The organism is Actinomadura darangshiensis (assembly GCF_004349235.1).
Lineage (GTDB): Bacteria > Actinomycetota > Actinomycetes > Streptosporangiales > Streptosporangiaceae > Spirillospora > Spirillospora darangshiensis.
The window spans coordinates 1-57,671 of record NZ_SMKY01000017.1 but is presented as its reverse complement, the minus strand read 5'-3'; the positions used below and the strand labels follow the sequence as shown (position 1 = coordinate 57,671).

The 57,671-nt window shown below is 72.8% G+C and carries 47 protein-coding genes (1 of these 47 running past the window's edge); 24 read left to right on the top strand and 23 right to left on the bottom strand.

Annotation, left to right across the window (positions count from 1 at the left end):
• Positions 1-390: the 5' portion of a hypothetical protein gene (locus E1293_RS06415; RefSeq protein ID WP_132194824.1), read on the bottom strand. Its footprint begins 36 nt before the window's first position; the window shows 390 of its 426 coding nt (coding positions 1-390); the start codon lies at positions 388-390; its stop codon lies off the left edge, out of view.
• Between the two features lie 442 nt (positions 391-832).
• On the opposite strand from E1293_RS06415, the gene chvE reads away from it, so the two are divergent.
• From chvE to E1293_RS06395, 4 genes are read left to right on the top strand one after another with little or no spacing between them, the layout of a single operon-like run.
• Positions 833-1,963, top strand: coding sequence for a multiple monosaccharide ABC transporter substrate-binding protein (gene chvE / locus E1293_RS06410; RefSeq protein ID WP_279472979.1), 1,131 nt, complete (start codon positions 833-835; stop codon positions 1,961-1,963).
• Positions 1,964-2,018: 55 nt separating this feature from the next.
• Complete coding sequence (gene mmsA / locus E1293_RS06405) at positions 2,019-3,557, top strand: multiple monosaccharide ABC transporter ATP-binding protein (RefSeq protein ID WP_132194822.1); 1,539 nt, start codon at positions 2,019-2,021, stop codon at positions 3,555-3,557.
• On the top strand, positions 3,554-4,795 hold the full coding sequence (gene mmsB / locus E1293_RS06400; RefSeq protein WP_132194820.1) for a multiple monosaccharide ABC transporter permease: 1,242 nt from the start codon (positions 3,554-3,556) through the stop codon (positions 4,793-4,795). Before mmsA ends, mmsB begins: the two co-directional genes overlap by 4 nt.
• Before the next feature lie 43 nt (positions 4,796-4,838).
• Positions 4,839-5,846: a LacI family DNA-binding transcriptional regulator gene (locus E1293_RS06395; protein WP_132194818.1), complete on the top strand. Its 1,008-nt coding sequence runs from the start codon at positions 4,839-4,841 to the stop codon at positions 5,844-5,846.
• Positions 5,847-5,897: 51 nt separating this feature from the next.
• Here the strand turns inward: E1293_RS06395 and araB are convergent, their stop codons facing one another.
• The 5 genes from araB to E1293_RS06370 form a co-directional block, all read right to left on the bottom strand.
• Positions 5,898-7,526, bottom strand: coding sequence for a ribulokinase (gene araB, locus E1293_RS06390; protein WP_132194816.1), 1,629 nt, complete (start codon positions 7,524-7,526; stop codon positions 5,898-5,900).
• 27 nt (positions 7,527-7,553) lie between these two features.
• The gene (gene araA / locus E1293_RS06385) at positions 7,554-9,050 is read right to left on the bottom strand and encodes an L-arabinose isomerase (protein WP_132194814.1); all 1,497 of its coding nucleotides are present in this window, start codon (positions 9,048-9,050) and stop codon (positions 7,554-7,556) included.
• Positions 9,047-9,736: an L-ribulose-5-phosphate 4-epimerase gene (locus E1293_RS06380; protein ID WP_132194812.1), complete on the bottom strand. Its 690-nt coding sequence runs from the start codon at positions 9,734-9,736 to the stop codon at positions 9,047-9,049. Before E1293_RS06380 ends, araA begins: the two co-directional genes overlap by 4 nt.
• 68 nt (positions 9,737-9,804) lie before the next feature.
• Entirely contained in the window at positions 9,805-10,860 is a 1,056-nt protein-coding gene (locus tag E1293_RS06375; protein WP_481725996.1) for a LacI family DNA-binding transcriptional regulator, read from the bottom strand.
• 90 nt (positions 10,861-10,950) lie between these two features.
• Positions 10,951-12,156: a M20 metallopeptidase family protein gene (locus tag E1293_RS06370; protein WP_132194810.1), complete on the bottom strand. Its 1,206-nt coding sequence runs from the start codon at positions 12,154-12,156 to the stop codon at positions 10,951-10,953.
• Between the two features lie 70 nt (positions 12,157-12,226).
• On the opposite strand from E1293_RS06370, the gene E1293_RS06365 reads away from it, so the two are divergent.
• From E1293_RS06365 to E1293_RS06350, 4 genes are all read left to right on the top strand, one after another.
• Positions 12,227-13,312, top strand: coding sequence for an Lrp/AsnC family transcriptional regulator (locus E1293_RS06365; protein ID WP_132194808.1), 1,086 nt, complete (start codon positions 12,227-12,229; stop codon positions 13,310-13,312).
• A gap of 132 nt (positions 13,313-13,444) precedes the next feature.
• The gene (locus tag E1293_RS06360; RefSeq protein WP_132194806.1) at positions 13,445-13,966 is read left to right on the top strand and encodes a MarR family winged helix-turn-helix transcriptional regulator; all 522 of its coding nucleotides are present in this window, start codon (positions 13,445-13,447) and stop codon (positions 13,964-13,966) included.
• 100 nt (positions 13,967-14,066) lie between these two features.
• Positions 14,067-14,804, top strand: coding sequence for an SCO6745 family protein (locus E1293_RS06355; protein WP_132194804.1), 738 nt, complete (start codon positions 14,067-14,069; stop codon positions 14,802-14,804).
• Between the two features lie 141 nt (positions 14,805-14,945).
• Complete coding sequence (locus E1293_RS06350) at positions 14,946-16,658, top strand: hypothetical protein (protein ID WP_132194802.1); 1,713 nt, start codon at positions 14,946-14,948, stop codon at positions 16,656-16,658.
• A 4-nt stretch (positions 16,659-16,662) separates the two neighbouring features.
• Here the strand turns inward: E1293_RS06350 and E1293_RS06345 are convergent, their stop codons facing one another.
• Positions 16,663-17,850, bottom strand: a complete 1,188-nt coding sequence (locus E1293_RS06345; protein ID WP_132194800.1) for an MFS transporter — start codon at positions 17,848-17,850, stop codon at positions 16,663-16,665.
• Positions 17,851-17,911: 61 nt separating this feature from the next.
• On the opposite strand from E1293_RS06345, the gene E1293_RS06340 reads away from it, so the two are divergent.
• Positions 17,912-18,295, top strand: coding sequence for a MerR family transcriptional regulator (locus E1293_RS06340; RefSeq protein ID WP_132194798.1), 384 nt, complete (start codon positions 17,912-17,914; stop codon positions 18,293-18,295).
• A 36-nt stretch (positions 18,296-18,331) separates the two neighbouring features.
• Positions 18,332-21,583, top strand: coding sequence for a formate dehydrogenase (fdh, locus tag E1293_RS06330; RefSeq protein WP_165978101.1), 3,252 nt, complete (start codon positions 18,332-18,334; stop codon positions 21,581-21,583).
• Here fdh and selD read toward each other — a convergent pair.
• From selD to selA, 3 genes are read right to left on the bottom strand one after another with little or no spacing between them, the layout of a single operon-like run.
• Positions 21,580-22,569 (bottom strand): selenide, water dikinase SelD, encoded by a 990-nt coding sequence (selD, locus tag E1293_RS06325; RefSeq protein ID WP_132194792.1) that lies wholly within the window; start codon positions 22,567-22,569, stop codon positions 21,580-21,582. The genes fdh and selD overlap by 4 nt on opposite strands.
• The gene (gene selB, locus E1293_RS06320; RefSeq protein ID WP_243716053.1) at positions 22,566-24,332 is read right to left on the bottom strand and encodes a selenocysteine-specific translation elongation factor; all 1,767 of its coding nucleotides are present in this window, start codon (positions 24,330-24,332) and stop codon (positions 22,566-22,568) included. The genes selD and selB overlap by 4 nt, the downstream gene beginning before the upstream one ends.
• Positions 24,329-25,648 (bottom strand): L-seryl-tRNA(Sec) selenium transferase, encoded by a 1,320-nt coding sequence (gene selA, locus E1293_RS06315; protein WP_132194790.1) that lies wholly within the window; start codon positions 25,646-25,648, stop codon positions 24,329-24,331. The genes selB and selA overlap by 4 nt, the downstream gene beginning before the upstream one ends.
• A 70-nt stretch (positions 25,649-25,718) precedes the next feature.
• On the opposite strand from selA, the gene E1293_RS06310 reads away from it, so the two are divergent.
• The 3 genes from E1293_RS06310 to E1293_RS06300 all read left to right on the top strand — a co-directional run bounded on the left by E1293_RS06310 (position 25,719) and on the right by E1293_RS06300 (position 28,416).
• Positions 25,719-26,237, top strand: a complete 519-nt coding sequence (locus E1293_RS06310; protein ID WP_132194788.1) for a MarR family winged helix-turn-helix transcriptional regulator — start codon at positions 25,719-25,721, stop codon at positions 26,235-26,237.
• Positions 26,234-27,073: an EamA family transporter gene (locus E1293_RS06305; protein ID WP_165978100.1), complete on the top strand. Its 840-nt coding sequence runs from the start codon at positions 26,234-26,236 to the stop codon at positions 27,071-27,073. Before E1293_RS06310 ends, E1293_RS06305 begins: the two co-directional genes overlap by 4 nt.
• Before the next feature lie 89 nt (positions 27,074-27,162).
• Positions 27,163-28,416 (top strand): PucR family transcriptional regulator, encoded by a 1,254-nt coding sequence (locus tag E1293_RS06300; protein ID WP_243716052.1) that lies wholly within the window; start codon positions 27,163-27,165, stop codon positions 28,414-28,416.
• A 17-nt stretch (positions 28,417-28,433) separates the two neighbouring features.
• On the opposite strand, the gene E1293_RS06295 is transcribed toward E1293_RS06300, so the two are convergent.
• From E1293_RS06295 to E1293_RS06285, 3 genes are read right to left on the bottom strand one after another with little or no spacing between them, the layout of a single operon-like run.
• The gene (locus E1293_RS06295) at positions 28,434-30,224 is read right to left on the bottom strand and encodes a fatty acyl-AMP ligase (protein WP_132194782.1); all 1,791 of its coding nucleotides are present in this window, start codon (positions 30,222-30,224) and stop codon (positions 28,434-28,436) included.
• Entirely contained in the window at positions 30,221-31,198 is a 978-nt protein-coding gene (locus tag E1293_RS06290; protein ID WP_132194780.1) for an acyl-CoA desaturase, read from the bottom strand. Before E1293_RS06290 ends, E1293_RS06295 begins: the two co-directional genes overlap by 4 nt.
• A gap of 38 nt (positions 31,199-31,236) precedes the next feature.
• Positions 31,237-32,508 (bottom strand): lipase family protein, encoded by a 1,272-nt coding sequence (locus E1293_RS06285; RefSeq protein WP_132194778.1) that lies wholly within the window; start codon positions 32,506-32,508, stop codon positions 31,237-31,239.
• 235 nt (positions 32,509-32,743) lie between these two features.
• Here E1293_RS06285 and E1293_RS06280 point away from each other — a divergent pair, with 235 nt between their 5' ends.
• Together E1293_RS06280 and E1293_RS06275 are read left to right on the top strand one after the other, a co-directional pair.
• A complete protein-coding gene (locus tag E1293_RS06280) occupies positions 32,744-33,946 on the top strand; it encodes an RNA-guided endonuclease InsQ/TnpB family protein (protein WP_132194776.1) in 1,203 nt (400 codons plus the stop codon).
• A gap of 81 nt (positions 33,947-34,027) precedes the next feature.
• Positions 34,028-35,218 (top strand): MFS transporter, encoded by a 1,191-nt coding sequence (locus E1293_RS06275; protein ID WP_132194774.1) that lies wholly within the window; start codon positions 34,028-34,030, stop codon positions 35,216-35,218.
• On the opposite strand, the gene E1293_RS06270 is transcribed toward E1293_RS06275, so the two are convergent.
• A complete protein-coding gene (locus tag E1293_RS06270; protein WP_132194772.1) occupies positions 35,196-38,129 on the bottom strand; it encodes an AfsR/SARP family transcriptional regulator in 2,934 nt (977 codons plus the stop codon). The two genes, E1293_RS06275 and E1293_RS06270, sit on opposite strands and share 23 nt — an antisense overlap.
• A 77-nt stretch (positions 38,130-38,206) precedes the next feature.
• Here E1293_RS06270 and E1293_RS06265 point away from each other — a divergent pair, with 77 nt between their 5' ends.
• Positions 38,207-39,061 carry an NAD(P)-dependent oxidoreductase gene (locus E1293_RS06265; protein ID WP_132194770.1) on the top strand — a complete coding sequence of 285 codons (855 nt, stop codon included), beginning with the start codon at positions 38,207-38,209 and terminating at the stop codon, positions 39,059-39,061.
• Here E1293_RS06265 and E1293_RS06260 read toward each other — a convergent pair.
• Positions 39,058-39,618: a hypothetical protein gene (locus tag E1293_RS06260; RefSeq protein WP_132194768.1), complete on the bottom strand. Its 561-nt coding sequence runs from the start codon at positions 39,616-39,618 to the stop codon at positions 39,058-39,060. The genes E1293_RS06265 and E1293_RS06260 overlap by 4 nt on opposite strands.
• Before the next feature lie 119 nt (positions 39,619-39,737).
• Positions 39,738-41,057: an RNA-guided endonuclease IscB gene (gene iscB / locus E1293_RS06255; protein WP_243716051.1), complete on the bottom strand. Its 1,320-nt coding sequence runs from the start codon at positions 41,055-41,057 to the stop codon at positions 39,738-39,740.
• A gap of 523 nt (positions 41,058-41,580) precedes the next feature.
• Between iscB and E1293_RS06250 the strand changes: the two genes are divergently transcribed.
• A complete protein-coding gene (locus E1293_RS06250; RefSeq protein ID WP_132194766.1) occupies positions 41,581-43,032 on the top strand; it encodes a carbon-nitrogen hydrolase family protein in 1,452 nt (483 codons plus the stop codon).
• Position 43,033: 1 nt separating this feature from the next.
• On the opposite strand, the gene E1293_RS06245 is transcribed toward E1293_RS06250, so the two are convergent.
• The 5 genes from E1293_RS06245 to E1293_RS06225 all read right to left on the bottom strand — a co-directional run bounded on the left by E1293_RS06245 (position 43,034) and on the right by E1293_RS06225 (position 47,856).
• Positions 43,034-43,831 carry an IPT/TIG domain-containing protein gene (locus tag E1293_RS06245; RefSeq protein ID WP_132194764.1) on the bottom strand — a complete coding sequence of 266 codons (798 nt, stop codon included), beginning with the start codon at positions 43,829-43,831 and terminating at the stop codon, positions 43,034-43,036.
• Between the two features lie 91 nt (positions 43,832-43,922).
• Entirely contained in the window at positions 43,923-44,798 is an 876-nt protein-coding gene (locus tag E1293_RS06240) for an amidohydrolase family protein (protein WP_132194762.1), read from the bottom strand.
• Between the two features lie 11 nt (positions 44,799-44,809).
• Positions 44,810-45,610, bottom strand: coding sequence for an SDR family NAD(P)-dependent oxidoreductase (locus E1293_RS06235; protein ID WP_132194760.1), 801 nt, complete (start codon positions 45,608-45,610; stop codon positions 44,810-44,812).
• A complete protein-coding gene (locus E1293_RS06230) occupies positions 45,607-46,947 on the bottom strand; it encodes a cation:dicarboxylate symporter family transporter (protein ID WP_132194758.1) in 1,341 nt (446 codons plus the stop codon). Before E1293_RS06230 ends, E1293_RS06235 begins: the two co-directional genes overlap by 4 nt.
• 132 nt (positions 46,948-47,079) lie before the next feature.
• Positions 47,080-47,856 (bottom strand): IclR family transcriptional regulator domain-containing protein, encoded by a 777-nt coding sequence (locus tag E1293_RS06225; RefSeq protein ID WP_132194756.1) that lies wholly within the window; start codon positions 47,854-47,856, stop codon positions 47,080-47,082.
• An 81-nt stretch (positions 47,857-47,937) separates the two neighbouring features.
• Here E1293_RS06225 and E1293_RS06220 point away from each other — a divergent pair, with 81 nt between their 5' ends.
• From E1293_RS06220 to E1293_RS06200, 5 genes are all read left to right on the top strand, one after another.
• Positions 47,938-48,603 (top strand): hypothetical protein, encoded by a 666-nt coding sequence (locus E1293_RS06220; protein ID WP_132194754.1) that lies wholly within the window; start codon positions 47,938-47,940, stop codon positions 48,601-48,603.
• Positions 48,604-48,632: 29 nt separating this feature from the next.
• The gene (locus E1293_RS06215; protein ID WP_132194752.1) at positions 48,633-49,196 is read left to right on the top strand and encodes a carboxymuconolactone decarboxylase family protein; all 564 of its coding nucleotides are present in this window, start codon (positions 48,633-48,635) and stop codon (positions 49,194-49,196) included.
• A 31-nt stretch (positions 49,197-49,227) separates the two neighbouring features.
• The gene (locus tag E1293_RS06210; protein ID WP_132194750.1) at positions 49,228-50,916 is read left to right on the top strand and encodes an ExeM/NucH family extracellular endonuclease; all 1,689 of its coding nucleotides are present in this window, start codon (positions 49,228-49,230) and stop codon (positions 50,914-50,916) included.
• 103 nt (positions 50,917-51,019) lie between these two features.
• Positions 51,020-51,316 (top strand): hypothetical protein, encoded by a 297-nt coding sequence (locus E1293_RS06205; RefSeq protein WP_132194748.1) that lies wholly within the window; start codon positions 51,020-51,022, stop codon positions 51,314-51,316.
• A gap of 38 nt (positions 51,317-51,354) precedes the next feature.
• Positions 51,355-52,344, top strand: a complete 990-nt coding sequence (locus E1293_RS06200; RefSeq protein ID WP_132194746.1) for an LLM class flavin-dependent oxidoreductase — start codon at positions 51,355-51,357, stop codon at positions 52,342-52,344.
• On the opposite strand, the gene gabT is transcribed toward E1293_RS06200, so the two are convergent.
• Positions 52,331-53,677: a 4-aminobutyrate--2-oxoglutarate transaminase gene (gabT, locus tag E1293_RS06195; RefSeq protein WP_132194744.1), complete on the bottom strand. Its 1,347-nt coding sequence runs from the start codon at positions 53,675-53,677 to the stop codon at positions 52,331-52,333. The genes E1293_RS06200 and gabT overlap by 14 nt on opposite strands.
• 91 nt (positions 53,678-53,768) lie before the next feature.
• Between gabT and E1293_RS06190 the strand changes: the two genes are divergently transcribed.
• Positions 53,769-55,232 carry a PucR family transcriptional regulator gene (locus tag E1293_RS06190; RefSeq protein WP_132194742.1) on the top strand — a complete coding sequence of 488 codons (1,464 nt, stop codon included), beginning with the start codon at positions 53,769-53,771 and terminating at the stop codon, positions 55,230-55,232.
• Between the two features lie 4 nt (positions 55,233-55,236).
• Entirely contained in the window at positions 55,237-56,664 is a 1,428-nt protein-coding gene (locus E1293_RS06185) for an aldehyde dehydrogenase family protein (protein WP_132194740.1), read from the top strand.
• Here E1293_RS06185 and E1293_RS06180 read toward each other — a convergent pair.
• A partial coding sequence (locus E1293_RS06180; protein ID WP_243716050.1) for an alpha/beta hydrolase occupies positions 56,661-57,671 on the bottom strand: 1,011 nt, incomplete at its 5' end. The genes E1293_RS06185 and E1293_RS06180 overlap by 4 nt on opposite strands.

Here is a 57,671-nt window from a genome sequence, read left to right as displayed (position 1 = left end):
CTCGGCGAACTGGCGGCCGGCGGCGGTCAGCTCCCTGCCGAGGCCCTGGCACGCCGCGCAGCGGTCCTCCTCCGGTTCGGACGGGCGGGCCTGCATGTGGTCGTCGATGGCGCGTTCCACGGCGGCCACGATGGCGGGTTCGGCGCCGGCGACCCGGTCCGGCGCGGTGACGGGGGCGACGGCGGCGGGCGCGGGCGCGGGACGCAGCTCGTGGGCGCGGCGCGCGGCCTGGGCGACCGCGACCAGTTCACCGGCCCGCCGGTGCCATTCCAGCCACCGCTCGTTCGGCGTCGTGCCCGTCCCCCCGCACAGCGAGCAGTCGGCCTCCAGTTCCGCCAGCAGCCGCGCCAGCGGTCCGCCACCACCGGCCCGGTCAGGCACCCCGGTCACCCCGAACGAAATCCCTGTCCATTCCCAGTCCTGACGTCTCGGGGTCCCGAGGGACCGCCCACCCCCTCGTACGCGCGGCGGCGACGCCGGGTTCGGCCCGCCCGCGCCCAGGGTGCGCACCCCGGTGGCTCCCCGCACGTCACGCGGGCGTGCGGCCGAGCCGGCCAACGCGCGCGCTGATGTTTGCGATAACCACCCGATCTGTCAATAGTCGCCCCGAAAGAGTGCCAGGTCGGAGCCGTTCTCACTGGTCAAAAGCGAGGCATCCGGAACGGGGGCTTTCGGACTGTTGACGTGCTCCTTGATAACGCTAACAATCGGTGGACGAGTTCGTCCGGGCGCGGGGTCACGGTTGTGGCGCGGCGCTCGGCGGGCTCTTGACATGGCAGTGTGACCGGTAACAGTGTGTCCCGGGACACCGGCACCACCCCCGAGGTGAGACGTGAAGCGTAGGAAGCTCGTCAGCCTGGCGCTGGGCCTCGCCCTCGCGTTCGGCATGACCGCGTGCGGCTCGAGCCAGAAGACCGCCGACAAGAAGAACGCCGAGAAGAAGCCGGCGGCGGGCGCCCTGATCGGCGTCACGATGCCGACCCGCTCCTCCGAGCGCTGGATCCACGACGGCGACAACCTGAAGAAGCAGCTGGAGCAGCTCGGCTACAAGGTCGACCTCCAGTACGCCGAGAACGACATCCCCACCCAGGCCAACCAGATCGACAACCAGATCACCAAGGGCGCGCGGCTGCTGGTCATCGCGTCCATCGACGGCACCGCGCTCACGACGCAGCTGCAGAAGGCGGCCGACAAGAACGTCCCGGTCATCTCCTACGACCGGCTGATCCGCAACTCCGAGAACGTCGACTACTACGCCACGTTCGACAACTACAAGGTCGGCGTGGAGCAGGCGACGTCCCTGCTCGTCGGGCTCGGGCTGAAGAAGCCGGACGGGTCGGAGGGCACGGCGAAGGGCCCGTTCAACATCGAGGTGTTCGCCGGCTCGCCGGACGACAACAACGCGACGTTCTTCTACAACGGCGCGATGGGCGTCCTGAAGCCGTACCTCGACAAGAAGACCCTCGTCGTCAAGAGCGGCCAGACGGACTTCAAGACGATCGCGACGCTGCGCTGGGAGCCGGAGCGGGCGCAGCAGCGCATGGAGGACCTCCTCACCCGCTCCTACGGCGGCGGGACGAAGGTGCAGGGCGTTCTGTCCCCCTACGACGGCCTGTCCATCGGGATCCTGTCGGCGCTGAAGTCCAGCGGCTACGGGACGGCCGGCCAGCCGTACCCGATCGTCACCGGCCAGGACGCCGAGGTCGCGTCGGTCAAGTCGATCATCGCGGGCGAGCAGTACTCGACCATCTACAAGGACACGCGGCAGCTCGCCTCGGTCACGGTGAAGATGGCCGACGCGGTGCTGAAGGGGAACAAGCCCCAGGTCAACAACACCAAGGACTACGACAACGGCGAGAAGGTCGTGCCGTCCTACCTGCTCAACCCGGTGATCGTGAACAAGGACAACTACAAGCAGCAGCTCATCGACACCGGTTACTACACCGCGAACCAGCTGCAGTAGCGCCGCGCGGGCGGGCGCCCGCGACGGCGCCCGCCCGCTCCCCCCGGAGGAGACCATGACCGAGGCGATACTGCGGATGCGCGGCATCACCAAGACCTTTCCCGCGGTCAAGGCCCTGCAGGACGTGAACCTGGAGGTGCGGCGGGGCGAGATCCACGCGATCTGCGGCGAGAACGGGGCCGGCAAGTCGACGCTGATGAAGGTGCTGTCCGGGGTCTACCCGCACGGCGACTACAGCGGCGGCATCGAGTTCGAGGGCGAGCCGTGCCGGTTCTCCGGCATCCGCGACAGCGAGCAGCGCGGGATCGTCATCATCCACCAGGAGCTGGCGCTCAGCCCGTACCTGTCGATCGCGGAGAACATCTACCTCGGCAACGAGCGCCGGGGACGGCTCGGGCTCATCGACTGGAACCGGACGAACGCCGACGCGGCGAAGCTGCTGGAGCGGGTCGGGCTGCACGAGAACCCGGTGACGCCCGCGATGGACCTCGGCGTCGGCAAGCAGCAGCTCGTGGAGATCGCGAAGGCGCTGTCGAAGCGGGTGAAGCTGCTCATCCTGGACGAGCCGACCGCCGCGCTGAACGACGCCGACTCCGCGCACCTGCTCGACCTGCTGCGCGGGCTGCGCGACGAGGGCATCACCTGCGTGATCATCTCGCACAAGCTGAACGAGATCCGGGCGATCGCCGACTCCACCACCATCCTGCGCGACGGCCGGACGATCGAGACGCTCGACATGGCCGGCGAGGTGTCGGAGGACCGCATCATCTCCGGGATGGTCGGCCGCGACCTGGACAACCGGTTCCCCGACCGCGTCCCCGACATCGGCGCGGAGGTGCTGCGGATCGAGGACTGGACCGTCCACTCCCCCACCCAGCACGGGCGGGTCGTCGTGGACCGCGCCGCGCTCACCCTGCGCCGCGGCGAGGTCGTCGGGCTCGCGGGCCTGATGGGCGCGGGCCGGACCGAGCTGGCGATGAGCGTGTTCGGCCGCAGCTACGGCACCGGGATCACCGGCCGGATCTACAAGGACGGCAAGGAGATCTCGGTCCGCACGGTCACCGACGCGATCCGGCACGGGCTCGCGTACGCGACCGAGGACCGCAAGACCTACGGGCTGAACCTCATCGAGGACGTGAAGCGCAACGTCTCCGCCGCCGGGCTGCGCGGCCTCGCCAAGGCGGGCTGGGTGGACGACAACCGCGAGTACGAGGTCGCGGAGTGGTTCCGCAAGGAGATGAACATCAAGGCGCCGAGCGTCCTGTCGGTGACGGGGCAGCTGAGCGGCGGCAACCAGCAGAAGGTCGTCCTGTCGAAGTGGATCTTCACGGACGCGGACGTGCTGATCCTGGACGAGCCGACCCGCGGCATCGACGTGGGCGCCAAGTACGAGATCTACTCGATCATCAACCGGATGGCCGACCAGGGCCGTGCGGTGCTGGTGATCTCATCCGAGCTGCCGGAGCTGATCGGGCTCTGCGACCGCCTGTACGCGATGGCGGGCGGGCGGATCACCGGCGAGGTGAGCCGCGCGGACGCCACGCCGGAGCGGCTGATGCAGCACATGACCCAGACCGAGGAGAGCACAGCATGAGCAGCGTCGCGCCGGCCGACCAGGCCGTGTCACCGCCGCCGCCGGAGAAGCCCGCCCCGGGCCGGGCCCTGCCGGTCAATCTGCGGCAGAGCGGGATCTACATCGCGTTCGCGCTGATCGTGGCGCTGTTCGCGGTGCTCACCAGCGGGCAGCTGCTGTCCCCGCAGAACATCTCCAACATCATCGTGCAGAACTCCTACATCCTGATCCTGTCCATCGGGATGATCCTGATCATCATCGGCGGGCACATCGACCTGTCGGTGGGGTCGGTGGTGGCGGTGACGGGCGCGATCGCGGCCGTGCTGATGGTCGAGCACCACGTCCCGTGGCCGCTGGCGGTGCTGCTGACGATTCTCGCCGGCGCCGCGATCGGCGCCTGGCAGGGGTACTGGATCGCCTACTTCGAGATCCCGGCGTTCATCGTGACGCTGGCCGGGATGCTGGTGTTCCGGGCGCTGACCCTGACCGTCCTCGGCAACCAGGGCATCGGCCCGTTCCCGGACGACGTGCGGACGATCGCGAACGGGTTCCTGTCCGGCTACCTCGGCAACATCGGGCTCGGGCCGCTCGGCGGCGCGGACCTGTTCACGCTGCTGGTCGCGCTGGCGCTGGTCGGCGGGTACGTCGGGTTCGGCTGGCGGAACCGGCAGGGCCGCATAGGCTACGGGCAGAAGGTCGAGCCGCTCACCGTGTTCGCGCTGAAGTACGCCCTCGGCGTGGTGGTCGTCATGTTCATGGCCGTGCAGCTCGCCCGGTTCAAGAACATGCCGTGGGTGCTCGTCCTACTGGGCGTGCTCGTCCTCGGCTCCACGCTGGTGATGAACCGGGCCGTGTTCGGACGGCACGTCTACGCGCTCGGCGGCAACCCGCTGGCGGCGAAGCTGTCCGGCATCAAGGTCAAGTCGGTGTCGTTCTGGCTGTTCGTCAACATGGGCGTCCTGTCGGCCATCGCCGGGATCGTGTTCGCCGGACGGCTCAACCAGGCGGGCCCGACGGCCGGGAACATGTTCGAGCTGGACGCGATCGCAGCGGCGTTCATCGGCGGCGCGGCCGTGCAGGGCGGGGTCGGCAAGGTGGTCGGCGCGATCACCGGCGGACTGATCATGGGCGTGATCAACAACGGCATGTCGCTGCTCGGCGCGCCGAGCGAGCGGGTCATGCTGATCAAGGGCCTGGTGCTGCTGGCGGCCGTCGCCTTCGACATCTGGGCGAAGCGCCGCACCGGAACGGCCCGCTGACCGCCCGGCCCCGGGCCGGCGACCCGGTATCTTCCGGAGTGACATGACCGCCACGCCACCTGCCCGGCCCGGGCTCCGGGACGTCGCCCGGCTCGCCGGGGTCTCCCACCAGACCGTGTCCCGGGTCTTCAAGAACCATCCGATGGTCAGCACGAAGACCCGGGACCGGGTGCTGGCCGCCGCGGCCCAGCTGGACTTCCGGCCGAACGCGGCGGCCCGCGCCCTCGCCACCGGGCGGTCCCGCACGCTCGGCGTCGTCAGCTTCGACACCGCGCTGTTCGGCCCGGCGTCGATCATCGCGGCGATCGAGCGGAACGCCCGCGCCGCCGACTTCTTCACCAGCGTCGCGAGCCTGGAGTCGCCGGGGCACGGCGCGGTCGCGGGGGCCGTCGACCGGTTCCGCGACCAGGGCGTGGACGGGATCATCATGATCCCCGGGCACGTCCCGGCGGACGAGGCGCTGCGGCACCTGCCCCGCGACCTGCCGACCGTGCTGCTCGGGCCGGCGGCGGCCGTGCCGACCGTGTCGGCCGACCACTACCTGGCGCCCCGGGAGGCGACCCGGTACCTGCTCGAACTCGGGCACCGGACCGTCCACCACCTGCCGGGTCCGGCCGACTGGTCGGAGGCGAACGAGCGGACCCGCGGCTGGCGGGACGCCCTGGCCGAGGCCGGCGCGGACGTCCCGGAGTGCGCGCCCGGCGACTGGAGCGCCCGGTCCGGCTACGAGCGCGGCCGGCTGCTCGCCGCCGACGGCGACGTCACGGCGGTGTTCGCGGCGAACGACCAGATCGCGCTCGGGCTGCTGTGGGCGATCCACGAGAGCGGCCGCCGCGTGCCGGACGACGTCAGCGTGATCGGCTTCGACGACATCCCGGAGGCGGCGTTCCTCACCCCGCCCCTGACGACCGTCCGCCAGGACTTCACCGCCCTGGGCCGCCACTGCGTAGAACTGCTGATAGCGCAGTTCAGCGAGGACAGCGCCCCGCCCACCCCGAAGCTGGTCCCGAGCCAGCTGATCACCCGCCGCAGCACCGCCCCCCTCCGTTGACTGCGGCGTGTCGTTGTTATGAGCCGCCGGATGACAGCGACACGCCGCAGGTCAACGGAGGGCGCGGAGGCGGTGCATGATGTCGCCGTCGGCGAAAGTGTCGTGCAGGGCGCGGTAGATGTCGTACAGGGAGTCGTAGGCGTCCGCCCTTGAGCGGTCGGGGACGTAGGCGGACGGGACGCGGCGGCCCATCGCGGCTGCGGCCGACGTGATGTCGGGGTACGTGCCGGCGGCGACGGCGGCGTGGATCGCGGCGCCCAGCGCCGGGCCCTGCGCGGAGCCGATGAGGGAGAGCGGGCGGCGCAGGACGTCGGCGTACACCTGCATGAGGAAGGTGTTCTTCATCAGCCCGCCCGCGACGACGAACTCCCCGACGGCGACGCCGGACGCCTCGAACGTCTCCAGAATCATGCGGGTGCCGAACGCGGTGGCCTCGATGAGCGCGCGGTAGACGTCCTCGGGCCTGGTCGCGAGGGTCTGGCCGACGATCAGGCCGGACAGGTCGTGGTCGACGAGGACGGACCGGTTCCCGTTGTGCCAGTCGAGCGCAACGAGCCCGTGCCGCCCGACCGGCTGCTCCGCGGCGAGCGCGGTGAGGTGCTCGTGGACGGTCAGGCCATTGGCCGCGGCGACCTGGTTGTAGTAGGCGGGCACGCAGTTGTCGACGAACCAGGCGAAGATGTCGCCGACGCCGGACTGGCCGGCCTCGTAGCCCCAGAGACCGGGGACGATGCCGTCCGCGACGACGCCGCACATGCCGGGGACCTCGGCGAGCAGGTCCGACGACATGACATGGCAGGTCGACGTCCCCATGATCGCGACCATCTGGCCGGGCCGGACGGCGTCGGCCGCGGCGGCGGTGACGTGCGCGTCGACGTTGCCGACGGCGACGGCGATGCCGCGGGGAAGGCCGGTCCACTCGGCGGCCTGCGCGGTGAGCGTCCCGGCTAGGCCGCCGAGGGGTTCGAGGTCGTGGCCCAGTTTGGCGGGGAAGTCCGCGAAATCAGGGTGGAGCGCGGCCAGGAACTCGCGGGACGGGTAGCCGCCGTCCTGGTAGACGCCCTTGTAGCCGGCCGTGCAGATGTTGCGCGACTCGCGGCCGGTGAGCTGCCAGACGATCCAGTCGGCGGCCTCGATCCAGCGGTCGGCCTCGGCGTACAGCTCCGGGTCCTGTTCCAGGAGTTGCAGGCCCTTGGCGAACTCCCACTCCGAGGAGATCTTGCCGCCGTAGCGGCGCAGCCACGGCTCGCCGCGCTCGGCGGCCAAGGCGTTGATCCGGTCGGCCTGCGGCTGCGCGGCGTGGTGTTTCCAGAGTTTCGGCCAGGCGTGCGGGCGTTCAGGATACGCCTCGCACAGGGGGATGCCGTCCCTGGTGGTCGGCATGACCGTGCAGGCGGTGAAGTCCGTGCCGATCCCGATCACCTGGGACGCCGGGACCCCGGCGACGGCGAGGGCCTTCGGGACGGCGAAGCGCAGCACGTCGATCCAGTCCTGCGGCGCCTGGAGGGCCCAGTCGGGGCCGAGGTCGTCGCCCGAGGGCAGCTCCTCGGCGATCACCCCGTGGCCGTACTCGTGCACGCCGTCGCCGACCTCGGCGCCGTCCCGGACGCGGACGACCACCGCCCGGCCCGACAGCGTGCCGAAGTCGACGCCGACGACGTATCGCTCGTCCACGCTCATGGGCTCCTCCCTACAGGCCGTGCTCGATCACAGACCGTGGGCCAGGCGATGGTACGCCTGGTTCCAGCGGATCTCCTTCTTGAACTCCCGCAGCGTGGTGCAGGCGTCGATGGTGAGCAGCTCGACGCCGGTCATCTCGGCGAGGTCGTCCAGCTCCTCGGTGCCGAGCGCGGCGGACAGGACGGTGTGGTGCGGCGCCCCCGCCGTCAGCCACGCCTCGGTGGACGTGCGCAGATCGGGCTGCGGGCGCCAGACCGCGCGCGCGACCGGCAGCATCGGCAGCGGCTCCGGCGGCGCGACGACCTCGATCTCGTTGGCGACCAGCCGGAACCGGTCGCCCATGTCGGCGAGGCCGGCCACGACGGCCGGACCAGGGGCGGCGTCGAACACCAGCCGCACCGGGTCCTCGCGCCCCCCGATGGCGAGCGGGTGGATCTCCAGCGCGGGACGCCCGGCCGCGACCGACGGGCAGACCTCCAGCATGTGCGCGCCGAGGATCAGCTCGTTGCCGGGCTCCAGGTGGTAGGTGTAGTCCTCCATGAACGAGGTGCCGCCGGGCAGGCCCGCGGACGCGGCCTTCAGCGTGCGCAGCAGCGTCGCGGTCTTCCAGTCGCCCTCGCCGCCGAAGCCGTAGCCGTCGGCCATCAGCCGCTGGACGGCGAGGCCGGGCAGCTGGCGGAGCCCGCCGAGGTCCTCGAAGTTCGTGGTGAACGCCTTGAAGCCGCCGCCGTCGAGGAACGTCCGCAACCCGAGCTCGATGCGCGCCCCGTAGCGGAGCGAGTCGTGGCGGTCGCCGCCCGCCCGGAGCGCCGCGGCGACGTCGTACAGGTCCTCGTACTCCTTGACGAGTTCGGTGACGGCCGCGTCCGGGACGGCGTCCACCACGTCGACGAGGTCGTTCACGCCGTAGGTGTTGACGGACACGCCGAACCGGAGCTGCGCCTCGACCTTGTCGCCCTCGGTGACCGCGACGTCCCGCATGTTGTCGCCGAACCGGGCCAGTCTCAGGGTGCGCAGCTCGTGGTGCCCGGCCGCCGCCCGCGCCCATGCGGAGATTCGCGCCGCGACCGACGGGTCGCTGACGTGCCCGGCGACGGTCTTGCGGGCGACGCCGAGCCGCGACTGGACGAACCCGAACTCCCGGTCGCCGTGGGCGGCCTGGTTGAGGTTCATGAAGTCCATGTCGATGGAGTCCCAGGGCAGCTCGACGTTCGCCTGCGTGTGCAGGTGCAGCAGCGGCTTGGTGAGCGCGTCGAGCCCGGCGATCCACATCTTCGCCGGGGAGAAGGTGTGCATCCACGCGATCACGCCGATGCAGGCGTCGTCGGACCCGGCGTCGAGGCACATCCGGCGGATCTCGCCGGCGTCGGTCAGGACGGGCATCCACCTGAGCGTGACGGGCAGCGCCTCGCCGAGCCGCGTGGCGATCGTCGCCGACTGGGCGGCGACCTGGCGCAGGGTGTCCTCGCCGTACAGGCCCTGGCTGCCGGTGAGGAACCAGATCTCGCGGTTCGGGAAGCTCATGGTCGGCCCTTCTGCCCGTAGACGTTCTGGTAGCGGTCGTAGAGCCGGTCGACGTCGCCCGCGTCCATCGGCAGCGGCTCGCCGAGCTGGCGGGCCAGGTGGACGGTGCGGGCGACGTCCTCGCACATCACGGCCGCCTTGACCGCGGCGCGGGCGTCGGCGCCGATGGTGAACACGCCGTGGTTGCGCATGAGGACGGCCGGGCTGCGGTGCCCGTCGAGGGTCTCGACGATGCCGCGGCCGATGTCGTCGCCGCCGATGAGCGCGAAGGGGCCGACGGGGATCTCGCCGCCGAACTCGTCCGCCATCGCCGTCAGCACGCACGGGATCGGCTCGTCGCGGGCGGCCCACGCGGTCGCGTACGTCGAGTGGGTGTGCACCACTCCCCCGACGTCCGGGCGGTGCCGGTACACGTAGGCATGCGCGAACACGTCGCTGGACGGTTTGAGCGGGGACTCGCCGATCGGCTCGCCGTCCAGGTCGCAGAGCACCATCGCGTCGGGGGTGAGGTCCTCGTACGGGACGCCGCTGGGCTTGATCAGGAAGGTGCCGGCGCTCGCGCGGGCGGACACGTTCCCGGCCGTCCACACGACCAGCCCGCCCTCGACCAGGATCTGGTGCAGGACGGCCAGCTCCGTGCGGAGTGCGGGGGCCCGGGGGTCCGCTCCCAGGGGGGACTCTGTCATCTCCGCTCCTTCTGTTAGCGCTAACATCTCGGACGTGACGACGGTGGGCTCTCGGGGCCGGTCGGGGGTCAGGTCCGGCGGCGGACTCCGCTGCTCTCCCGGACGACGAGTTCGGGTTCGACGACGCGGCGCGCCCCGGCCCGCGGCCTGCCCGCCGGGGCGGAGGCGCCTCCGATCCGGTCGAGCAGCAGGCCGAAGGCGCGCCGCCCCACCTCGGCGAAGTTCTGCCGGACGGTGGTCAGCGGCGGCGGGAAGTAGGCGGCCTCCGGCACGTCGTCGAAGCCGACGACGCTGACGTCGCCGGGCACGTCCCGGCCGGCCTCGCGCAGCGCCCGCAGCAGGCCGAGCGCCATCGCGTCGTTGGCCGCGAACACGGCCGTGACCTCGGGGTCGGCCGCGATCTGCCGGCCGAGCTCGTAGCCGGACCGGGCGCTCCAGTCGCCCGCCGGCAGGTCGGGGACGGCGCGCCCCGCGGCCCGCAGCGCGGCGCGCCAGCCGTCCACGCGGCCGCTCGCGTCCACCCAGTCGGGCGGGCCGGCCAGGTGCACGACCGTCTCGTGGCCGAGGCTGAGCAGGTGCCGGACGGCGCGCTCGGCGCCCGCCCGGTGGTCGACCGCCACGGCGGGGAACGGCACGTCGGCGCCCGCGCCGACCGCGACGAGCGGGGTGTCGGACGGCAGCTCCTTCAGCCCGTCCGCGGCCGACTCGTGCGGGGCCACGACCATGATCCCGTCCGCGGACTGGGCGCGCAGCCGCTCCACGCCCTCGCCGATCGAGCGCCGGTTCAGCGAGCCGAGGCTGACGATGCTGACGGTGTAGCCGTGCTCGCGGGCGGCCTGCTCGATGCTGAACAGCGTGGAGGCCGGCCCGTACAGCGTGGTGTCGAAGCTGACCACGCCGAGCACCCCGGACCGCCCGGTGGCGAGCACCCGGGCCGCCGAGTTGGGCCGGTAGTCGAGGGCCTGCACGGCCGCCATCACCCGGGCGCGGGTCTGCGGCCGCACCTTCTCGGGCGTGTTCAGGACGCGCGACACGGTCATCGCCGAGACGCCGGCCATCGCGGCCACGTCCTCCATCACCGCCAGCCGCCGGCCGTCGGGCGCCTCCGGTGGTTCGGCGGCCACATCCCCTCCCCGAGCCGTCGCGACGCTACGCCCGAATGTTTGCGCTAACTCACCCGAATGTCAACCGGGCCCCGTCGCGGGCCGCGGCCGTCACGCGGTCGCCAGGCGGCGGGCGGCCAGCTCGGTGAGCAGGGCGGCGGCGCCGGGCAGGACGGCGTCGTCGTAGGCGGCCAGCGGCGAGTGGTTCATGGGCGCGGTGGCGGGATCGCGGCCGGGCGGGCAGGCGCCGAGGAAGACGAACGCGCCCGGAACCCGCTGCAGGACGAAGGAGAAGTCCTCGGAACCGGCGACCGGGCGGGGCGACTCGAAGACGCGGTCGTCGCCGAACACGTCGCGGGCGGTGCCGAGGGCGAACTCCGCCTCGCCGGGGGTGTTGACGGTGACGGGGTACTGCTCCCGGTAGTCGAGGTCCACGGTGACGCCGTGGGCGGCGGCGATGCCGTGCACGACCCGCTCGAACCCGGCGCGCACCTTGCGGTGGGCGTCCTCGGAGAACGACCGGATCGTGGCCTTGAGGGTCGCCGTCTCGGGGATCACGTTCGCGGCCGTCCCGGCGTGCACCGAGCCGACGGTGACGACGGCGGGGTCGAAGGCGTCCAGGTCGCGGGTGACCATCGCCTGCAGCGCCGTGATCATCTCGCCGAGCGCGGGGACCGGGTCCCGGGCGAGGTGCGGCATCGAGCCGTGCCCGCCCCGGCCGCGGATCGTGACCTCCGCCTCGTCGGCCGCGGACAGGATGGTGCCGGGCCGGGTGAAGGCCGTGCCCCGCGGGAGCCCGGTGGAGAACACGTGCAGGGCGTAGGCGGCGGCGACCCGCTCGCCCGCCGCGTCCAGCACCCCCTCCTCGATCATGAGCTGCGCGCCGCCGTCGCCCTCCTCGCCGGGCTGGAACATGAGGACGATGTCGCCGGGCAGTTCCGCGCGGCGCGCGGCGAGCAGCTTGGCGGCGCCGACCAGCCCGGCGACGTGCAGGTCGTGGCCGCAGGCGTGCATGCGGCCGGGGATCCGCGAGCCGTAGTCGAGTCCGGTCTCCTCCTGGACGGGCAGGGCGTCCATGTCGGCGCGCAGCAGTACGGCGGGGCGCGGTCCGCCGGGCCTGCCCTCGCCGCGCAGGACGGCGGTCACCGAGGTCAGGGCCTTGCCCGTGGTGATCTCCAGGGGCAGGCCGTCCAGGGCGGCGAGGATCTTCTCCTGGGTGCGGGGAAGGTCGAGGCCGAGTTCCGGCTCGCGGTGCAGGGACCGGCGCAGCTCGACCAGCTCTTCGCGCAGGCCGGCGGCATCGTCAGGGACGGGCATGCAGGTATGCTGCGGACCGAGCGCCCCATCGGCGGGATCTTGCCGGAATCCACCGCGAAGGCATGACCGGATGCAGACATCGGCCACCCTGGACGAGCTGGACCACCTGCTCGTCACCGCCCTGCAGACCGCGCCGCGCGCCGACTGGCGGCGGATCGGCGCCGTCCTCGGCGTGGACGCGTCCACGGCGGCCCGCCGCTGGGCGCGGCTGACCTCGTCCGGCCTGGCCTGGCTGTCGTGCTTCCCGGTCGCGGTCGACTGGATGACGCCGGTGGTCGCGTTCATCGAGGTCGACTGCGTCCCCGGGCGGCTGCACCATGTCGCCGCAGAGATCGCCGAGGACCCGCACGTGTTCAATCTCGAACACGTCACCGGGGGCCGCGACCTGCTCTTGACGGTCGTCCTGCGCGACAACGCCGAGCTGGCCCGGTACGTGGGGTTCCGGCTCGGACGCCTGGACGGCGTCACCGCGGCGCGCACGCAACTCGCCACCACCCTGCACACCGAGGGCAGCCGGTGGCGGCTGGACCGGCTCGGCGAGGACCAGCGCGACGTGCTGCTCGGCGGCCGGCCGCGCGGCGGCGGCGACCGGGGACTGCGCCGCGAGGACCAGGGGCTCGCGCGCCTCCTGGCGCAGGACTGCCGCCAGCCGGTCTCCCGGCTGGCCGAGCGGACCGGGCTCAGCCCGACGACCGTCCGGCGGCGGCTCGCGCGGCTGGACCGGGCCGGCGCGCTGATGTACCGGTGCGAGGTGGCGCGCTCGCTGTCCGGCTGGCCGGCCACGGTCTACCTGTGGGCGACGGCGCCGCCGGACGAGGCGGCCCGCGTCGCCGGGCGGCTCATCGGGATGCGCGAGACCCGGCTGTGCGCGTCGCTGTCGGGCTCCCGCAACCTGCTCTTCGCGGTGTGGCTGCGGTCGGTCGAGCGCGTCCAGTCGTTCGAGGCGGAGCTGTGCCGCCGCTTCCCGCAGCTCGCCATCACCGACCGGTCGGTGGCGCTGTGGCAGCTGAAGCTCGCCGGGCGGCTCCTCGACCCGCAGGGCCGCCACCTGCGGACCGTCCCGTTCTGGACGTGGGACGACCCGGGCACCGAGGCCGAGATGGACGCCCTGGTCGCCCGGCTCCGCAGCGGCCCGGACCGCGCCGTCGCGCCGTGACGTCCGGAAGCCTTATCGTGGGTTACCGCCTGCGAACCCGCCGCTCGGCCCATGATGTGAACGCCGCGCGGCGGTGCCGCCGGGGGCGAGGCGAGGGGCCGCCGAAGGGGACTCCGTGCGAAAGGCCGAGGTGTGAGCCAGCGACGACCGCCGCCGCCGGGCGGCGAACCGGCGGACGAGGGTACGGGCGCCGTCCCGGACGACGTCGCGGCCTCCGTGGAGCGCGTGCTGAGCACGACGGCGCTGCTGTGGAACCGCGCGGACCAGGGCCTGGAGCCCGCCATCTCGCCGATCCAGCTGCGCACCGTGGAGGTCCTCGCGCGGTTCGGCCGGCTGAACCTCGGCGGGCTCGCCGACCAGCTGGGCGCCATCCCCTCGTCCACGAGCCGGCTGTGCGACCGGCTGGAGGCGGCCGGGCTGATCGTGCGGGAGACCGCCCGCGCGGACCGGCGGGAGATCGTGCTGCGGCTCAGCGACCAGGGCGAGCGGCTGTACGCGGAGCTGGTCCGGCGGCGCCGGGCGGCGGTGCGGGAGGTGCTGGCGCGGATGTCGCCGGCGTCGCGGGGCCGGCTGCTCGACGCGCTCACCGAGTTCGGCCAGGCCGGCGAGCGGCGGGCGCCCGGACCGCGGGTCGTCGGGTCGCGGACGGCCTGAGCGGCGGCACCGCCGCGATCGGCACGACCCTCCCGGGGGCGCTCGCGCCGCGCGGCAGTAACCTGCCGGTTACTTGACCGCCGAGGAACCGGGAGGACCGATGGGCGAGCTGAGCGCGGCGGACACCGTCCGCGCGGCCGACAAGATCATTCACGATGTCGGGTCGCGCTGGATGCTGTCCCGCCGGACGGCGGAGCATGGCAAGGAGCAGGGCTACGCCAACCCGTTCGCCTACTACGTCGCCGGACGCGGCGGGGTGCTGGGCGACGTCGACGCCGACGTGGTCTCGGCGGCGCTCGGCTGGTTCGAGCCCGGGTTCGTCCGGCCCCAGTGGGACGAGGGGGTCGCGGTCGCCGGGGCGCGCGAGGCGACGCGCCGCTACCGCCTCGGGTGCGCGGCCTGGGCCGAGGGGCACGTGCCGGACGACCCGCGCCTGGCCGGGCTGGCCGAGCGCGTCGCCCGCGCCGCGACCGGGTCGGGGCTGCCGCTGTTCTGCGGGTGGCGCGCCGAGCCGCTCCCGGACGGCGGCCCGGCCCGGCTGATGCAGCTGGTGCAGGTGCTGCGGGAGCTGCGCGGCGGGCTGCACCTCGTCGCGACGACCGCCGTCGGCCTGTCCCCGGTGGAGGCGATCCTGACGCAGGACGGCCCGGACACCGCGCGGTTCTTCGGCTGGCAGGGCGACCTGCCCGGCTGCGAGGAGCTCAGGCCGCGGCGGGTGGAGGCGGAGGAGATCACCGACCGGCTCTGCGCCGCCGTCTACGAGCGGGCGCTGTCGCCGTCCGAGCGCGCCGAGTTCGCCGAGCGGACGGGCGCGCTGGGGTCGGCCGTCCTCGGCTGAGCCGTTCTGCCAGGCCGCGGGCCCCGGCTTGTCGGCCCGGGACAAGAGCGGGCCGGAGATTGTGCAAATGGGCGACTGTCGCAACGAGAACGACAGGTTCATTGTTGCCCCGTAACCGATCACGTCCGAGAGGAGAACGTGATGGGGCGACGAACCCTCCCCCTCGCGGTCATCGCGGCGTCGGCGCTGGCCGTCGCGGCGGCCGGGCCGGTGCACGCGCGGGAGGCCGGCCGGTCCGAGACGCCGGTCGCCTCCGGCTCGCCCGTCACCGGCGTCAGCGAGTCCGCGGTGCGTGTCAAGGTGCCGCTGCCGGCCTCGGCGGGCCCGCATCCGCAGGCCTGCGACTGGCTGTCCTACCTGCGGTTCCGGCACAAGGACGGTCCGGCGGAATCGGCCAAGGCCGACCGGATCCTGGTCGCGCAGCCGGGCATCCTGGAAGGCGCGGGCGCCTTCGACAGCGTCGCGCGGAACACGGTCGCGGCGGCGGCGAAGAGCGGGCGGCACATCGAGTTCTGGGCGCTCGACCGCCGCTCCAACTGCCTGGAGGACGCCACGGGGCTCCAAGCGGGCCTGAAGGCGAAGGACGCCCACCTCGCGGTGGACTACTACTACCGCCAGAAGGCGGTCGACGGCCGGAAGTTCGCCGGCTACCAGAGCAACGACCAGGTGAAGTGGCTGCAGAACGTCGGGCTTGAGCAGACCGTCCGCGACCAGTACGACCTGATGGCCGCGGAACTCCCCGACCAGGCGGCGCGCAAGCGGAAGATGATGTGCGGCGGCCATTCCCTGGGCGGCGTCCTGACGGCGTACTTCGCCGAATGGGACTTCGACGGGAACCACGCCACCACGAACGACGCCGGATACAACCAGTGCTCCGGCTACTTCGCGCTGGACACCCGCATCGAGACGGGCCTGCCCGGTGTCGGCGGCGGTTTCCCGGAGGACTGGGTCCCGCTTCTCCAGTTCGGCGCGGGCGCCGTCCAGGCCGGGCTGGAGACCGGTGTCATCCCACGGTCGCTGTCGGCCCCCGCGGTGATCAACACCGAGACGATGAACCTGCTGGGCATCGCGGGCCTGGCCGCGAACCTGGCCCCGGGCGGCCTCTCGGACCTCGCCACCTATGTCCCGTCGTCGTTCAACACCGACTCGACGTACCGGGTCCTGTTCTCCAAGGACTACCCGACGTTCCTCAAGGGCTCCCCCACCGTCAAGGACTTCCGGTTCACCAACGCCGCCGCGCTCGGCGGGCTGCTGGACGACAACTCCGAGCCACTCGCGTTCATGCAGTCCAGCGTCGGCTTCTGGGACGGCGGGAAGATCGTCGACAAGGAGTTCCCGGCACCCAACAACCTCGACGAGCTGGGGCTCGGCGGCCTGTCCAGGCTGCTCGGCAAGGAGAAGAAGGCCATCCCGGACGAGCCCGGCGGCCCGCTCTTCTCCTGGCGGAACTTCGACCGCGTCGGCGCCCCGGACGATCCCGTCTACACGTCCAAGGACGGCACACCGTTCACGTCCGCCGGCAAGGAGGTCACCGACATCGGCGAGCTGGCCCGCAGCCTGTCGGAACACCCGCTCGACTTCACCGAGCACTACTTCCCCACGAAGATGGTGACCGACATCGCGCTGGCCGACGTCCCCGGCATCGCGGACGACGCCGTCCACGAGAACGGCCTCACCGCGAACCCGACGCTCAACCTGGAGGCCGGTGACGGGCTCGGGTTCAGCGATCCGCAGCCCGGCGACGTCATCGCGCCCGGCTACCAGCACCTCGACGTGCTGACGGCGTCCGCCGTGCAGAACGACGGGAGGCCCGAGCCGGTCTCCACGAACCTGGCCGCGTTCGCGGCCAGGTGAGGCTCTAGGACTGGAGCGCGCGCACACCGTCCCCGCGCGGAGCGGGGGCGGTCGCGCGGCGCGGGACGGCGGCGAAGGTCACGGCCAGCGCGGCGAGGGACAGCCCGGACGCGGCGAACCCCAGCCAGCGCAGCCCGCCCGACGCGACGAGCCCGCCGCCCAGCGCGGACCCGGCCGCGATGCCGATGTTGAACGCGCACACGTTGACCGACACCGCGAGCGTCGGCGCGCCCCCGGCCCGCCGCAGCATGAGGCTCTGCAGCACCGGCGTGGTCGCCGAGGCCAGCAGCCCGAACGCCAGGACGGCGGCCACCGCGGGCAGCCGCCAGCCGAGCGCGGCCGGGACGAGCGCGAGGACGACGGCCAGCCCGGCGAACGTCCCCCGGACGGCCGCGGCGGCGGACCGGTCGGCGGCCCGGCCCGCGATCAGCCCGCCCGCGAGGCTGCCCCCGCCGTAGACCAGCAGCAGCACCGAGACGGCCGTGGGGGTGAACCCGGTGATCTCGCCGAGCGCGGTGGCGAGGTAGGTGAAGACGGTCGAGACGGCGGCCATCCCGAGCGACGTCATCGCGATGATCAGCAGTACCGGGCGCCGGGTGACCGTGCGCAGCTCGTCCCGGACCCGGGCGTCGGGCGCGTCGTAGCGGGGCAGGACGGCGGCCAGCAGGAGGGCGGCGGCGAGGGCGAGCGCCGCCAGCACCGCGAACGGCACCCGCCAGCCCGCCCGCTCGCCGAGCAGCACCCCGACCGGGACGCCGAGCAGCGTCGCGACCGCGAACCCCGACGCGATGGCGGCGATGGCGGTGCCGGCGCGCTCGGCCGGGACGGTCCGGGTGGTCAGCAGCAGGGCGATGGTCAGGAACGCGGCGTGGCTGAGCGACGCGACGACCCGGCCCGCCAGCAGCAGCTCGTACGACCCGGCGGCCGCGCAGATCGCGTTGCCGGCGGCGAACAGCAGGAGCAGCCCGATGGCGACGCCCTTGCGCGGCAGCCGGACGGTCAGCACGGTCACCAGCGGCCCGCCGATCACCACGCCGAGCGCGTACCCGGTGACGGCCTGCCCGGCGGCGGCGACCGTGACGCCCAGGTCGGCGGCGACCTGGGGCAGCAGGCCGGAGATCAGGTACTCCGACGTCCCGACGACGAACACGCTCACGGTCAGGGCGGCGAGAACCGCGATTCCTCTTCCCATGCCCGCGACGGTAAAGTCTCACATGGATGTGAGAGTCAAGCCGAGGACGGAGGCCCATCGGATGCGCATCGGGGAACTGTCGCGCAGGACGGGCGTGAACCAGCGCCTGCTGCGCTACTACGAGGAGCAGGGGCTGCTGCGGCCGGAGCGGCTCGCGAGCGGGTACCGGGAGTACGGCGAGGACGACGTGCGGGTCGTCGGCCGGATCAGGTGCCTGCTCGCCGCCGGGCTGAACACCGCGACGATCGCGACGCTCCTGCCGTGCGTCCGCGACGACGACGAGCGGCTCGTGCCCACCTGCCCCGACATGCTCGCCCACCTGAGCCGCGAGCGGGACCGCATCAGCGGCGCGATCGAGGAGCTGCTGCACTCCCGGTCGATGCTCGACACGGTGATCGGCGCGGGCACCGACGCGGGCGTGTTTCACCCCGCGGGCGCCGGGTAGGTGGACCGCGCGCCAAGGTGAGAAGGGCGGTGTGACGTGGGCGTTCGTACCTGGATCGGGTCATGGCCCGTCTACCGCCAGTTCACCGGCGACGATCCACTGGGACGCGGAGCCGCGGCCAAGAGCGCGGGCACCGAGCGGATCAAAGCGCGGGTGAGCACCGCCGACCAGGTCGTCAAGTCGGTCTGCCCGTACTGCGCGGTCGGCTGCGGGCAGGACGTGTACGTCAAGGACGGCAAGGTCACCCAGATCGAGGGCGACCCCGACTCGCCGGTCAGCCGGGGGCGGCTCTGCCCGAAGGGCTCGGCGACCCTGCAGCTGACCACCGGATCGGCCCGCGAGCACCGGGTCCTGTACCGGCGCCCGCACGGCACCGAGTGGGAGCCGCTCGACCTGGACACGGCGATGGACATGATCGCCGGCCGGGTGATCGAGGCGCGCCGGCGCGGCTGGCAGTGGGAGCAGGACGACTTCCGGGTGCGGCGGACGCTGGGCTTCGCGAGCCTGGGCGGCGCCACGCTCGACAACGAGGAGAACTACCTGATCAAGAAGCTGTTCACCGCGCTCGGCGCGGTGCAGATCGAGAATCAGGCCCGCGTTTGACACTCCTCCACCGTTCCCAGTCTGGGAACCTCGTTCGGACGCGGCGGCGCGACCACCTTCCAGCAGGACCTGCAGAACTCCGACTGCATCGTCATCCAGGGCTCGAACATGGCCGAGTGCCACCCGGTCGGGTTCCAGTGGGTGATGGAGGCGAAGGCGCGCGGCGCGAAGCTGATCCACGTCGACCCGCGGTTCACCCGGACCAGCGCGCTCGCGGACGCCCACGTCCCGCTGCGCGCGGGCAGTGACATCGCGTTCCTCGGCGGGATCATCAACTACGTGCTGGGGAACGAGAAGTACTTCCGCGACTACGTCGTGCCGTACACGAACGCGTCGGTGATCCTGTCCGAGGACTTCCGCGACACCGAGGACCTGGACGGCGTCTTCTCCGGCCTGAACCCGGACAAGCGCAGCTACGACCACACGACGTGGCAGTACGAGGGCATGGAGGTCCAGGCGGCGTCCGGCCAGCGCGACATGGAGTACGAGGAGCGCGTCGAGGCCGTCGCGGAGTCGGGGCGCGGCGAGGCGCACGGCTCCGGCGGCGCGGCGATCGGCGAGGGCGACCCCGAGCGGGACCCGACGCTGGAGCATCCGCGGTGCGTGTTCCAGGTGCTGAAGCGGCACTACGCGCGGTACACGCCGGAGATGGTCGAGCGGATCTGCGGCGTCCCGCGGGACAGGTTCCTCCAGGTGTGCGAGATGCTCACCGAGAACTCGGGGCGGGACCGGACGTCCGCGTTCGTCTACGCGGTCGGCTGGACGCAGCACACGGTCGGCGTCCAGTACATCCGGACGGCCGCGATCCTGCAGAGCCTGCTCGGCAACATCGGGCGTCCGGGCGGCGGCATCATGGCGCTGCGCGGCCACGCGTCCATCCAGGGCTCGACGGACATCCCGACGCTGTTCAACCTGCTGCCCGGCTACATCCCGATGCCGCACGCGCACACCAACGAGGACCTGGACGCGTTCGTGCAGGGCGAGTCGGCGAAGAAGGGCTTCTGGGGCAACATGCGGGCCTACACCGTGAGCCTGCTGAAGTCGTACTGGGGCGACGCGGCGACGGAGGACAACGACTACTGCTTCGACTACCTGCCGCGCCTGACGGGCTCGCACAGCACCTACGAGACGGCGATGGCGCAGATCGAGGGGACCTGCGAGGGCTACTTCCTGATGGGCGAGAACCCGGCCGTCGGGTCCGCCAACGCCAAGATCCAGCGGCTCGGGATGGCGAACCTCGACTGGCTCGTCGTGCGCGACTTCTCCCAGATCGAGTCGGCGACGTGGTGGAAGGACGGCCCGGAGATCGAGTCGGGCGAGATGCGCACCGAGGACATCGGCACCGAGGTGTTCTTCATGCCCGCCGCCGCGCACACCGAGAAGGACGGCAGCTTCACCAACACGCAGCGGATGCTGCAGTGGCACCACAAGGCCGTGGAGCCCGCCGGGGACGCGCGCAGCGAGCTGTGGTTCATGTACCACCTGGGCCGCATCATCCGGCGGAAGCTGGCCGGCTCGGCCGACGAGATGGACCGGCCGCTCCTCGACCTGACGTGGGACTACCCGACGCACGGCCCGCTGGACGAGCCGGACGCCGAGGCCGTCCTGGCGGAGATCAACGGGCATGACGCCGACGGGAACCCGCTGTCGTCCTATACGGAGCTGAAGGGCGACGGCTCCACGTCGTGCGGCTGCTGGATCTACTGCGGCTGCTACGCCGGCGGCGAGAACCAGCCCGCGCGCCGCAAGCCCGGCAAGGACCAGCACTGGGTGGCGCCCGAGTGGGGCTGGGCATGGCCGTCGAACCGCCGCATCCTGTACAACCGGGCGTCCGCCGACCCGGACGGCAAGCCGTGGAGCGAGCGCAAGGCCTACGTCTGGTGGGACGCCGAGGAGGGCAAGTGGACGGGCCACGACGTGCCCGACTTCATCGCCGACCGTCCACCCGACTACGAGCCGCCCACGGACGCGACGGGCCCGGACGCGCTCGCCGGCACCGACCCGTTCATCATGCAGGCGGACGGCAAGGCGTGGCTGTACGTCCCGGCAGGGCTGATGGACGGTCCGCTGCCGACGCACTACGAGCCGCAGGAGTCGCCGTTCACGAACCCGCTGTACAAGCAGCAGCGCAACCCCGTCCGGCAGCTGCTGGCGCCGCATCCGGGCAACCGGTACGGGCCGAGCGGCGCCGAGCCGGGCGCGGACGTGTACCCGTTCGTGGCGACGACCTACCGGCTCACCGAGCACCACACGGCGGGCGGCATGTCGCGCTGGCAGCCGTACCTGGCGGAGCTGCAGCCGGAGTTCTTCTGCGAGGTGGGGCCGGAGCTGGCGGCCGAGCGGCGGCTGGAGAACGGCGGCTGGGCCACGATCGTCAGCGCGCGGGCCGTGGTGGAGGCGCGGGTCCTGGTGACCGAGCGGATGCGGCCCCTCACCGTGGACGGCCGGACGATCCACCAGGTCGGCCTGCCCTACCACTGGGGCCCGAACGGCTACAGCACCGGTGACGCGGCGAACGAGCTGCTGCATCTGTCCCTGGACCCGAACACCCACATCCAGGAAGCGAAGGCGCTGACGGTCGACATCCGCGCCGGCCGCCGGCCGCGCGGCGCCGCCGCCGGGGCGCTGGTCCGCGAGTACCAGGAGCGGGCCGGCATCACCGACGAGACCGGCACCGAGGTCTAACGCACGACCAGCGGGTGATCGCCGGCGGGGACCAGCTCGCCGATGACGGGCGCGCCCGGGACCTCCCCCGCGATGAGGAGGCCGCCCGACGTCTGGGCGTCGGCGAGGAGGAGCCGGTCGTCCTCGCCGGTGGCGCCGAAGTCGGTGTGCGGGGCGACCCAGTCGAGGTTGCGGCGGGTGCCGCCGCTGACGTACCCGGCCTTGAGCGACGCGCGGGCGCCGTCCAGGTAGGGGACGGACGCGGCGTCGACCACGGCGGTGACGCCGGACGCGCGGGCCATCTTGTAGAGGTGCCCGAGCAGCCCGAAGCCGGTCACGTCGGTCGCGCAGACGGCGCCCGCGTCGAGTGCGGCGGCGGAGGCGTCCCGGTTCAGCTCGGCCATGGTGGCGACGGCGTGCTCGAAGACCTCGCCGGTCGCCTTGTGCCGGTTGTTCAGGACGCCGATGCCGAGGGGCTTGGTGAGCGTGAGCGGCGTGCCGGGCTTGCCGGTGTCGTTGCGCAAGAGGCGGGCGGGGTCGGCGACACCGGTGACGGCCATGCCGTACTTGGGTTCGGGGTCGTCCACGCTGTGGCCGCCGCCGATGTGGCAGCCCGCCTGGTTCGCGATGTCGAGGCCGCCGCGCAGCACCTCGCGTGCCAGGTCGAACGGCAGGACCTCGCGGGGCCATGCGAGGAGGTTCACCGCGACGAGGGGGCGTCCGCCGACCGCGTAGACGTCCGAGAGTGCGTTGGCGGCGGCGATGCGTCCCCAGTCGTAGGGGTCGTCGACGACCGGGGTGAAGAAGTCGGCGGTGGCGACGGCGGCCAGGCCGTCCTGGAGCCGGACCACTGCGGCGTCGTCGCCGGTGTCGAGGCCGACGAGCAGTTCGGCGTTGGGCGCGAGCGGGGTCGTGTTGAGGCCGGCGACGACGTCTTCGAGTTCGCCGGGCGGGATCTTGCAGGCGCAGCCGCCGCCGTGCGCATACTGGGTGAGCCTCTTCCTCATGGCGACCTTTCGATGCAGCGGCGGCGGAGCTCGTCGATCCGGACCGTGTAGCCCTTCTCGTCCAGGTGCTCCAGGAGGGGGACGGCGACGCGGCGGGTGGTGCCGAGCGCGCGGCGCGCCTCGCTCAGCGTGAACGGGCCGCCGAGCTTCGCGAGCAGCGCGGCGGCGCGGGCGTCGTCGCCGGGCAGCAGGACGATGCCGTCACCGACCTTGAGGAGCGCTCCGGTCGCGGCGGCGACGGCGAGCATCTTCGGGGTGAGGCCCAGCTCGGCGAGCCGGCCCGCGTCCGGCGCCTGGAACGGGGCCGCGTTCAGGTCGCCGCAGACCGCGTCGACGGCCTTCCGGACGGGCGCGGGCAGTTCGGGCGCGGTCGTCCGCCCGTAGATCCTGCCGTCGCGCTGCGTCAGACCGCCGGCGAGCGCCTCGACGAGCGCGCGGTCGGGGAGGCCGAGGGCGCGGCGGGCGGCGTCGGCGGGCAGCCCGGGGTCGGCCGGGTGCCCGGCGGCGTGCTCGTCGACGGCCGCTTTGAGGCGCTCGCGCAGGTCGTCCCAGTGGGCGGGGTCGGCGAGCCAGTCCCCCGCGACCGGTTCGGACGGGGCCGGCACACCCATCGCGACCAGGTCCGTCCGCGTGATCAGGCCGCGGCGGCGGAGCTCGTCCGCGCCGTCCGGGTTCCCGGTCATCGAGGCCAGCACTCGGGCGCGGGCCGCCGCCGCTCCGCGCCGTGCGAAGGGCTCGGGGCGGACGTCCAGAACCGTGACTCCGGCCGGGACGCGGTGGCGCCCGGAATCGCGCAGCAGGGCGGTGTCGCCGACGCGCAGCGGCAGCGGGCGCCGCAGCGACAGCCGAGCCGTGTCCTCGCCCAGCGGGCGGACGTGGACGGGCACCGAGGCCGACCCGACATGAAGCGTCAGCTCGCGCGGCAGGTCCTGCGCCGGGTCGCCGCGCAGCCGGACGTCGATGACGTCGGCGCCGAGCCAGCGCCCCGGGGTGAGCAGGGCGTCGCCGCGACCCATGTCCCCGGTGTCCCCGTGCAGGTTGACGGCGACACGGGCGACGGCGCCGACCTGTTCGTGGTCCTGCTTGAGGCTTTGCAGGCCGCGCACGCGGAGCGGGTCGCCGCCGGCGGTGAGGCGGTCGCCGACGCTGATCGTCCCGGCGCCGAGCGTGCCCGTCACGACCGTGCCCCTGCCCCGGATGGTGAAGACGCGGTCGATCCAGAGCCGGACGTCGGCGTCTCCGTCAGGGCCTGGAAGCGAACCGGCGAGCCGTTCCAGAGCCGTGCGCAGCTCGTCCAGGCCGTCGCCGGTGGCACCGCTGACCATGACGGATTCGACCTCGCCGAGCGAGGTGGCCGCGATGTGGGCGAGCGCCTCGCCCCGGACCTGGCCGGCCGTTGCTTCGTCGGTGAGGTCGCGGCGCGTGACGACGAGGAGGCCGTGCCGGACGCCGAGCGCGTCCAGGACCGCCAGATGCTCCTCGGACTGCCGCTGCCAGCCCTGGTCGGCGGCCACGACGAACATGACGGCCGGGACGGGGCCGACGCCCGCCAGCATCGTGGTGACGAGACGCTCGTGCCCGGGGACGTCCACGAAGGCGAGGTCGCCGCCGCGGGGCAGGGTCGTCCAAGCGAAGCCCAGCTCGATGGTCAGGCCGCGGCGCCGCTCCTCCTCCAGCAGGTCGGGCTCCATGCCGGTGAGCGCGCGGACGAGCGTGGACTTGCCGTGGTCCACATGGCCGGCGGTCGCGACGACGTGCATCATCGCGCCGCCGCCCGGACGGCCCCGGCCAGTGCCTCGTCCTGGCCGGGCGGCACCGAGCGCAGGTCGAGCAGGCAGCGGCCGTCCTCGACCCGTCCCATGACCGCCGGGTCGCCCTGCCGCAGCCGAGCCGCGTACGGCTCGGGCACCGACACGGCCGCGCTCGGCAGGACGACGCCCGGTGCGCCGCCGCCCCCGACCGCCGCCTCGCTGTCCACGGCCATCGCGTCCACCCCCTCGTCCCGCAGGCGGGCGGCGAGCCGCCCGGCCCGCTCCCGCAGCGCCGCGGCATCGGCGTGCAAGGCCAGTTCCGTCGGAGTGCGCGGCCCGCGGACGGTGGCCTCCAGCGCGGCGAGCGTCATCTTGTCGACGCGCAGCGCCCGGGCCAGCGGGTGCCGCGCCAGCCGCCGCACCAAGTCTTCACGTCCGAGGACGAGACCGCACTGCGGCCCGCCGAGGAGCTTGTCGCCGCTGGCGGTGACCAGATGCGCGCCCGCCTTCAGCATGGACGCGGCGTCGGGCTCGTCGGGCAGCAGTGGTTCGGGGGCGAGGAGCCCGGAGCCGGTGTCGGCGACGACCGGTACCCCGAGCCCGGCGAGCTCGGCGACGCCGGCGCCCCGCGTGAAGCCGGTCATGCGGAAGTTCGACGGATGCACCTTGAGGATGAAGCCGGTCTCGTCGCCGATCGCCGCGGCGTAGTCGTCGGGCGTGGTCCGGTTCGTCGTGCCGACCTCGCGCAGCCGGGCGCCCGTCGCGGCGAGCAGTTCGGGGATGCGGAAGCCGTCGCCGATCTCCACCATCTCGCCGCGGCTGATGACGATCTCCCTGCCGGGGGCGAGCGTGGTCGCGGCGAGTACGAGCGCCGCCGCGCCGTTGTTGACGACGTGCGCGGCCTCCGCCTGCGGCACCCGCTCCAGCAGCGCGGCCAGCGCGGACCGGCCCCGCTTCGCCCGCCGCCCCGTCTCCAGGTCGAGTTCCACGTCGGTGGCGCCGGACGCCACGGCCACGGCCTCCCGGGCCGCCTCCGACAGCGGCGCCCGGCCGAGGTTGGTGTGCAGGAGGACGCCGGTCGCGTTGAGCACGGGACGGAGCCCGGCGGCGGTCACCGGCAGCGAACTCACCGCTGCGTCCGCCACGGCGTCCGGCGGGATCTCGCCGTTCCTGGCCCGGCGCTGGGCCGCGACGACCGCGGCCTTGACCACGCCGCGCCCGAGCCGTCCGGCCGCCCCGGCGAGCCGCGGATCGGCGAGCAGGACGTCCGTGCGGGCGATCCGTCGCCGCCCGTCCACGCCTGTGACGGGCACGGCTTCACGATCCATCAGGCGACCTCCGAGCGCTGCGCTACCCGCCAGAGCCGTACGCAAACGAATCCCCTATAATGCATGAGTCATGCATGAACGATTGGCGAACCTGCTGGGCGCCGCCTCGCTGGCGGTGACCGACCTCGTCCTGGCCGGGGCCACGGACGCGGGACAGGTGAGCGCGAGCGGAGCGGCGGCGCTGATCGTCCTGTCGGACGCGCCCGATCTCGGCGTCACCGAACTGGGGCGGCGGGTCGGGCTGACGCAGTCCGCCGCCGCGCGCATGGTCGACGGGCTCCAAGCCGCCGGGCTCGTGGAGCGCCACCGCGGCGCAGGACGGGTCGTCCACGTGCGGCTGACCGGGAAGGGCGCCGAAGCGGTACGCGGAATGCTGGCCGCCCGAGACGCGCCGCTTGCCGGGGTGCTGACCGTCCTGGACGAGGCCGAGCGCGAGGCCCTCACCGGCCTGCTCGCCAAGCTCCTGACCCGCCTCTACGACGCGATCGGCGACTCCGAGGTGATGTGCCGGCTCTGCGACCGGCGATGCTGCACAGCGGGCGCCGTCTGCCCGGTGGGCCAGGCCGAACGAGACGCGGGAGGCGTGTGACGGGCGCACTGCCGGCACTGGCTTCGGCGCTGCTCTACGGCGTCGCCGACGTCTGGGGCGGCCTGCTGTCGCGGCGGGCCGACTTCGCCGCGGTCGCCCTCCTCGGCCAGGCCGGCGGGCTCGTGTGCGCGGTCGCCGCCGCGCTGTTCATGCCCGCGACCGGCATCGCCGCCGCCGACCTCGGCTGGGGCGCGCTGTCCGGGGTCGGCACGGGCCTGGCGATGGTGTTCCTCTACCGGGGCATCAGCAAGGGGAACCTGAGCGTCGTCGTCCCGGTCAGCGCGGTCGGCGGGGTCGCGCTGCCCGTCCTCGTCGGCGTCGCCTTCCTCGGCGATCGTCCTTCACCGGTGGCCTGGGCCGGGATCGCGGTCGTGCTGCCCGCGCTCTGGCTGGTGTCCCGGTCGCGTTCGGACGACCAGGGCCGGGTGCGGGCGGCGCTCGTCAACGGGCTCGTCGCCAGCGGCGGGATCGGCGTCCAGTACCTCGCGCTGGCACAGGCGGGCGACGACTCGGGGGCCTGGCCCGTCGCGGCCGGGCGGGTCGCGGCCGTCCTCGCGGTCGCGCCCATGATGTGGCCGTCCGAGCGGCGTTTCCCGTCCCCGGCGATGAGTTTCTGGTCGGCGGCGAACGGCGGGCTCGCCGCGGCGGCCCTCGTCTTCTACCTCCTCGCGACCCGCGAGCAGCTCACCGTGATCGCGGTCGTCCTGTCGTCGCTGTACCCGGTCGTACCGGTCCTGCTGGGCGTCACGGCGCTGCGCGAGCGGCTGTCTTGGCCGCAAGCGGCCGGGCTCGGCGGTGCGGGCGTGGCCGTCGTACTGCTGACGTTCGGGGCATGACAAGGAATCAGGCGGTCTTGTCATTAATGTGAGTGTCTTGTGTGACGTGCGCTACTTAGCCTGGCGGCCCGGGGTGTCCGCTCATGGAGGTGACACTTTTGACGGAGCTGCACGAGAGGTCCGCCGCGACCGACGACCTGTCAGGGGAACCTTGGCGCGACGTACCCAGAGAAGAAGCGCAATGGATACGCCCCCATCTCCCGGCCCTGGTGGACTCCATGGTGGACGGCGTGCTTCGGCACGTCCCGGAGTACGCCCGGCCGGACGACCCCGTCTACATCGAGGTGATGCGGGGCGCGGTGGCGCAGGGAATGGGCCATTTCGTGCAGATGATCGCCGACCCCGACCTGCCCTGGCAGGAGGTCCACCAGGTCTTCTTCGACATCGGCTACGGCGAGGCGATGGAGGGGCGCAGCCTGGAGCACCTGCAGAACGCGCTGCGGGTCGCGTCCCGGACGGCCTGGCGGTACCTGTCGCGGGAGGCCGAGCGGCTGGCCAAGCCCCGCGAGCTGGCGATCGCGTTGACCGAGGTGAACTTCGCCTACCTTGACCTGCTGGCCTCCGCCGCCGCGCAGGGCTACGCGCGGGCGCGGGAGAAGGCGGCGGGCGAGCGGGAGCAGCGCCGCAGCCGGCTGCTGAGCCTGCTGCTGTCGGACCCGCCCGCGCCGAAGGAGATCGTCGTCGAGCAGGCGAACCTCGCCGGCTGGGCGCTGCCCGAGCGGCTGGCGGTGATCGTGCTGAGCCCGCGTCCCGGCAGCGGCGGCGAGGGGCCTGCGGGGCTGCCGCCGTTCCTGCTGAGCGGCCTGGACCGGGGACGGCCGTGCCTGGTCATGCCCGACCCGGACCGTCCCGGCGGGCCCGACCGGCTGACCGCCACCCTCCGCGGCTGGACGGGCGCGGTCGGCCCGCCGGTGCCGGCCGACCAGGCCGGGATCTCGCTGCACTGGGCGCACCGGACGCTCGACTCGATGGCGGCCGGGCGGCTCGCGCGGAACGGGTCCGGCACCCTCGTCCACGCCGACCGGTACGTGCCGGACCTGCTGCTGCAGGAGGGCTGGACGCTGGCGGAGGCCGCGGCGCGGCGGCGGCTCGCACCGCTCACCGAACTCGGCCCGCACCGCGGCGCCCGTCTCGCCATGACGCTGCTGGAGTGCCTCAAGCACGGCTTCAACGCCACGGACGCGGCCGAGGCGCTGTGCGTGCACCCGCAGACCGTCCGGTACCGGCTCGCGCAGCTGCACGAGATCTTCGACTACGACATCGAGGACCCGGCGATCCGGCTGGAGCTGATGCTGCTGCTCCCCGTCTGGCTGCGCGACGACGCGGACGGGGAGCGCCCCTGAATTCAGCTCGGCCCGGCTCAGCGCGGCTCGGTGACCGGGAGGCCGCCGTCGACGTAGGCGAGGCGGCAGGCGGACCGGGCGATCTTGCCGCTGCTGGTGCGCGGCAGGCCGCCGGGCTCGATCAGCACGAAGTCGTGGACGCGCAGGTCGTGCTGCTGGTTCACGGCCGTCCGCACCGCCTGCGCCACCTCGTCCAGGTCGAGCAGCGCGATCGGCACCCGCCGGTTCCGCTCGGCGATCACGACGAGGCCCTCGGTGTCGCCGGTGTCGACGGAGACGGCGCAGGTGTACTCGCGGCGGATCGCCTTGTGCGCGCCGGACACCGTGAACTCGATGTCCTGCGGGTAGTGGTTGCGGCCGTCGACGATGACCAGGTCCTTGATCCGGCCGGTGACGAACAGCTCCCCGCCGTGCACGACGCCGAGGTCACCGGTGCGCAGCCAAGGACGCCGCGGCAGATCGCCCGGGCCGTGTTCCTCCTGGGGGGACGACCCCCCAGACCCCCCGGAAAAGCCTTTGAGCTCCGCCTCGAACGTTTCCTTGGTGGCCTCAGGGCGCCCCCAGTAGCCGGCGGCGACGTTCGGGCCGTGCACCCAGATCTCGCCGACCTGGCCGTCCGCGAGCCGGGCGCCGGTTTCGGAGTCGGCGATGACGACGTGCTGGCCGTAGGACGTCCCGCAGGCGATCAGCTGGATCGCGCCGGGCGCGCCGGCGTCGCACGGCTCGGCGACGCCGCGGCGCAGCCCCTCGTGGTCGAACGCGGTCCGGGTCGGCTCCCGGAACCGGGACGACGCCGACACGTAGACGGTCGCCTCGGCCAGGCCGTACGCGCACACCTGCGCCTCCGGCCGCAGCCCGCAGTCCTTGAACGCCTCGTAGAACCCGCTGAGCGTGCTCTCCCTGATCGGCTCGGCGCCGTTCATGAAGACCTGCACGCCGCTGAGGTCGAGCTTCTCCTTCTCCTCCTCGGTGACCTGCGCGGTGAGGTATTCGTAGGCGAAGTTGGGCCCGCCGGTGAACGCGTGCTTCTGCGCGCTGAGCAGCTCCAGCCAGCGGACGGGCCGCATGATGAACGCCACCGGGTCCATGATCACGCCCGGGTTCCCGTACACCAGCGGCAGCGCGACCGTGGTGACCAGGCCCATGTCGTGGAACACCGGGAGCCAGTTCACGCCGGACGACTCGCGCGGGATGCCCTCGAACGTCCGCCACAGCTGCTCGGCGTTCGTCGCGAAGTTGCCGTGCGTGATGATCACACCGGCGGGGGTGCGGGTCGAGCCGGACGTGTACTGCAGGTAGGCGACGTCGCCGGAGTCGATCGGCTCCGGCGTCCAGTCGAGCGTCCCGTCCACCTGGTCGGCGACGATGACCTCGGCGGGCTCGCGGACGGAGTTGTCGGCGAGGAACGACCGCACGTGCGGCAGCGACGCGCTCGTGGTGATGACGACGTCGGGTTCGGCGTCCTGGTAGACGGCGAGGAGCCGGTCGCCGTGGCCGGGCAGGTCCGGGGAGAACAGCGGGACGCCGATGACGCGCGCGTACATGGCACCGAGGAACCCGGTGACGTAGTGCAGGTCCTGCGGGGCGAGCAGCGCCACCCGGCTTCCGGGCCCGGTCGCGCGGCGGATGGCGGCGGCGACGGAGCGGGCGCGCCGGTCCAGCTCGCCCCAGGTGACGTCGGTGGCGACGCCGTCCGGATCCGTCATGTAGTCCATGAACGTGTAGGCGCGGTCGCCGGGGAAGTCCTTGGCGAACCGGGCGAGCCGCTCGATCAGCGGGGTCCGGTCGAGTGCGGGGAGGTCGGTCATGTCTCACTTCCGGTGCTGGTGACGCTCTTGCCGGAGACACGGCGGCCTGCGAGGCGCTCGTGGTCGGGCCATCGGACGTCCCAGACCCAGCCGAGCTTCTCGAAGGCCCAGATGACCCGGGCGCTGATGTCGAGCTGGCCCTTGAGGACGCCGTGCCGCGCGCAGGTCGGGTCGGCGTGGTGCAGGTTGTGCCAGGACTCGCCGAACGACGGGATCGCCAGCCACCACACGTTGCGGGCCTTGTCGCGGGTCCTGAAGTCCTCCTTGCCGAACACGTGGCAGATCGAGTTGATCGAGAACGTGATGTGGTCGCCGACGAAGACGCGCATCACCCCGGCCCAGAACAGCGCGGTGACGGCGCCGTGCCACGAGAAGGTCAGCAGGGCGCCGAGCCCCATCGGGACGAGGAACGTCGAGACGACGATCACGGCGTAGACCGGGTCGAGCGACAGGAACCGGATGTCGGAGTCCTTGAGCAGGTCGGGCGCGTACTTGCTGCGGGACGTGCGGTCCTTGCTGAACAGCCAGCCCATGTGCGCGTGGTAGAGGCCCTTGGTGAGCCCCCACACGCCGGGCCCGTACGCCCACGGCGAGTGCGGGTCGCCCTCCTGGTCGGCGTACTTGTGGTGGCGGCGGTGGTCGGCGACCCAGCGGATCACCGAGCCGTGCATCGCCTGGCCGCCGAGGATCGCGAGCGCGATCCGCAGCCAGCGCTTGGCCTTGAAGCCGCCGTGCGTGAAGTGCCGGTGGTAGCCGACCGTGATGCCGATCGCGTTGAGCGGATACAGGAACGCGAAGATGGCCACGTCGCTCCAGCCGATCCCCCAGCCCCACAGGATGGGGACGGTGCTCAGCAGGCCGATGATCGGCCCGACCACGAACACCACGACCGCGATGCGCTCGGGCAACGGGACGGTGCCCGAGATGTCCGGCTGCGGGGTTCGGCTGCCGACGTCGGCGACGCCCGCTGTCATGTTCAGGACTCCTCGTTCGATGGTGGTGGGGATGCGGTTCAGCAGTTGCCCTGGGCGGGCTTGCCCTCGAAGCGGTCGCCGAGGAAGTTCGTCACGTCCCCGGCCGCTCCCCAGTCGGTGGACAGGTGCTCGGCCGGGTAGGTGTTCTTCCACGTCGTGCTGATGCCGGCCTTGCAGTACGCCTGGCGGGTGGCGTCCTCGGTCTCGTGCGGGATGATCTCCTCCAGCCAGCCGCGGTACTGGAACACCGGGAAGCCGATCTTGTACTTCGCGGCCGAGGACGGGGTGCCGATGCCGGCGCCGAGCTTCTGCCGGTCGACGATGTCGCCCCACGTCACACCGCCGGGCCCCTTGAGCGCGTAGATCTGGTCCAGCGACAGACCGTCGGTGGAGAAGTTCTCGACCTTCGCCCCGAGGAAGACGGCGAGCGTCCCGTACAGGCAGTTCGACCCCACGTCCTTGATCGCCTGCTTGCCCCGGTCGTTCATCAGCTCGTCGAACGGCATCTCCGGGTGGGTCGCGTGCAGGCCGACGAGCGCGTCGGCGAGGAAGCCCGCGAACAGGCTCCCGTTCAGCTGCTTCGCGGTCACCTTCAGGTCTCCGGGCACGCCGCCCGCCGCCGCACCGGCGACGTCCAACTCGGGGGCGTAGGACGCGGCGAGCTGCGCGCCCCACAGCGCGGCGGCGCCGCCCTCGGAGTAGCCGGAGATGCCGACCTTGCCGTCAGGGGTGAGGGTGCCGCCCGGGACCTGGCGGGACGTCCGGACGATGTCGAGCAGCGCGTGCCCGGCGTTAGCGCCGACCATGTACGTGTGGACCTGGCCGTTCAGGTAGCCGACGCCGTCGGTCGCGGCGACCGCGTACCCGGCCTTGAGGAACAGGGTCAGGTTCGCGCCCTCGTACATGTCGACGTACTGGCCCGCGAGCTGCTTGGAGAAGGCGCACTGCTGGCCGGAGCCGAGCGTCCCGGGGTTGAACGCGACGGTCGGGCGGGAGCCGCCCTTCGTCCAGGCCGCGTCCGGGACCGCGACCGTGCCGGTCACCACGTTCTTGGCGCCCTTGGCGTCGGTCGAGACGTAGCGGACCTTCCACGCCTTCATCGGGACGTCGCCGGGGATGTTCGTCAGCTTCGCGGGGCGGCAGGCGAGCAGGTCGCCCGGGTTCCCCGGCACCGCCGCCGGCGCCGCCGCGTAGATGTCCGCGTCGGTGGCCGTGCAGCCCGGCGGTGCCGCCATCGCGGGCGGCGCGGCGGCGGGCACGCCGAGCGCGGCCCCTAGCGCCGCGGTGGTGAGGAGGGCACGAAAGCGCATTCTCGCTCCAGGGGTGGGCTGGAAACCGAATGCTGACGACTGTGTCCCAGGGGGCGTGACGCGCGGAATGAAGTCCTGTCACATGCCGAGGCGCCGTTATTAGCAATCAACTCAATAAGCGAGGAGGCCGGCCACCGCCGCGATCCCGTCCCGGACGGCGGTCTCGCCGAGGTCGCCGAAGTCGAGATCTGACCGTTTCGCTCACCAGTTCGAAGGCATGCGGTAGGGTCATCGCATGCTGCGGACAGAGACGAATGGGGAGCCGGGTGTCGCCCGGTACACCTACCGTCTGCGTCTGTCCGGCCGCACCCACAAGGCCCTGTTGCGGGAGTGGGATCGGTGTCGCTGGGTGTGGAACCAGTGCGTCGTCGAATCTCGTGCCGCCAACCTGGCGGGAGAGGAGATCGGCCCGGCGGCGCTGGACCGGAAGCTGACCGGCTGGCGCGCCGCGCACGGCTGGTTACGTCGGGGTGCGAGTGTGCCGCAGCAGCAGATCATCCGGGACTTCGGCCGATCGCGCGCGAAAGCGATCAAGGACATCCAGGCGCGGCTGCCGATGCGGCAGCGTGTGGAGATGCCACGCTTGAAGAAGCGGGGCCTCGCGAATCCGACGCTGAACTACACCCGGCGGGGGTTCCGGATGCGTAACCGTCGCCTGCTGCTGGCGGGCGGCATCGGGGTGAGGGTGGTGTGGTCGCGGGAGTTGCCCGCCGAGCCGTCGTCGGTGCGGGTGTACCGCGACAGCCTCGGCAATTGGTACGCCTCCTTCGTCGTCCCCGCCCAGGTCGAGCCGTTGCCCGTCACCGGTAGGGCGATCGGGGTCGACGGGGGTGTCAAGGAGCTGGCGACCACCACCAGCGACATCCACGATCTTCCGCACCCCCAGCACGGCAAGACGGCCGCTGCGAAGCTGGCTCGGTATCAGCGGCAGATGGCCCGCCGCCGTACCCTCAAGGGCATCCCCCGGTCTAAGGGGTATAAGCGCGCCGCGCGCCGAGCCGCCCGGCTGCACAAGAGGGTGCAGCGGCAACGCCAGGACACGGCCCGCAAATGGGCCAAGCAAGTCGTGCGTGACCATGACCGGATCGCGGTGGAGGACTTCCGGCCCAGGTTTCTGGCGCGCTCGACGATGTCGCGCAAGGCCGCCGACGCGGCGATCGGCGCCGCCAAACGCGAACTGATCGACATGGGGCGCAAGCACGGTCGGCTGATCGTGCTGGTCGACCCCAGGAATACCACTACCGATTGTGCATCGTGTGGAGCGAGAACCAAGCACGCACTGCCACTGTCGGAACGCACGTACTCCTGCACGAGGTGTGGGGTGTCTCGTCCCCGGGACAAGAACTCCGCGCATGTGATGCTGGTCCGGGCAGGTTTCGTCCCGGCCGGTGCCGAGGGTGTAAGACCTGAGAGCCCGCCGGGCTCTGAGGCGACCTGAGCCGGAAATCCCCGCGAACCCCATAACGGGAGGGAATCCCCTTCCCGTTAGGGAGGGGAGGATTCAACTAATGTCATGGCCATGAGCGAGCGCGAGACGCTACAGCGGGAGAATACCGTCCGCTACCCGCGTCCGCGCTTGGTGAGTCGGTCCCTCGCGCTCGTGTTCGCGGCCACCTTCAGCACGCTGACGGGGTTCTTCCTGCTGCTTTCGGTCGTCCCGATGTACGCGGCGGCCGGCGGGGCCGGCGGCGTCGGCGCGGGCGTCGCGACGGGCGCGCTGATGCTGACGACGGTGCTCGCCGAGCTGGCGCTGCCCCGGCTGCTCGCCCGGTTCGGGTACCGGCGGGTGTTCGGGACGGGCCTGCTGCTGCTCGGGCTGCCGTCGCTCGCGCTGCCCTTCTCGCAGGGCATGGCGATGATCACGGCGGTGAGCCTGGTGCGCGGGCTCGGCTTCGCGGTCACCGTCGTCGCCACGAACGCGCTGGTCGCGGAGCTCGTCCCGGCGGAGCGGCGCGGCGAGGGCCTCGGACTGTTCGGGATGGTGGCCGGGGTGCCGTCGGTGCTCGCGCTGCCGCTCGGCGTGTGGCTCGCCGGTCAGGTCGGCTACACACCGGTGTTCGTCGCGGCGTCGGTGGTGTCGCTCGCCGCGCTGGCGATCCTGCCCGGCCTGCCCCGCCACGTCGCCCACGCGTCGTCCTCGTCGGCGGACCGGCCGTTCGGCATCGCGGCGGGGCTGCGGTCGGCGGCGCTGATGCGCCCGACCCTCGCGTTCGCCGCGGCCGCGATGGCGGCGGGGATCCTGGTGACGTTCCTGCCGGACGCCGTCCCGGGCGGCGGCGTCGCGGCGGCGGCCCTGTTCGTCCAGCCGGCGGCCGCGACGCTGACCCGCTGGTGGGCGGGACGGGCCGGGGACCGGTACGGCGCCGGACGGCTGCTGCCACCCGCGGTGGTCGTCGCCGCCTCCGGGATCGCCCTGCTGTTCCTCGTGCCCGACACGGCCGCCGTCTTCGCCGCGATGCTGCTGTTCGGCTGCGGGTTCGGCGTCGTGCAGAACGCCAGCATCGCCGTGATGTTCGAGCGGGCCCCCGCCTCCGGCTACGGGACGGTCAGCGCGCTGTGGAACGTCGGCTACGACGGCGGCATGGGCGTCGGCGGCGCCGCATTCGGCGTGGCCGCCGCCCAGACCGGCTACCCGGCCGCCTTCGCGCTGACCGCCGCCGTGATGCTGCTGGCCCTGCCGCTGACCGTCACCAGGCGCGCCGGGCCCTGATCCGGTCGACGTCGCCGCGCTCGGCTTCGGGGAGGGGGGCGCCGGCGGCCTCGCGGGCCTCGGACGCGGCGGCCAGGGACTTTGCGGCTTCGTCGGGACGGCCTGCGAGGGAATGCGCGCCTGCCATGCCTTCCTGGGCCAGGGCGATCGCGCGTGGGTTGCCGGTCGCGCGGGCCGCTGCGAGGCCCTCGGTGTGGAGGTCGAGGGCCTCGTCCGCCTCGCCGCGGAGTTCGGCTATGAAGCCCAGTTCGGCGAGGAGGAAGGCGAGGCCGGGGGCGCCGTCGACGTCGCGGCACCAGTCGAGCCAGCGGCGGAGGATGGTCTCGGCCTCGCCCAGGCGTCCGCGGCGGCGTGCCGCCAGGGCGAGGCCGATGTCGGCGAAGTTCTCCATCCGCTTGTGCGACTCGCGGACGGCCAGCCGCCTGGCGCGTTCGTGCAGGTCGTCGGCCTGGTCGGGGTCGCCTTCGAGCAGGGCGACGCGGCCGAGGCGGGACAGGCGGGCGGAGACCTCCGTCCAAAGGCCGGACTCTTCGGCATCGCGCAGGCCGCGCTCGTGCAGTTCTCGCGCGCGGGCGTATTCGCCCGTCACCTCGGCTAGGAGGCCGAGGGTCTCGGCGGCCTGGAGACGTCCCCAGCGGTCGCCGGTCCTGCCGAACAGGTCCAGGGCGCGCTCTCCGGATCGTCTCGCCTGGTCGAGGTCGCCGGCGGACAGGGCCTGGGCGGCCTGGGTCGCGTGTGCCGCCGCCTCGCCCCAGACATCACCGTCCGCTCGGAATCCGGCGAGCGCGCGTGCCGTCAGGTCGCCGATCGCGTCCAGATCGCCGAACCCGGCGCGGACGAACCCGAGGAACCAGCGCGCCCAAGCGGTGTCGTCCGAGGCCAGGGCGTAGCGGACGCGCTCGTCCCGGTCGGCGCCGTCGCCGTCGAGCATGGTGAACGCGGTGTGCCAGGTCCGGGCTCTGGCCGTGGACTTCGCCGTGGAGACGGACAGGACACGCTCGAATGCTCGGCGCGCCTCGCCCGGCCGTCCCCACAGGAACCAGGCCCACCCCATCGCGTTCACCAAGCGCAACGCGAGGTCAGGGTCGGCGCCGTCGAGGGCGACGCGGATGTTGCCGGTCTCTGCGCGGAGCTGCCTCAACGCGTCCCTCTGGGCAGGACCGCGAAGGTCGACGCGTTCGGCGAGGCCCGCGTAGTAGGCGGCGTGGCGGTGGCGCGTCTCCTCGTACTCGCCCGCCTCGTGAAGGCGTTCGACGCAGTACGCGGCGATCGACTCCAGCAGCCGGTAGCGCCCGTTGCCGGCGACGACGAGCGACCGGTCGACGAGGTCCGCGAGCACCTCCACCTCGGCGCCGCAGACCGCTTCCGCCGCTTCGAGGGTGCATCCGCCCGCGTGGATCGCCAACCGCCGCAGTACCGCCCGTGCGCGTTCGTCCAAGGGCTCCCAGCTCCAGTCGATCAGCGCGCGGAGCGTCCGCTGGCGGGCCGGGGCGTCCCGTGTGCCGGACGAGAGCAGGCGGAACCGGTCGTCGAGCCGCGCGGCCAGTTCGTCCACGCCGAGCGCCCGCGCACGGGTGGCCGCCAGTTCCAGTGCCAGCGGGACGCCGTCGAGCCGGTCGCAGATCGCCGTGACCGCCGCGCCGGCCGGGATGCCCGACCGTTCCGCGAACAGCCGGGCGGCAGCGCGGGAGTTCAGGGGTGGGACGGTCCAGAGCCGCTCACCCGAGATCGCGAGCGGCTCCCGGCTCGTGGCGAGGACGCGCAGGTCGGGAACGTCCCGCAGGAGTCGGGCGGCGAGCAGTGCGGCCGAGTCGGTCACATGCTCGCAGTTGTCGAGGACGAGCAGCGCCCGCTTCCCGTGCAGAGCCTCGCTGAGCCTCCCGGCTGGACTCTCACCGGAGCCCGCATCGTCGCGCAGCCCCAGCACTCCGCCCACGAACGACGCCATGTCGTCGATGGACGCCCCCGCATCCAGCCCTTCGTCCAGCGGTACGAGCCAGGCCGCGTGCAGCCGGCGCGCGACCGCCACGGCGAGCCGCGTCTTGCCCACGCCGCCCGTCCCGTGCAGCGTCACCAGGCGCGCCTCGTCCAGCAACCTGGTCAGCTCGCGCACGGCTTCGTCCCGGCCGATGAGAGGAGTCACGTCAGCGGGCAGGTTCCCGCTCGTCCCGGTGAACACGGGTTCGCGACGGAGAATGGCCGTCTGCAATGCCACCAGGTCGGGGGCCGGGTCCAGGCCCAGTTCGTCCCGCAGCCGGACACGCAGATCGTCGTACGCGGCCAGGGCTTCGGCGGGACGGCCCGCGCCGTAGAGCGCGCGCATGTACGCGGCACGGAGACGTTCTCGTAGCGGGTGCTCGTCCACAAGCCCGCGCAGTTCGGCCACCAGCGCCGCGTCCTCGCCCGACTCCGATCGAGCCTCGGCGCGGCTCTCCATGGCGGCGAGACGCAACTCGTCCAGGCGCAGGATCTCGGCGAGCGCGAACGGCGCGTCGGTGAAGTCGGCGTACGCGGGGCCTCGCCACAGCGCCAGCGCGTCGGTCAGGAGCGAGGCGCGGGTCGCCGCGTCGGGGTCTGCCATCGCCTGCTCGGTCAGGTGGGCGAAGGTCTGCGCGTCGGTTCGCGCGGCCAGCCGGTAGCCGGGCGGACGCGATTCGACCAGCGCCCGGGAGCCGGGCTCGGCGTCCTCCAACGTCCGGCGAAGCTGCGAGACGCGGGCCCGGAGGGTCGCCACCGGATCGGCGGGCAGGTCGACGCCCCACAGGTCGTCGATGAGCCGGTCGGCGGAGACCACTTCTCCCGCGTGCGCGAGGAGGTCCGCCAGGAGCACGCGGACCTTCCGGTCGGCGACCCGGACCTCCCGGCCGTCCTCCGTCCGCACCTCCAGCGGACCGAGGACCCCGAAGCGCATATGCCCACCGTAATGCGGCCCGAACCTTTCCCGAACCCGTCCGCCGCAGGCTGGAGCCCTAGCGAAGGAGAACCGGCATGAAGACATCCGTGACCGTCCTCGGCCTGGGCCTGATGGGCGCCGCTCTAGCCGAGGCATTCCTCAAGGACGGCCGAACCGTCACCGTCTGGAATCGCTCACCCGCCAAGGCCGGGCCCCTGGTCGCCAAGGGCGCGATGAAGGCCGGAACGGCGGCCGAGGCGATCTCGGCGAGCCCGCTGGTGATCGTGTGCCTGTCCGTCTACGCCAACGCCGAGGAGATCCTGACCGGCGACGCCCTGGCCGGGCGGACGATCGTCCAGCTCACCAACGGGACGCCCCGGCAGGCCCGCGACCTCGCCGGCCGCGTCACCGGGAACGGCGGCCGGTACGTCGACGGCGGCATCATGGCCGTCCCGCCCATGATCGGGCGGCCCGGGGCGCTCGTCCTCTACAGCGGCGACGACGAGGCGTTCGGCGAGCACCGCGAAACCCTCGCGGTGCTCGGCAGGCCGCAGTTCCTCGGCGCGGACCCCGGTCTCGCGCCGCTGTTCGACCTGGCGCTGCTGGACGCGATGTACGGGATGATCGCCGGCTTCCAGCACGCGGTGGCGCTCGTCCGGTCCGAGAAGATCCCGGCCACGACGTTCGAGCCGATGGCGACCGCGTGGCTGACCGCGATGATGGCGTCGTTCCCCGAGCAGGCCCGCGCCGTCGACGAGGGCGACTTCGGCACCGCGGTCTCCAGCGTGGCGACGAGCCAGGTGGCGTTCCCCGGCCTGATCGAGACGAGCCGCGACCAGGGCGTCGACCCCGGCCACCTCCCGGCGCTGCGCGAGCTGTTCGACCGCGCGGTCGCCGAAGGCCACGGCGACGACGGCCTCGCCCGCCTGATCACCCTGCTCGCGCGCTAGGCGTCGGCGAGCAGGCCGGACGCCTCCAGGTAGTGGCGCCCGCGCGGGGTGAGGTCCCAGGCGTTCTGCCGCCACTCCTTGCGGCGCCACACGACGCCCGCCGACAGCAGCCTGCGGCCGACGCGGCTGATCTCGGTCTCGTCGGTGCCGAGCTCGGCGGCGAGCTGCTGGTTGGACAGGCCCTGGCGGCGGAACACCGCGACGAGGAAGCGGGCGGCGTGGCCGTCGGGCTGGAGGGCGAGCTGGAGGCCGGACGGGAGCCGCTTCAGCGCCCAGTGCACCACGTCGATCAGCCCGAGGATGCGGCCGCGCTGCTCGCGCTGCGGGCCGTCGAGGGCGGCGACGTCGAGGTAGTGGCGGTGCAGCCATTGGAGCCCGTCCTGGCATTCGACCAGGGCGGGCTCGTCGGCGCCGAGCGAGGCGTCGGTGATCAGCATGCCGAGCGCGGAGAAGTGGCCGTCGCTGATGATCTTGGCGTGCTCCATCGCCTCGATGAGCCGCCGCACCTCCGCCCGCCGGTCGCGCGTGCTGGTCTCAGCGTCTGCGTTGACGTTCACCTGTGCCTCCAGAGGATGCCCGGGCCTTCAAGCCGGGGAGGAATCTGAGCCCCGGCAGGGGCGGCCCGGCGGAGCCGGGACTGCCGTGAGCGCGTGAGCACGGCGGGTGTGAGGGTCATCTAGCCGTCCTTATGGTGCTCGGGCGTGACTTCGAGCTGGGTGGTGTAGGCGTAGCCGTCGGCTCGTTGCAGGAGCCGGACGTGCCGGTGACCGATGCCGGCGACGCGGCCGTGGCGGGTGTGGATGTCAAAGTAGCCGCGTTCGCGGACGGCGATGCGTCCGGTGTGCGTTCCGGCCTTTTTTCCGGTGGGGACGACGGCGCGGACCAGGTCGCCGGTGGCGAACGTGTAGAAAGTCTTCTTGCGTGGCCGGGTCAGGCGGGGGAAGCCGTGCTGATTGGGGGTGGTGCGCTGGTGCGCTCCCCGCCCCGCGCACCCCACCACCAACACCCGCCGTACCGTCTCGGTAATCGAATCGAGCGTGCCGACGGCCAGGGCATCCAGAGCGTGCGACTTGGGCAGGCCGTTGCAGGTTCGGTTCCACTTAGTGCGGCCACCCGTCGCGGTGTGCGTCGGAAGCCGCGCGTCCAGGGCCCGCCACAGCGCCCACCGGGTGGAGTTGACGGCCGCCGCGTCGGCCAGCGGTTTGGTGGCCTGCGCCAAGACCTTGGCGAGCACGTCGGGCCGCCCAGCCAGGAACTCGGTGACCAGCCGGTTGGACTTGACCTGGTTGCAGGGGATGCACGCGAGCGTCAGGTTCGACACCCGATCGGATCCGCTGCGTGAGCTCGGGCGGATGTGGTCGATGTTCAGCGGGGTGCCGGTGGCTCCGCAGTAAGCGCACGCCCGCCCCCACTTGGTGAGGAGGTACTCCCGCACCTCAAACCCGTGCAGGGTGCCGTGCTGATACTCCGTGCCTTCCAGCGGCTTCCCGGCTGCGAGCAGGTGGGTGTCAAACGAGGCGCGCTCGACATGCACGGCTTGGACGGGTGCCCAGCGGGTGAGACGGTCCACCCACGAGGTGGTGGTGTCCGCCCGATGCCGCAACGACGGCGCGAGCCATCCCTGCGGCCGGGTCCGATTCGAGAACCGGGCTTTGCGGTAACGCAGGTTCGCCGACCGGCGACGACGCCGGTAGGCGGCGCGTTGTCGCATCCGTTTACCGATGGTCGCGCCTCGGTGGTTCAGCTGGACCGCGAACCGGGCCCGCCGCTCCCCGGTCTGGGCGGTGAACACCGAGACGCCGGTGTGCTTGGACCCGGGGTCGATCCCGACCTCCACCCCGTCCACCTCCGACCCGGCGATCTCTCGGTCTTTGAGGCGGATGACGAAGGGTGTGTGCCGGTGCACCACCGCCCGGCCCCTGCGCAGCAGGTACCGCGCGCGGGCCGGGTGGCAGGGCTGCAACGGCATGCCGTGCTTATCGAGCACGAACACCATCGCGTGCCGCTCACGCGGCATCTCCCCGGCCCCCGAAGGGGACGCGGGGGTGACGCCACCGCCGCCAGGTGAGGCGGCGGCGGGCTCTCCTCGCCCATGTTCCGCACCGGGTACCACCCCGCAAGGGCGGTGTCCGGTCCCCGTTTCGCGCCTGCCCCCAAGCATGTCTGCTGAACCGGATTCCAGAGCAGGCCGCTGGAGAAGCACGGCCTGGTGGGTCCGCTCACCTGCACGGAACGTAGCCAACTAGTTCACCTCCCATGCGTGCTGGCTCGGGCTGGTCAAACAAGGCCTACCTCGGCTAGCGAGGCAAGCCCCGGCCTTCAGGCCGGGGAGCGTTTGACGGCTCACTCCAAGGTCGACGAGCAGCGCCGGACCTCTCCAGGATGCGCCGATGCCAAGTGAATGTCAAGTGACGCGGATCCCTTGCTCTGTAAGGGATGACACGGAAAGGACGGGGCCGGGAGCGTTAGCATCGGACGACCATCGGTAATCACGCGTGTCAACTCCCCCGGGGGCGCTTATGACGGATCAGTCGGCTGCAGCCGCGTACCCGGGCGGGCCCGCTGATCTCTTCGTCCACCTCTACGACACGATCTCCGACGACGTCTTCCAAGGCTGGACGGCCACGCGCTGGTACCGGCGGGAGCGGGTGCGGCGGGACGCGAACGAGGTCGCGGAGGCCGTCCTGGAGGACGGCGTCCTCGATCCGGCCGTGACGGCGGAGATCATCGCCGGGCGCGGCGACCTCGGGCGGTTCACCATCCTGCTGGGGCTCGACATCGCGCTCGCGCACGCCAGCCCGTACGCGCCGTTCCACGACGCGCCCGCGCTGGCCGGGGTGCTGGTCACCTACCTCACCGAGGGGAGGCTGAACGGCCCCGGGACGACGGGCGCGCTGCTCCCCCGGTGCGCGTTCCCCGGCCGGCCGCGCGGGCTGCGGACGAAGGCGGAGTTCTTCGGCGTGCACCGCGTCCCGCAGGCGGAGTGGGAGCTGATCGACCACCGGATCCTGCCCGCTGTGAACGACCCGCACTTCAACCGGGAGGAGCCCGTCGCGGTCGGCTGCGCGCCGGTGCTGGAGACCTACGACGACATCGACATCGAGTTCGGCGAGCGGAACGGCACGACCGTCTACACGCTGCGCCCGATGGACTCCTCCGGCATCCGCAGCCGGATCAAGGCGATCGTCCGGCGGCTGGACGAGTCCGGCGCGCAGCTCGCCGTGATGCCGGAGGCGTCGCTGTCGGACGCGCTGCTGGAGCACTGGAAGGAGGTCGCCTTCGACACCGCGGTGCGCGAGCGCGGCCGCCGCCCGCTGCGGTTCCTGCTGCTCGGCAGCGGCCCGCTCGGAGGCGGCGACCCGCCGCCCAACCGCGCCGTCCTGCTGGACCGCTGGACGGGGCAGGAGCTCCTCGTCCAGGACAAGCTGTCCGGGTTCACGCTGGACGCCGGGCAGATGCGGCTGTGGCGGCTGCCGGACGCCCCGGCCGCGGGCACGGCCGCCGAGTACGCGCGGCCCGGCACGAAGGTCAGCGTGCTCGACTCCTCGCTCGGGCGGCTGGCGGTGCTGATCTGCGAGGACCTCGGCCGGTCCGCCGGGTGGGAGCGGGAGCTGCAGTCGTGCGGCGTCTCGCACCTGCTCGTCCCGATCTTCTCCAAGCCGATCCTGGAGTACCGCTGGGAGGAGCAGGGCGCCGAGCGGCAGGTCGCGGGCCTCGGCAGCTGGGTGACGGTGTCCAACAGCCTCGCGGTCGGCTCCGCCGTCCCGGACGAGGACCTGCCCGGCCCCCGCCACACCTGCCTCGTCGCCGGCCCGAAGAGCCTGCACCGCACCGCGTACGTGATGGAGCGGCAGTTCGGCGTCGCGCGGACGGGCGCCGGACTCGGGCGGCTCCCCACGTCCGAGTTGCCGCGCGTGTTCCCCGGCGCCGCCTACGAGGCCTGGCACGACCACTGGCAGGACGCCAAGTAGGTCACTCGACGGTGAAGGTCTCCGGGCTCGCGACCGCGCCGGCCGGGGTGTTCACGATCGGCGAGCCCGAGGTGGCGCCCGCCGGGACGATCGTGCGCACGAGCGTGTCCGCCGCGTCGCTCACCGGGGACCGCACGGTCCCGAACCGGACGCTCGTCGCGGACGCCAGGCCGGAGCCCGTGACCGCGACCGTCGTGCCGACCGGCCCGCGCACGGGGTCGATCGCGGTGATCCGCGGGGTCAGCGCGTGGTCGCGGCCCCGCGGCGCGGGAGCCAGCAGGGTCGAGAAGACGCTGCGGAACTTCTCGGCGGTCTCGCGGGAGAACTGGCCGACGAGCGCGGCGATGGCCGCGATCCCGTACGGGTTGACGTCGGACGCGCCGCCCGCCGGCGAGGTCAGGCCGCCGCGCACGACGAGGTAGACGATCAGCCCGAAGAGCGCGCCGACGAACGGGAGCAGCAGGTACATCAGCAGCCAGCTGCGGCGCAGCGACCGGTTGCCGACGTACCAGTAGAACGACCGCAGGACGTGCGCGACGCCGCCGAGCGCGCCGGCGGCCATGACGATCACGAACAGGCTCGTCTCCCGCGACATCCGCGGCGACCAGCCCGGGAAGTGGACGGTCTTGGCGTCGGGGGCGGTTCCGCCCCGTCCGTCCGGGCCCGCCGGCCACGCCTGGACGAGGACGACCACCAGCACCACGGTGAGGGCCAGCAGGACGGCGAACACGGCGACGATGTCGCGGGTCCGCGCATAGCTCAGTCCGGGCGACTCGGATCCGGCGGGCGACTCGGTCACGGCGCTCCTTCTCGTGCGGGGGGCTTCCGCCGGTAATCGAAGCCGCGCCGTACGGTGTTTCGCGCGCAGCGGTGTCGCGCGCGGTACCCGGTCAGCCGAAGCCGAAGAGCGCCGCCGGGGTGTCGACCAGGATGCGGCGGCGCAGCTCCTCGGACGGGGCGATCTCGTCGAGGAGATCGACGAGCAGGCCGTCGTCGGGTGCGGCGCCGCGGATGTTCGGATGCGGGAAGTCCGTCCCCCAGACGACCCGTTCGGGCGCGTGCGCGGCGAGCGCGCGGGCGAGCGCGGCCGAGTCGCCGTAGGGCGGGCCCTCGTGGGTGAGGCGGTCGGCGCCGCTGAGCTTCACCCAGACGCCGCCCTCGCCGAGCAGGCGCTTCAGGGCGCGGACGGGTTCGCTCGCCAGGCCGTCCCGCAGGTCGACGCGCGCCATGTGGTCGATGACGACCGGGATCTCGATCGCGCGGATGACGTCCTCCAGGTCGGCGATACCAGTACCCGCGACGTGCACGCCGAGGTGCCACGAGAACGGTCCGACCAGGTCGGTCACGGCACGGATCGTCTCGGGAGAGGGGCTCTGCCCGAGGTGCGGCATGAAGTTCAGGCGGGCGCCGCGGACGCCCGCCTCGTGCAGCCGGGCGATCTCCTCGGGCGGCGTCCCCGGCGTCACCAGGGCCACGCCCCGGTACCTGCCGCCGCCGGTGCGCAGGGCGTCCAGGAGCGCGGAGTGGTCGGTGCCGTGGCAGGACGACTGGACGATGAGGGCGCGATCGAGGCCGAGGTGGTCGTGCCGCCGGCGGAGGTCGTCCTCGGACACGTCGGGCGGTGTGAAGGTGCGGCCCTCCGCGTACGGGAACAGGTGCCCGGGGCCGAAGACGTGGCAGTGCGCGTCGATGGCGCCGGACGGCGGCCGCAGCCGGGGGACCCGGGGGTGCGGGTGCGGCGGCGGGCAGGACGTGGGCGTGTTCACGGTCCCCCTTCTCAGTCGCAGCGGGCGGTCATGCCGCCGTCCACGACGATCTCGGTTCCGGTGATGAAGCGCGCCTCGTCGGAGGCCAGGAACAGGGCGGCGTAGGCGGTGTCGCGGCCGTCGCCCATGAAGCCGAGCGGGATGCGGGCCAGGCGCCGCCTGAGCAGTTCCTCGACGTCGCCGCCGGCGCGCTGCCCGGCGAGGCGCGCCTCGACCATCGGCGTGTGCAGCTGGCCGGGCACGACCGTGTTCACCCGGATACCGTCCCCGGCGTGCTGGACGGCGGTGACGCGGGAGAGCTGGACGACGCCCGCCTTGGCCGCCGCGTAGGCGACCTGCGGCGATCCGGTGTAGCGGAGCCCGGACGTGGAGGCGACGTTGACGATGGCGCCGGAGCCCTGCTCGCGCATGACCGGGATGACATGCCTGCAGGCCAGGTACGCGGTCTTCAGGTTGAAGTCGAGCTGCGCGTCCCAGGTGGCCTCGTCGAGTTCGGCGGGCCCGCCGGGCCGGGACCCGCCGACGTTGTTGACCAGGACGTCCACCCGCCCGTAGGTCTCGCGGCACGCCTCGACCATGGCGCGGACCGCGTCGCCGTCGGTGACGTCGCACTCGTGCGGGCGGCCCGTCCCGCCCTCCGCGGCGATCAGCTCCATCGTCGTGGCGAGGGAGGCCGCGTCCTTGTCGGCCGCGAGCACCCGGGCGCCCTCGGCGGCGAAGACCACCGCGGTGGCGCGGCCGTTGCCCCAGCCCGGCCCCGCGCTGCCGGCGCCGGTGACGATGGCGGCCTTGCCGTCCAGCCGCCCCGTCATGCGTTCCCTTGCGCGACCGCCGGGACCGTCTCCGCCGGCTCGGCCGCGGGCTCGGCGGGGGTGCCTCCGGCGAGCACGACCAGGGCCCGCTCGCGGTCGAAGACGCCCTCCCACCTGCTGACGACGATGCTGGCGACCATCTGCCCGCACAGGCTCACGATGCCGCGCATCATCGACAGGAACCGGTCGACGCCGAAGATGAGCATGATGCCGGCGACGGGGATCGAGCCGGTCGTGGACAGGGTCGCGGCCAGCAGGACGAAGCCCGCGCCCGCGATGCCGGCGCCGCCCTTGGAGGTCAGCAGGAACACCGCGAGCAGGCCGATCTGCTCCCAGAGCGACAGCTGGATGTCGAACGCCTGCGCGATGTAGAGGCCGGCGAACCCCATGTAGAGGCAGACGCCGTCGGAGTTGAACGCGTACCCGGACGGGACGACGAGCCCGACGATCGGCTTGGGGCAGCCGAGCCGCTCCAGCTTCTCGATCAGCTGCGGCATGACCGCCTCGTAGTTGGCGGTGCCGACCGTGATGAGCAGTTCGTCCTTGAAGTAGCGGTAAAGGGCGAGGATCCGGATGCCGCAGAGCCGGGCGACCACGCCGAGGACGACGAGGCAGAAGAAGATCCCGGTGGCCCAGAACAGCCCCACGAAGCCGCCGAGGCTGGTCAGCGTCTTCGTGCCGAACTTGCCCGTGGTGTAGGCCATCGCGCCGAACGCGCCGACCGGCGCCAGGTACATCACCAGCCGGACGATGCCGAAGACGGCCTCGCCGACCCGCTCCACGCCGCGGCTGATCGGCTCGCCGCGCACGCCCAGCATCCGGACGGCGATGGCGAACAGCACCGAGACGAGCAGGATCTGCAGGACGTTCCCGTCGACGAAGGCGCTGACCACGCTGTGCGGGATGATGTTGACCAGGAAGTCGTACCAGTGCTGGTGCTCGCCCTCGCTGGCGTACTGGCTCGCCTTGCCGGTCAGCTTGATCGCGTCCGGGTCGGCGTGCACGCCGTCGCCGGGCCGCAGCACGTCCATCACCACGAGGCCGATGATCAGCGCGATCGTGGTGACGGCCTCGAAGTAGACCAGGGCCTTGACGCCGATGCGGCCCATCCCCGCGAGCGCGCCCGCCGAGGCGATGCCGGTCACGATCGTGCAGAAGATCACCGGGCCGACGAGCATCCGGATCAGCGAGATGAAGCCGTCGCCGAGGGGCTGCATGGACGCCCCGGCGTCCGGCGCCACGAGTCCGAGGGCGGCCCCGAGGGCGAGGGCCACCAGCACCGTGAGCCAGAGCCTGGTGGTGAAGGCGGTTCGCAGGGCGGATGTGGCACTGGACATCGGGTTCACCTCTGTTCGTCAGTCGCACAGATGTACGCCAGTCAGAAAAGGAGTGTGAGGGACGCTCCCACCTGCGTCAAGAGGAAGCCGGAATCGGCGGCTCCCCCAAGCGGACGGACTAGGCGGACGGAACTAGGCGGACGGAACGAAGTCGATGTCCCGCGAGATGGCGTCCGCCGCCTGCACGACCAGCGGGACGCACCGTTCGCGGAGGTCCTCGACGGAGACCCGGCCCGCGTTGGCCGACACGTTGATGGCCGCGATCACCGCACCCGAGCGGTCGCGCACCGGCGCCGCCGCCGACCGCACGCCCTCCTCGCGCTCACCGTCGACGAGGGCGTAGCCCTGCTCCCGCACCCGGTCGAGTTCCGCCGCGAACGCCGCGGGGTCGGTGATCGTGTGCGCGGTGAGCCGCTCCAGCCGCAGGGAGCCGAGGTAGTCGCCGAGCCGTTCCGGCGGCAGCCCCGCGAGCAGGACCCGCCCCATGGACGTCGGGTGGGCCGGCAGGCGCGAGCCCACGTTCAGCACGATCGACATGCTGCGCTTGGCCGGCACCCGGGCGACGTAGACGATCTCGTCGCCGTCCAGGGTCGCCGCCGAGCAGGACTCCCGCACCTCCTCGGCCAGCCGGCGCATGTGCGGCTGGGCGCGCTCCCAGATCGGCAGCGAGGCGAGGTAGCCGTAGCCGAGGCGCAGGACGCGCGGCAGCAGCCGGAACCGGCGGTCGTCCAGCTCGGCGAACCCGAGCTTGACGCAGGTCAGCAGGATGCGCCGGGCGGTCGCCCGGGACAGGCCGGTCAGGTCCGCCGCCTCGCTCACGGTCAGCGTCGGATGCTCCGCCGAGAAGGCCTCCAGCACGCGGAACGCCTTCTCGACCGAGTCGATCACATCGGGGTCCTGCCTTGACATTTCTCAACTCCCGGCTTCACAGTTGTCTACTGACGTACGAATGTTCGTCTGTAGAACAAGTGTAGGGACAGTCGGAGGCACATGGTGACGGAAGGCCTGCTCTACGTCCTGTCGCAGCCGCGCGACGGCGACGAGGCCGAGTTCCACGACTGGTACGACAACGAGCACGGGCCCGCCCGGCTGTCGCTGCCGGGCGTCCGCCAGGGGCACCGGTACCGCGCCGCCGACGGCGCGGCCCCGGCCTGGCTCGCATGGTACGTCCTTGACCTGGAGGTACTCCAGACTCCGGAGTACCGGCGGCTGCGCGAACGGCGCAGCGCGCGGGAGCGGTCCGTCATCGCCGGGCTGGAGACCTTCGACCGCCGCGTCTACGCGCTGGAGGACGACCGCGGCGCGCCCGCCGCCCGGCCTCCGTCGTTCCTCGTGGCACGGTCCATGACGGTCGAGCCCGGAGAAGAGGCCGGCTTCCACGCCTGGTACACGCAAGAGCACGTCCCGGCGCTCCACGCGTTGCCGGGCTGGCGCCGGACCCGCCGCTACGTCCTGGTTGACGGGCGGGCACCCCGCTTCCTCGCCCTGCACGAGATCGACGACCCCGGTGTCTTCGAGACCGGCGCCTACCGGTCCGCGACGAGCACGCCGTGGCGCGCGGAGGTCATGCGCACCGTCACCGCGAGCGAGCGCCGCGTCTTCGCCCACCACGGCACCTTCCAGGCCGGCGGCACCCTCGCCGGCGCCGCACATTGACCACCGCACACTTCTCGGGGGACATGCATATGACAGCCCGCGTCGACGCGCTCCGGCCCGCGGATCTGACCGCCGCGCAACGCGAGCTCTACGATCGGATCCTCGACAGCGCCCGCGCCACCGGTCCACGGCCCTTCCCGCTCGCCGATGAGGAGGGCCGCCTGCGCGGCCCGTTCAACGGCATGCTACTCAGCCCGGAACTCGGCCACGCCCTGCAGGAGCTCGGCACCGTCGTCCGCTACGGGACGGGCTTCACCCGGCGCGAGAAGGAGCTGGCGATCCTGGCGGTGGCGGCGCGGGAGCACTCGGAGTACGAGTGGGCCGTGCACACCCACGCGGCCCTGGAGGCCGGGGTCACCGAGGAGCAGATCGCCGCCATCCGTGCGGGCGACACCTGCGCGCTGGACGATCCGCTGGAGGACGCCGTCCTCGCCACCGCGCGGGAACTGGCCGCAAGCGGCGACCTGTCCGACGACGCGTTCGCCGCGGCCACCGGCACGCTCGGCCTCACCCGCCTGTACGAGCTGGTCACGCTGGTCGGCTACTACCGCCTGGTCGCCGGCCAGCTCCGCGTGCTGCGCGTCGGACCCTGACCTTCCGGGCAATCCGGTCTACGCTCCCGCCATGCGCCGAACAGCAGCAGCACTCGCGGCCGTCCTGGCCGCGGGCCTCACCGCCGGGGTGCCGGCGGCGGCCGCGGCGGAGCCGCCCACCTGCGGCACGCCCGCCGACCACCAGATCGCCGAGGTCCAAGGCAGCGGCGACGCGAGCCCCGTGAACGGGCGGACCGTCCGTGTCGAGGGCGTCGTCACCGCCGACTTCCAGCGGTCCGACCAGCTCAAGGGCTTCTTCGTCCAGGACCCGACGCCCGACCGGGACCCGCGGACCTCCGACGGGATCTTCGTCTACTCGACCGAGGACGTCGCGGCCGGCGACCGGGTCCTGGTGACCGGCAAGGCCGTCGAGTACAACGGGCTCACCGAGCTGTCACCCGTCTCCGCCGTGAACGTGTGCGGCAGCGGACGGGTCGCTCCGGCGGCGGTCCGCCTTCCGCTGCGCGGCGGCGCGACCATGGAGCGGTACGAGGGCGTGCTGCTGCGCTTCGGGCAGCGGCTCACCGCCACCGAGACCTACACGCTCGGACGGTACGGGGAGGTCACCGTGTCCGCGGGCGGCCGCCTCTTCCAGCCGACCGACGGGCACGGCTCCACCCAGGCGGGCAACGACGCGCGGAAGCTGCTGATCGATGACGCGTCGAACGTCCAGAACCCGGGCACGATCCCGTACACCGACCCCCGCGTCCTGCGGATCGGCGACTCGGCGCACGGGCTCACCGGCGTCCTGAACTACGGGTTCGGCGAGTACCGCCTGGAGCCGACGAAGACGGCGCACTTCGCCAACGACAACCCGCAGCCGAAGAGGCCCCGGCACGTCGGCGGCAACGTGCGCGTCGCGAGCTTCAACACCCTCAACTGGTTCACGACGCTCGGCAAGCGCGGCGCGGACACGACCGAGGAGCAGCAGCGGCAGCTCGCCAAGCTGACCGCCGCGCTCAAGGGCCTCGACGCCGACGTCGTCGGGCTGATGGAGGTCGAGAACAACGGCGACACCGCCCTGAAGGGGCTCGTCGACAGCCTCAACCAGACCGCCGGCGCCGGGACGTACGCATGGGTCAAGCACCCGTACCCCGGGACGGACGAGATCCACGTCGCGCTCATCTACAAGCCGGCGAAGGTCACGCCGGTCGGCGCGGCGCACTCGTCCGAGGACCCGGTCTTCGACCGCCCGCCGCTGCTGCAGACGTTCCGGCCCGCGCACGGCCGGACCGGCTTCACCATGATCGTGAACCACTTCAAGTCGAAGGGCTGCGGCGGCGCCACCGGCCCCGACCAGGACCAGGGCGACGGCCAGGGCTGCTACAACGCCCGCCGGACCGGCCAGGCGAGGGCGATCGCCGCGCTCGCGGCCGGCGTGCCGGACCCGCTGGTCGTCGGCGACCTCAACGCCTACACGGCCGAGGACCCGGTGAAGGTCCTCACCGGCGCCGGTCTCGTCGGGCAGACGGCCCGGTTCGTCCGCCCGGGCGACCGGTACAGCTACGTGTTCGACGGGCAGTCCGGCGAACTCGACCACGCGCTCGCCGGCAAGGGCCTGTCGCGGCGGGTGACGGGCGCGACGATCTGGCACATCAACAGCGACGAGCCGGTGTTCCTCGACTACAACACCGAGTTCAACCCGCCGCGGTTCTACCGGCCGGACGCGTTCCGCTCGTCCGACCACGACCCCGTCCTGCTGGGCCTGAACCTGCGCTGACCCCTTATTGGCCGGCCGTCCATAAAAGGGCGGCCGGCCTCTCGCGCGAGGCGATCACGAAGCGTATGATCCGGGTCACACTTCTAGTGATCGGTGCGCTCTCATGACCGAAGCCGTATCCGCCCCCGCCGTCGCGGTTCCCCGCCTCGCGTTCGGCATCGGCCCGGACGGGACCTACACCCGGTTCGGGCAGACCGCCGCCTTCGTCCTCGGGCTCCTCACGACGTTCGCCTTCCTGCCGCTCGTCGTGGTCGCCGCCCTCCTGTACGCCCGGGCCGAGGTCCGGTTCGCGGAGGATCCGGCGCGGGCCCGCACGCTGGTGAACTGGTCCTGGCTCAGCATCACGGTCCCCGTCGTGATCGCGGTCGTCGGCGTCGCCCTGGTGGCCGCGACCCGCTGACGGGAAGAGGACGGGCCCCGCGCGGGTTGGCACACGGTATGACCGTGCGCTTCTCCGTCCTCGATCTCGCCCCCGTCGTCGCCGGCTCCACGTCCGGGCAGGCCCTGCGGAACACCCTCGATCTCGCCCGGCACACCGAGCGGCTCGGCTTCCACCGGTACTGGCTGGCCGAGCACCACGCGATGCCCGGCATCGCCAGCTCGGCGACCGCCGTGCTGATCGGGCAGGTCGCGGCCGCGACGTCCCGGCTGCGGGTCGGATCCGGCGGCGTCATGCTGCCGAACCACGCGCCGATGGTGATCGCCGAGCAGTTCGGGACCCTCGAAGCGCTGTATCCGGGACGCATCGACCTCGGCCTCGGCCGCGCGCCCGGCACCGACCAGGCGACCGCCCTCGCGCTGCGGCGGTCCCCGGAGGCGCTGTCGGTGGACGACTTCCCCGAGCAGGTCATCGAGCTGCGCGGCTACTTCGGCGCGGACAGCAAGGTGACGCCGGCCGCCGGGAACGAGCCGCCCGTGTGGCTGCTCGGCTCCAGCGGGTACAGCGCACGGCTCGCCGGGCTCCTCGGCCTGCCGTTCGCGTTCGCGCACCACTTCAGCGCGGAGAACACCGTGCCCGCGCTGAGCCTGTACCGGGAGTCGTTCCGTCCGGGCCTGCTGGACGAGCCGTACTCGATGATCGGCGTATCCGTGACGGCGGCCGGCACCGACGAGGAGGCGCGCGAGCTGGCGGCGCCGCAGGCGCTGGCGTTCCTGCGGCTGCGGCAGGGCCGCCCCGGGCTGATGCCGTCGCCGGAGGAGGCCGCGGCGCACCCGTACACGCCGCTGGAGCGGCAGATGATCGACGCGCGGCTGGGCGACCAGGTGATGGGCGGCCCGGACACCGTCCGCAAGCAGCTGGACGCGCTGGTCGGGCGGACCGCGGTCGACGAGGTCATGGTGACCACGCAGGTCTTCGACCACGCCGACCGGCTGCGCTCCTACGACATCGTCGCCGGCCTCTACCCGGACAACCTCAGCGCGGGCTGACCTGGAAGGCGGCCTCCAGGACGTCGAGCCCCTCGGTCAGCAGCTCCTCGGGGATGACGAGCGGCGGCAGGAAGCGCACGACGTTCCCGTACGTGCCGGTCGTGAGCACGAGCAGGCCGTTCTCGTGGCAGCGGCGGGCGATGCGCGCGGTCAGCTCGGGGTCGGGCTCCTTCGTGCCCTCCCGCACCAGCTCGATCGCGATCATCGCGCCGCGCCCGCGGACGTCCCCGATCGCCGGGTGCTTCCCGGCGAGGTCGCGCAGCCGCGGCAGCATGATCTCGCCGATCCGGCGGGCCCGCTCGGTGAGCTTGCCGTCCTCGATCTCTTCCAGGACGGCGAGGGCCGCCTCGCAGGCGAGCGGGTTGCCGCCGTAGGTGCCGCCGAGCCCGCCGCCGTGGACCTTGTCCATGATGTCGGCGCGCCCGGTGACGGCGGCCAGCGGCAGCCCGCCCGCGATGCCCTTCGCGGTCGCGACCAGGTCGGGGACGATCTCCTCGTGCTCGCAGGCGAACAGGTCGCCCGTCCGCGCGAAGCCGGTCTGCACCTCGTCGGCGATGAACAGGATGCCGTTCGCGCGGCAGAACGCGGCGAGCGCGGGCAGGAACCCGGGCGCGGGCTCGATGAACCCGCCCTCCCCCTGGATCGGCTCGATCAGCACGGCCGCGACGTTCGTCGCGCCGATCTGCTTGGTGATCTGATCGACGGCCTGCGCCGCGGCCTCCGGCCCGCAGTTCTCCGGGCCGGTCGGCCAGCGGTACGGGTAGGCGAGCGGCATCCGGTACACCTCGGGCGCGTACGGGCCGAACCCCTGCTTGTACGGCATGTTCTTCGCGGTCAGCGTCATCGTCAGCAGCGTCCGGCCGTGGTAGCCGTGGTCGAACGCCACGACCGCCTGCCGCCCCGTCGCGTACCGGGCGATCTTGACGGCGTTCTCCACCGCCTCGGCGCCGCTGTTGACCAGGAAGGACCGCTTCTCGTGGTCGCCGGGCGTGATCCGGTTGAGGTTCTCGCACACCGCGACGTACGACTCGTACGGCGCGACCATGAAGCAGGTGTGGGTGAACCGGTCGGCCTGCGCCTTCACCCGCGCCGCGACCCGCGGGTTGGCGTTGCCGACGCCCGTCACCGCGATGCCGGAGCCGAAGTCGATCAGTGAGTTGCCGTCCACGTCGACGACCACCCCGCCGCCGGCGTCCGTCACGTACACCGGCAGGACGCTGCCGACGCCCGGCGGCACCGCCGCGACGCGGCGCTTCTGCAGGTCCCGGGACCGCGGCCCCGGGATCTCGGTCACGACACGGCGTTCCTGCGGAAGGCGGTTGTGGCTGGTCATGGCCTGAACATAAGCCGGGCGCCGCCTACGATGAACCGTACGGGACGGCGAAAACCGCCCGCCGAGGTAGACACTTTGCACAAGGATGGCGATGCCCCCGACGTTGGCCGCCGTGGCGGCCCTCCCCCAGCTCGGCCTCCGGTCGCGGACCGGGGCGCTGCCGGACACGCCGGTCGTGTGGGTCGCGGTCAGCGAGCTGGAGGACCCGACGCCGTTCCTGGAGGGCGGCGAGCTGGTGCTGACCACCGGCATGCGGCTGACGCCGGCGAACGCCGCCGAATACGTGTCGCGGCTGGTCGGACGGGGCGTCGCCGGGCTCGGGTTCGCCGTCGGGGTCATCCACGAGACCGTCCTGCCGGAACTGCTCGCGGCGGCACGCGACCAGGGCCTCGTACTGCTGGAGGTGCCGCGGCCGACCCCGTTCATCGCGATCGGCAAGGCGGTGTCGCGGATGCTCGCCGCCGAATGGTACGAGGACGTGACACGCGCCTACCAGGCGCAGCGGGACCTGACCCGCGCCGCGCTCACCGGGCCGGGCGCGCTGGTCGCCCGGCTGGCGCGGCTGCTCGGCGGGTGGGCGCTGCTGCTCGACGCGTCCGGGGACGTCCAGCACGCCGAGCCGGCCGGCGCCCGCGACCGCGCCGGGGCCCTCGCGCCCGAGCTGGCGCGGTTGCGGCGCCGTCCCGCCGCGAGCGTCTCGCTGGCCGTCCCCGACGACCATCTCGTGGTGCAGCGGATCGGGTTCGGCGGACGGCCGCGCGGGTTCCTCGCCGTGGGAACCGACGCGCCGCTGCCCCCGGCCGCGCACACCATCGTCGCCGCGGCCGTCGCGCTGCTGACGCTCCAGTCGGAGACGCCGCGCACCGCCCGCGACCTGCGGGCCTCGCTCGCCGCACTGCTGCTCGGGCGGCCGGGCGACGGGCCGTCGGTGCCGCGCGGGCCGGTCCGGGTGCTGGCCTGCGCGGGCGGGGCCGCCGTGCTGGACGTGCTGGAGTCCGATCCGGCGGGGGCGCGCTGCCTGGCGCTGCCGCTGGACGGCCACAGTGCGGTGATCGTCCCGGACGAGGCGCTCGGCACCGTCGAGCCGCTGCTGGCCGCCACCGGACCGACCGGCGTCAGCGACCTTGCCTCCGGCGACCTGGAGACGGCGCTGCGGCAGGCCGAAGAGTCGCTGGCGGCGGCCGTCCGGACGCGGCAGGCCGTCCTCCGCTACTCCGGACTCCCCGGGCAGAGCGTACTGGGGCTCCTCGCGCCGGATCTGGCGCACGCCTTCGCCGACACGCTCCTGGCACCGCTCCGCGCGGAGGATCTGGTCGAGACCGTCCGGGCGTACGTGGCGGCCAACGGGCAGGGCGAGGCGGCGGCGCGGGCGCTCGGCGTGCACCGGCACACGCTGCGGACGCGGATGCGCAAGGCGGCCGACCTCCTCGGCCGCGACCCCGACGACCCGGCCGTCCGCGCCGAACTGTGGATCGCGCTGGCCATCACGTCCAATGGACACGACCGGATTGGACACCATGGAGACTCGCATTCGGGCGCGCCGGGGATAGCGTGAACGCATGAACGCGACCCCATTCTGGCTGGCCGGCCGGCCCGAGACCGGTGCCGGCGAGCTGACCGTTACGCACCCCTACGACGGCCGCGCGGTCGGGACGGCGGCGGTGCCGACGCCCGCGCAGGTCGAGGAGGCGATCGCCGCCGCGGACGCCGTCCGCGAGCAGGCCGCGGCACTGCCGCTGCACGTGCGGGCCGAGGCGCTCGCGCACGTGTCCGCGCGGATCGCCGAGCGCGCCGAGGAGATCGCCCGGCTGATCACCGCGGAGAACGGCAAGCCGCTGCTGTGGGCGCGCGGCGAGGTGACCCGCGCGGTCTCCACGTTCCGGTTCGCCGCCGAGGAGGCCCGCCGCTTCAGCGCCACCACGCAGCGGCTCGACACCGACCCCGCCGCCGAGGGCCGGATGGCCTACATCACCCGCGTGCCGAAGGGCCCGGTGCTCGGCATCTCGCCGTTCAACTTCCCGCTGAACCTCGCCGCGCACAAGATCGCCCCGGCGATCGCGGCGGGCACCCCGATCGTGCTGAAGCCCGCGCCCGCGACGCCGCTGTCGGCACTGCTGCTCGGCGAGCTGCTCGCCGAGACCGACCTGCCCGCCGGCATGTTCTCGATCCTGCCGGTGCCCAACGACCGCGCCGCCGCGCTCGTGGACGACCCGCGCCTGCCGATCGTCTCCTTCACCGGTTCGGTTCCGGTCGGCTGGGCGATCAACGACCAGGCGCCGCGCAAGCACGTCACCCTCGAACTCGGCGGGAACGGCGCCGCCGTCGTCCTGCCGGACGCCGACCTCGACTGGGCCGCCAAGCGGATCGGGCTGTTCTCCAACTACCAGGCGGGGCAGAGCTGCATCGCCGTCCAGCGCGTCTACGTCGACCGCTCCGTGTACGACGAGTTCGTGCCGAAGCTCGTCGACACGGTCGGTGCGCTCGTCACGGGCGACCCGTGGGACGACAAGACGCAGGTCGGCCCGCTCGTCAGCCAGGAGGCCGCCGAGCGCGTCGAAGCCTGGGTGGACGAGGCCGTCGCCGCGGGCGCGAAGATCCTCACCGGCGGCACCCGCGAGGGCGCCGCGTACGCGCCGACCGTGCTGGCAGGCGTCCCCGCCGACGCCAAGATCTCCCGCGAGGAGGTCTTCGGGCCGGTCATGTTCGTCCAGCTCGTGGACGGTGTCGACGAGGCGTTCGCGCTGGTCAACGACTCCAAGTTCGGTCTCCAGGCGGGCGTGTTCACGCGCAGCCTCGACATCGCGTTCCGCGCGCACCGCGAGCTGGACGTGGGCGGCGTCGTGATCGGCGACGTCCCGTCCTACCGCGCCGACCAGATGCCGTACGGCGGCGTGAAGGACTCGGGCGTCGGCCGCGAGGGGCTCCGGTCGGCGATGGCCGACTACACCGAGGAGAAGGTCATGATCTTCACGGGCCTGCCCCTCTAGGTCTTGCTGCGGGGCCCCGCGTACAGCCCGGTGCGCAGGGCCCCGGCGGCTTCCGAGACCGCCTCACGGAACCGTCCGCCGAGGGGCCACATGTTCGCGAACCCGTGGAGCAGGTCCTCCTGCCGCCGCAGCGCGACCGGCACCCCGGCCTCCTTGAGCCGCTCCGCGAACGCCTCGCCCTCGTCCCGCAGCGGGTCGAACCCGGCCGTGGCGAGATAGGTCGGCGGGAACCCGCCGAGGTCCTCGGCCAACAGCGGCGACACGGCCGGATCGGCGCGCCGCTCCTCCGGGCAGTAGCGGTCGCTGAACCAGACCATGTCGTCGTCGGTGAGGTAGAAGCCCTCTCCGAACAGCTCCCGCGACCGCCGCCGGACGGACATGTCGGTCGCCGGGTAGAACAGCAGCGCGAAGTCGGGCGTGCGCTCGGCCATGACACCCACGACCGCCGCCAGGTTGCCGCCCGCGCTGTCACCCCCAACGGCAATGGCCTGAGGATCGGCGCCGAGCTCCGCGGCGTTGGCCACCGCGTACTCGTAGGCGACCAGCGCGTCCTCGCTCGCCGCCGGGTACGGGTGCTCGGGCGCGAGCCGGTAGTCCACCGACAGGACGCGCACCTCCGCGTGCACCGCGAGGTACCGGCACACCCCGTCGTGCGTGTCGAGGTCCCCGATGACCCAGCCGCCGCCGTGGTAGAAGACGAGCAGCGGCGACCCGTCCTTCAGGCCCTTCGGCTCATAGAGGCGTGCCGGGACACCGCCCGCGTCCACCTTCCGGGTCTTGACGGGCCGCGCCGGCACCTTCGCCAGGTACGCCTGCCCCCGGGCCAGCCCGCGCCGCGCCGCGTCGACCGTGCCGCCGGCCAGGCGCCGCTCGCCCTCCAGCCGCATCATCAGCAGCAGGAACTGCACGTCCAGCGCCAGCTCCTGCCCGTCCCGCCGCACCGGGTTTCCGACGATCAGCCGCTTCACCGGCGCCGGCAGCGCGAACACGCCCCGCAGCACCCCACC

Excerpts from the sequence above, each read along its gene's own strand:
- E1293_RS06225 (WP_132194756.1), bottom strand. The coding sequence starts at position 47,856 with ATGTCAAGGCAGGACCCCGATGTGATCGACTCGGTCGAGAAGGCGTTC.
- E1293_RS06290 (WP_132194780.1), bottom strand. The coding sequence starts at position 31,198 with ATGACAGCGGGCGTCGCCGACGTCGGCAGCCGAACCCCGCAGCCGGAC.
- E1293_RS06340 (WP_132194798.1), top strand. The coding sequence starts at position 17,912 with ATGCGCATCGGGGAACTGTCGCGCAGGACGGGCGTGAACCAGCGCCTG.
- E1293_RS06200 (WP_132194746.1), top strand. The coding sequence starts at position 51,355 with ATGACCGTGCGCTTCTCCGTCCTCGATCTCGCCCCCGTCGTCGCCGGC.
- E1293_RS06205 (WP_132194748.1), top strand. The coding sequence starts at position 51,020 with ATGACCGAAGCCGTATCCGCCCCCGCCGTCGCGGTTCCCCGCCTCGCG.
- E1293_RS06230 (WP_132194758.1), bottom strand. The coding sequence starts at position 46,947 with ATGTCCAGTGCCACATCCGCCCTGCGAACCGCCTTCACCACCAGGCTC.
- E1293_RS06210 (WP_132194750.1), top strand. The coding sequence starts at position 49,228 with ATGCGCCGAACAGCAGCAGCACTCGCGGCCGTCCTGGCCGCGGGCCTC.
- E1293_RS06190 (WP_132194742.1), top strand. The coding sequence starts at position 53,769 with ATGCCCCCGACGTTGGCCGCCGTGGCGGCCCTCCCCCAGCTCGGCCTC.
- mmsB (WP_132194820.1), top strand. The coding sequence starts at position 3,554 with ATGAGCAGCGTCGCGCCGGCCGACCAGGCCGTGTCACCGCCGCCGCCG.
- araA (WP_132194814.1), bottom strand. The coding sequence starts at position 9,050 with ATGAGCTTCCCGAACCGCGAGATCTGGTTCCTCACCGGCAGCCAGGGC.
- E1293_RS06310 (WP_132194788.1), top strand. The coding sequence starts at position 25,719 with ATGCATGAACGATTGGCGAACCTGCTGGGCGCCGCCTCGCTGGCGGTG.
- araB (WP_132194816.1), bottom strand. The coding sequence starts at position 7,526 with ATGAGCGTGGACGAGCGATACGTCGTCGGCGTCGACTTCGGCACGCTG.
- E1293_RS06350 (WP_132194802.1), top strand. The coding sequence starts at position 14,946 with ATGGGGCGACGAACCCTCCCCCTCGCGGTCATCGCGGCGTCGGCGCTG.
- E1293_RS06235 (WP_132194760.1), bottom strand. The coding sequence starts at position 45,610 with ATGACGGGGCGGCTGGACGGCAAGGCCGCCATCGTCACCGGCGCCGGC.
- E1293_RS06380 (WP_132194812.1), bottom strand. The coding sequence starts at position 9,736 with ATGACAGAGTCCCCCCTGGGAGCGGACCCCCGGGCCCCCGCACTCCGC.
- E1293_RS06215 (WP_132194752.1), top strand. The coding sequence starts at position 48,633 with ATGACAGCCCGCGTCGACGCGCTCCGGCCCGCGGATCTGACCGCCGCG.
- selA (WP_132194790.1), bottom strand. The coding sequence starts at position 25,648 with ATGGATCGTGAAGCCGTGCCCGTCACAGGCGTGGACGGGCGGCGACGG.
- E1293_RS06275 (WP_132194774.1), top strand. The coding sequence starts at position 34,028 with ATGAGCGAGCGCGAGACGCTACAGCGGGAGAATACCGTCCGCTACCCG.
- gabT (WP_132194744.1), bottom strand. The coding sequence starts at position 53,677 with ATGACCAGCCACAACCGCCTTCCGCAGGAACGCCGTGTCGTGACCGAG.
- E1293_RS06395 (WP_132194818.1), top strand. The coding sequence starts at position 4,839 with ATGACCGCCACGCCACCTGCCCGGCCCGGGCTCCGGGACGTCGCCCGG.
- selB (WP_243716053.1), bottom strand. The coding sequence starts at position 24,332 with ATGATGCACGTCGTCGCGACCGCCGGCCATGTGGACCACGGCAAGTCC.
- selD (WP_132194792.1), bottom strand. The coding sequence starts at position 22,569 with ATGAGGAAGAGGCTCACCCAGTATGCGCACGGCGGCGGCTGCGCCTGC.
- mmsA (WP_132194822.1), top strand. The coding sequence starts at position 2,019 with ATGACCGAGGCGATACTGCGGATGCGCGGCATCACCAAGACCTTTCCC.
- E1293_RS06270 (WP_132194772.1), bottom strand. The coding sequence starts at position 38,129 with ATGCGCTTCGGGGTCCTCGGTCCGCTGGAGGTGCGGACGGAGGACGGC.
- E1293_RS06265 (WP_132194770.1), top strand. The coding sequence starts at position 38,207 with ATGAAGACATCCGTGACCGTCCTCGGCCTGGGCCTGATGGGCGCCGCT.
- E1293_RS06220 (WP_132194754.1), top strand. The coding sequence starts at position 47,938 with ATGGTGACGGAAGGCCTGCTCTACGTCCTGTCGCAGCCGCGCGACGGC.
- E1293_RS06365 (WP_132194808.1), top strand. The coding sequence starts at position 12,227 with ATGCAGACATCGGCCACCCTGGACGAGCTGGACCACCTGCTCGTCACC.
- iscB (WP_243716051.1), bottom strand. The coding sequence starts at position 41,057 with ATGGTGTTCGTGCTCGATAAGCACGGCATGCCGTTGCAGCCCTGCCAC.
- E1293_RS06285 (WP_132194778.1), bottom strand. The coding sequence starts at position 32,508 with ATGCGCTTTCGTGCCCTCCTCACCACCGCGGCGCTAGGGGCCGCGCTC.
- E1293_RS06370 (WP_132194810.1), bottom strand. The coding sequence starts at position 12,156 with ATGCCCGTCCCTGACGATGCCGCCGGCCTGCGCGAAGAGCTGGTCGAG.
- E1293_RS06250 (WP_132194766.1), top strand. The coding sequence starts at position 41,581 with ATGACGGATCAGTCGGCTGCAGCCGCGTACCCGGGCGGGCCCGCTGAT.
- E1293_RS06355 (WP_132194804.1), top strand. The coding sequence starts at position 14,067 with ATGGGCGAGCTGAGCGCGGCGGACACCGTCCGCGCGGCCGACAAGATC.
- E1293_RS06295 (WP_132194782.1), bottom strand. The coding sequence starts at position 30,224 with ATGACCGACCTCCCCGCACTCGACCGGACCCCGCTGATCGAGCGGCTC.
- E1293_RS06345 (WP_132194800.1), bottom strand. The coding sequence starts at position 17,850 with ATGGGAAGAGGAATCGCGGTTCTCGCCGCCCTGACCGTGAGCGTGTTC.
- E1293_RS06185 (WP_132194740.1), top strand. The coding sequence starts at position 55,237 with ATGAACGCGACCCCATTCTGGCTGGCCGGCCGGCCCGAGACCGGTGCC.
- E1293_RS06280 (WP_132194776.1), top strand. The coding sequence starts at position 32,744 with ATGCTGCGGACAGAGACGAATGGGGAGCCGGGTGTCGCCCGGTACACC.